Consider the following 57671-nt stretch of genomic DNA (forward strand, 5'->3'; position numbering starts at 1 on the left):
ATCCGCAATCGCAACAATATGGGCGGCGGAAAAGTGCCTCGCCCTTCGCCCGTGCCCTACAGGCGAAGTATGCCGGCAGGAGTCGCAACCGCCTCTACCGGCAGGTCGAGGCGCGTCACGAGCCCGGCGGAAGCCAGACTGTCAGCCAGCTGCTCCGTGCGGCAAAGCCCCAGCGTGGCACCCTCGAAGGAAGAGAGGAAGACGTCATAGTAGCCGCCGCCGTACCCCAGCCTATGGCCCGAGCGGTCGAAGGCGAGGCCCGGCACCAATGCAAGCGCCTGCCCCATGAGGGACGAATCGAGCAGGGTCGCGGGGTCTCCGTCGGGCTCCTCGACGCCAAAGCGACTCCTGACGAGTCCGTCCAGACTCGTGACCACGTGCCACTCCATGCGTCGTCCGGGGACGCAGCGCGGCAGGGCAACCACCTTGGCAGCCTCCAGCGCCGCGGCGATTATCGCGCGCGTATCGACCTCGCCAGGCATCGAGAGGTAGGTGAGCAGCGCCGGCGACGAGGCGAACGAGCTCGACTCAAGCACGTGGCACGAGATGTCTCGGTCGGCCGCGATGCGATATGCGGGATCGAGCGACGACCTCAGGGCAAGGCACCTCTCCCTTGCCTCGCGCTTCCTCATGGCCACTTCTTCTTGCGTCAAGCGATGCTCCTCATCGGCGTTCGAAACGAAATGGAACCACTCAACTACCTGCGGGCTCTTCCGACCCATCCCCCTTGCGCCTCCCGCGCAGGTCCCAAAGGGCCAGGGCGACCTTCGCCGCGCCTTCCGCGACGAGCAGACCAAGCACCAGGGTCATCACGAGGCCCTGCTCGGGATAGAAGTCGCAGAAGTCGTGCCAGCGCATTCCCATCTGGCCGGACGAGCACCAGATCAGCAGCGGGAGGAGGGCGTGCTCGAAGGCGACGCAAAGCCAAAGGACCAGGCGCGGGCGAGAAGAACGCAGCCACTTAGCCTTCCAGCGTCTCAGCAGGGCGAGCGGCGCCGCTGCCGCCACGACCGCAACGAGGTAGGCAAGGTTGAGCATGGCGTGGGTGCCGAGCGACCCGCCGGCATCGACGTCCTGGGGCTCATATCCCATGGCGATGGAGTACACGCCGTCAGCGAGCTGGCCAAAGCCCTCGTTGTCCCCTATCTCGTCGTCGCAGTCCGTGAGGACGACTATGCCGAGGTCTCGTCCGGGGACGACGACCATCTGCGCGGCGTAGTTCTCGACCTGGCCAGGATGCACCATAACGGGCTCTCCATCGTCATCGCACACGAACCAGCCCATCGCGTACGCGGAGTCGGGGTCACCCAAAAGGGCGCAGTCCCGAACTGTCTGGTCGATGTCGCCCCGCTCGAGGACGTCCCTTCCACCGTTGAGGTACATGCGCAGGTAGCTGGCCATGTCGTTGACGCTCGAGCGTATGTAGCCGGAGGCCGGGCCACCCCAGGCGCCATCGCCGGTCCCGTGGCGGAAGCCGTCTGCGACGTACACGCCGAACCAGCTGCGATGTCCTGGCGCCTCGCTGGCGCACCCCTGCTCGACGCCGTCGATCGAGGAGTCGTTCATCTGCAGGCGGTCGAGCACGTTCTCGTGCAGGTAGTCGGCGTACGACTGGCCCGTGACCCTCTCGACGATGCGTCCGAGGAGGTCGTAGTTGACGTTTGCGTACGAGAAGGTCCCCACGCCCTCCTGTGTGCCCAGGTCGTCGAGGGGCGAGAAGTACCCGAGCCCGCTGGTCTGGTCAAGAAGATCCCGAACGGTGACCGCGTCTCCGAGCCCATACTCCGGTACGTAGAGCGACACGGGGGCGTCGAGTCGGACCAGGCCGCGCTCGGCAAGCTGCATGATACAGACGCCCGTAAAGGACTTCGAGAGCGAGCCTATGACGAAGGTCTGGCTGGAATCGGTCACGTCGCCATAGGTCGCGACGTAGCGGACGCCCTTCGAGCTGACGACGGCAACGGCAAGGCCAGGGACGCGCGACGCCGAGAAGTTTCGGTCGAGGTAGTCGTCGAGCGCCGCGGAAAGGTGATCGTCAGACATGGTGACGTGAACGGTCGGCTGGTCGCTTCCGTCGCGGTCGGCCTCGAGCGCCGAGACGAACGCCCCGTCGGGCATCGCGACGCGCGCACAGGCAACCAGCAGGAAAAGAAGGACGACGACCCCGCAAAAGAGGGCCAGCCCGAAACGAAGCCTCTTGGCCATGGGATGCGCCTCCGTTCGCCAGCTCGACGGCCATACCACCTACCGTAACGATACGCACACGGACGAGAGGGGGCAAGCGTCGCCCCAGATGCCCACGGTTCGACGAACAAGAAAGGAGGGGAGCCAAGCCCCCCTCCCCAATTAGCCATGAAAGCCAGCGCGACTACGAGAAGTCGGAGATCTGGTCCTTGAGCTGAGCGATGGTCTGCTCGAGCTCGGCCTGCTGGGCGCGCTTCTTCTCGATGACGGCGGGAGCGGCCTTTGCGACGAAGCCGGCGTTGCCAAGGGTCCTCGAGACGGAGGCGAGGTCCTTCTCGGCCTTCGCGAGCTCCTTCTCCAGGCGCTTCGCCTCTGCGGCGAGATCTACAAGACCACCGAGCTCGACAAAGATCTCGAGGGTGCCGTCGGCGGCGCTGACCGATCCCTCGGGCTTCTCCTGGCCGTCGGACACGGCGAGCGCGCTCACGCGGCCGACGGAGCGAATGAAGGCATCCTGGGCAGCGAGGACGTCAGCGTCCTCCTGGGAGCAGCGAACCGCGACCGCGAGCTCGGCCTTGGGAGACAGGCGGTAGCGGGCGCGCGTGGAGCGAACCGCGGAAACGACGCGCCTAGCAAGGTCGAAGTCGTGCTCTGCCTTGTCGTTGACGAACCCGGCGAAGTCGGCAGGCTCGGGCCACTTGGCGACCATGAGGAACTGCGCGTCATGGTCGTCGAGGCCGGAGGCCGGCAGGGCGTCCCAGACGCTCTCGGTGACGAACGGCATGACCGGGTGCAGAAGGCGCATAGATGCATCGAGAACGAACACGAGGTTGCGCTGGACCTGCAGCTTCTCGTCGGGCGTGCCGTCCAGGAGGCGGCCCTTGCACAGCTCGATGTACCAGTCGCAGACCTCACCCCAGAAGAAGGACTGGATGTTGCGAGAGTAGTCACCGAAGTTGTAGCTCTCAAGCTGCTCGGTCGACTCGGCGACGACCTTCGCGAGGCGGGAGAGCATCCAGGCGTCCTCGGGCGTCTCTGCCTTCGGGTCGCCCGGGACATAACCCTCGAGGTTCATCTGGACGAAGCGGCTGGCATTCCAGATCTTGGTGACGAACGACCTGGCCTGCTCGGTACGCGGGCTGTCGATGAGCTCCCTCGTCTTCTTGTCGATGTTGGCATCGAACTTGACGTCCTGGTTGTTGGTGATGAGTGTCAGCAGGTTGTAGCGCATAGCGTCCGCACCGTACTTCTCCATGAGGTCCATGGGGTTGACGCCGTTGCCCTTCGACTTCGACATGCGGCTTCCGTCCTTCGCCAGGATGGTCGCGTAGATATACACGTCGTGGAACGGAATCTGGTCCGTGAAGTAGAGCGAGCTCATGATCATGCGGGCGACCCACAGCGCGATGATGTCGCGCGCGGTGACGAGGACCTTGGTCGGGTGGTGCTGGGCGAGCTCCTCGTTGTCGTCAGGCCAGCCCTGGGTGGCAAAGGTCCACAGCTGCGAGGAGAACCACGTGTCAAGGACATCCTCGTCCTGGTGAACGTGGTGGCCTCCGCACTTCGGGCAGACGTCGGTGTCCTCCATAAGTGCGTCTTCCCAGCCGCAGTCCTCGCAATAGAACACGGGGATGCGGTGGCCCCACCAGAGCTGACGGCTGATGCACCAGTCCTTGAGGTTCTCCATCCAGGTGAGGTAGGTCTGGGTCCAACGCTCGGGGTGGAAGGTCACCTCGCCGCTCTTCACGACCTCGGTCGCGCGCTCCTTGAGCTTGTCGACGGCGACGAACCACTGCTCGCTCAGCCACGGCTCGAGCGCCGTGTCGCAGCGATAGCAGTGCATGACGGAGTGGTCGAGCTCCTCGATGTGGTCGAGCAGGCCGTGCTCGTCGAACCAAGCGACGACGGCCTCGCGGCACTCGTCGCGGTCCATTCCGCTAAACTCGCCGTAGCCGTCCACCACGTGGGCGGTCTCGTCGAAGATGTTGATCTGCTCGAGGTCGTGCGTCTGGCCCATGGCGTAGTCGTTGGGGTCGTGGGCGGGCGTGACCTTGACGAAGCCGGTGCCAAAGTTGGCGTCGACGTGCCAGTCGGAGAAGATCTCTATCTCGCGGTTGACGATCGGGAGCATGACCTTCTTGCCGATGAGCTTCTGCTTCTCGGGGTCGGAGGGACTCACCGCGATGCCAGTGTCGCCGAGCATCGTCTCGGGACGGGTCGTCGCGACGGTGATGTACTCGATGCCGTCGACGGGCTCGACCAGCGGGTAGCGAAGGAACCAGAGGTGGCCCTTCTCGTCGTGGTACTCGGCCTCGTCGTCAGAAATGGCCGTGCGACAATGGGGGCACCAGTTGACGATGCGCTTGCCGCGATAGATCAGGCCGTCGTGGTACCAGTCGACGAAGACCCTGCGGACGGCCTTCGAGAACTCGGGGCTCATCGTAAACTTCTCGTCGTCGAAGTCGATGGAGCATCCCATGCGCTTGATCTGGCTGACGATCGTTCCACCGTACTCGTGGGTCCAGTCCCAACAGGCGTCGAGGAACTTCTCACGGCCAATCTCGAGGCGGGAAATGCCCTCGCTCTTGAGCTTCTTGTCGACCTTGGTCTGAGTCGCGATGCCAGCATGGTCGGTGCCCAGAATCCAGCGGGTCGAGCGGCCGCGCATGCGGTTGTAGCGGATGAAGGTGTCCTGGATGGTGTCGTCCATCGCGTGGCCCATGTGCAGGATGCCCGTAACGTTGGGCGGCGGGATTACGACAGTGCAGTCCCCCACTCCCTTGCTGCGCTGGTAGCATCCGGCGCTCATCCACTTATCGATGAGCTCGGGCTCTGCCGACTGAGGATCGTAGTTCTTAGGCATTTCTTCCACGGTAATGACCGCCTTAGTACGCGCCCGACAGACGGTGTGGGCACTCGTGTCATGAGCGCGCGCCTCTGCCCGGCTGGGTTGCAAAACGGCTGCACGACGCAGCCAAGTAATGAGAATAGCACGCAAGCCTCGCCAGGCGGGCCACATCGAAACATAGAGTTAGGACTACAGAAAAGCGCGTGCTACCATGGGCGAGAAGAGCATGACCGACCACCCGAGGAGCCCTGCATGACCGAAGACACGCTGCCCGCCGAAGCACAGGAGAGCCCGACCGACCGCCTGCGCATCGTCATGGGAGACGAGGCGCTCGAGCGCGTGCAGAACGCGCGCGTCATGATCTTGGGCATCGGAGGCGTCGGCTCCAACTGCGCCGAGGCGCTGGCGCGCGGCGGGGTGGGAGAGCTCGTCCTTGTCGACCGCGACGTTGTGGCGCCGTCGAACATCAACCGCCAGGCCGTGGCCTTCCACTCCACGGTTGGCCGGCCAAAGACCGAGGTCATGGCCGAGCTCATCGCCGACATCAACCCCGAGTGCAAGCTGACCCTGGTCCACAAGTTCCTTTCGAAGGAGAACCTCGTACCGACGCTCGCAGCGCTTCCCCGTCCCGACTACGTCGTCGACGCGATCGACACGGTCAGCCAAAAGCTCATCGTCGCGCAGTGGTGCCAGGACGAGGGGCTGCCCGAGATCTCGAGCATGGGCGGGGCAAACAAGCTCAACCCGGAGCGCCTGCGCTTCTCGACCATCGAGAAGACCAAGTCGGACCCCCTCTGCAAGGTAGTGCGCAAGGAGTGCCGCAAGCGCGGCATCAGGGGACTCCAGGTGCTCTACTCGTCGGAGGTGCCCCTCCCCGTCACGCCTCGTAGGCGCGAGCTGCCCGAGGACGGCTCGCGCCCACAGAAGGGCGTGACGCTGGGCACCATGAGCTACATGCCGCCCATCATGGGCATGATGATCGCCGGCCGCGTGATCTGCGAGCTGGCCGGCCTCTCCAACGAACTCGACGTGCAGAAGCCGCTATGAGCGACGCGACGAAAGACAACGCCGCGTTCCCGCCCGAGGGCACGCGGCTCTTCGACGCGCACTGCCACCTCGACTTCATGACGAACGCTACCGAGGTGGCCGAGGACGCCCGGAAGATCGGGCTCTCCATCTTGGCGACGACCATTGGGCCCGAAGGATACCGTTCGCTCGCGCACGTACTCGCGAACCAACCGAACGTTCGGGTCGCGCCGGGGCTTCATCCCTGGTGGGTAGCCGATGGCCGAGCGGACGGGAGGGCCGTGGACGCAGCCTGCAGCCTCGCTGAGGGGTCATCCTGGGTGGGTGAGGTGGGCATCGACCTTTCGCCGCACCATGTACCAGAAGGGTCTCGCGACATCCAGGCGCAGGCCTTCGAGCGGGTCTGTCAGGCCGCCGCACGTTCCGCGCGAAAGAGCGGCTCTCCCACCGTCATCTCGATTCACTCGGTCCGCGGGGCCACGCTCGCCCTCGACATACTGGAGGAGACGGGCTGCCTCGCGACCTGCCGACCCGTCTTCCACTGGTTCAGCGGCACGAGCGACGAGCTCACGCGCGCCGTCCGCTCCGGCCTCTGGTTCTCGGTGAACGAGATGATGCTCAAGACGCGTCGAGGCCGCGAGTACGCGCGGCAGATCCCAATCGAGCGCCTCCTCACCGAGACGGACCTTCCTCCCGAGGAGGGCGAGCCCTTCTCAGCGCGGGCCGTCGCGGACTCGATCGAGCGCACCATCTCCGCACTCGGCAAGATCCGCGACATGGACGAGGCGGAGCTCGCCGAGGCCATCGTGGGCAACGCGTGCAGGCTCTTCTCCCCTGCCAGCCAGGCACAGCAAGGCCACTACGCACGGAGGTGAAACCCAGGGGAGAGGGGCACGACCCCCCGGGGGAGCAAACCCATGGCGCATACGCGCATGGCAAAGGGAGCCGGACTGAGTCCGACCCCCCCTCGTTCGTTGCGCATTCGGCGACGACTAGGCGCGCTTCTCGCTTTCCGTGTGACGCACGATCTGCGGCGACTCGTTTCCGCCGACGGACTCGGGCGTGACGATGACCTTCGTGATCTCAAGGTCGCTGGGCAAATCGAACATCGTGGCCTCGAGCGTGGACTCGCAGATCGCACGCAGGCCGCGGGCGCCGGTGTTGCGACTGATTGCCTGCCTGGCCATCTCGCGCAGCGACTCCTCCTGAAACTCCAGGTCGACGCCCTCGATCTCGAACATGCGCTTGTACTGCTTGACAATCGCATTCTTAGGCTTGGTCAGAATCTCGACCAGGTCGTCCTCGGTCAGCTCCTTGGTAGAGGTGATGACGGGGATGCGGCCGATGAACTCGGGGATCATGCCGAACTTGTGCAGGTCCTGGGGCATGACCTTCGAGATGAGCTCGTCCTGGTTCTCCTCGACCTTCTTGTTGAGCTCGGCATTGAAGCCGATGCCCTTCTTGCCGATGCGATCGGCGACGATCTTGTCGAGGCCGACGAAGGCGCCGCCGCAGATGAACAGGATGTTGTCCGTGTTGATGCGGATGAGCTCCTGCTGCGGGTGCTTTCGACCGCCCTGAGGCGGAACGCTTGCCTCGGTGCCCTCGAGAATCTTGAGGAGCGACTGCTGGACGCCCTCGCCCGACACGTCACGCGTGATCGAGAGGTTCTCGGCCTTGCGGGCAATCTTGTCGATCTCGTCGATGTAGACGATGCCGACCTCGGCACGCGAGACGTCACCGTCGGCTGCCGTAATGAGCTTGAGCAGGATGTTCTCGACGTCCTCGCCCACATAGCCAGCCTCGGTGAGGGTGGTGGCGTCGGCGATGGCGAAGGGAACCTCCAGGAATCGGGCAAGCGTCTGCGCGAGCAGCGTCTTGCCCGTGCCGGTCGGTCCAAGCAGGAGAATGTTGCTCTTCGCGAGCTCAACCTCCTCGCCGTCGGCATTCACGCCGGAGTCGCCCTGCATAATGCGTCGATAGTGGTTGTAGACGGCGACGCTCATCGCGCGCTTGGCCGCCTCCTGGCCCATGACGTACTGCGACAGCTCGTCGTAGATCTCATGCGGCGTCGGAAGGTTCTGGAGGGGCTGCTGGGAGGTTTCCTCCTGTATGCCGGCGATGCTCGCGTCATCGTCAGAAATGATGTCCGCGCACTCGCCAACGCACTCGTCGCAGATGAAGACGCCGTTGGGCCCCTGGATGAGCTTGCGCACCTGGCTGCGGGTCTTGCCGCAGAAGGAGCAGCGCATCTCGGGCGTATTGTTGTCGTTTGTCGGCATGTACCTTCTCCTATAGAGATAAAGCTCAGAAAAAACTAGTCGACCTGCTCCGTGCGAGAAGCAATCACCTTGTCGACCAGGCCGTACTCCATAGCCTCCTGTGCGCGCATGTAGTTGTCACGCTCGGTGTCGGCGTTGATCTTCTCCACGGACTGACCAGTATACTGCGCGAGAAGGCCATTGAGATGCTGGCGAATGTACTTCGTCTCGTCCGCCACAATCTGGATGTCGGTCTGCTGGCCCTGCGCGCCGGAGAGCGGCTGGTGGATGAGGACCATGGAGTTGGGCAGCGCAAGGCGCTTGCCGGGGGTGCCTGCGGCGAGAAGGACGGAGGCCATCGAGGCAGCCATGCCCACGCAAATGGTGGAGACGTCCGGCTTGATGAAGTTCATCGTGTCAAGGATGCCGAGACCGGCGTAGACCTCTCCGCCAGGAGAGTCGATGTAGAGAGAGATGTCCTTGTCGGGGTCCTGGCTCTCGAGGTGCAGGAGCTGCGCGATCACAAGGTTGGCGGAGTCGCGCGTAATCTCCTCGCCGAGGAAGACGATGCGGTCGTTCAGAAGGCGGGAGTAGATGTCGTAGCTGCGCTCGCCACGGGGCGTTTGCTCGACGACATACGGAATAAGCGGAGTGTTGATGGGATTGTGCATACGAGTCTCCTTACGATAAAAATGCGCTCCGAGGTTGAAGGTACCCCCGGAGCGCACGTGCTAGTCCTGAGACTAAACGGGTTACTCAGAATCCTTCTTCGCACGAGCCTCTGCGATCTCGTCGACTTCGGTGACGGAGGCGTTCTCGACGAGCCAGTTCACGGCCTTGGTGCGGCGGATGGACTCACGGATGGCGGGCATCTGGCCGCTCTCGGTGAACTCCTTCATGCTCTTCTCGACATCCTCGACGTTGGCGCGCTCGAACTCGGCCTTGACGTCGTCCTCGGTCGCCTCAAAGCCAAGCTTGGCGGCAAGCGCGTCGAGGGCAAGGGACTGGCGGGCACGCTCGGCAGCCTGCTCGTGAAGGTCGTTCAGGAAGTCCTCGCTCTTGATCTGGCGGGCAGCGAGGTACATGTCGAGGTTCATGCCCTGACGGCCGAGGGAGCCAAGGAACTCGTTGGCGAGCTCAGAGAAGACCTGGTTCTGGTAGGCCTCGGGAACCTCATCAAGGGTGAGGTGCTTGCCAATCTCCTCGACGACGCGATCCTCCTTGAGGGCAGGCAGGCTCGTCTTCTTGTCGTTCTCGATCTCCTCCTTGACGGCGTCACGAAGCTCGGCGACGGTGTCGAAGCCGAAGGACTTCTTGGCGAACTCGTCGTCGAGCTCGGGGGTGACGGTCTTCTTAAGGCCCTTGAGGGTGACGGAGACGGCGAAGCTGTGCTCGTGGTCGCCATGGGTCTGGGTCCAGCTGATGTCCTTCTGCTCGCCCTTGTTCATGCCGACGACGCCGGCGACGAACTCGGAGGGCAGGTAGGCGTTGCCGAGGCCGAACTGGCGGTCGGTGCCGGCGAGCTCGGGGGCGCCCTCCTTGTTCTCGACGTCGAGGACGACGACGTCGCCCTCGACGACGGCACGCTCCTCGGTCTCGTCCTCGAAGCTGACGTGGTAGCTCAGGAGCTGCTCGATCTGCTGGTCGATCTCTGCCTCGGTGGCGTTCTGGGGAGGCATGTTGATCGCGGGAGCGTCGTAGGAGTCAAGCTCGCAGGTGGGCGGAACGTTGATGGTGGCAACCAGGACGAGGTCCTCGTGCTCGACCGCGACGACGGCATCCTCGCCGTAGCTGGGGCGGTCGACGGGAACGATGTCGAGCTGCTCGAAGGCGGCCGGCTGGGCGTCGTTCACGATGTCCTCTGTTGCCTGGGCCAGGATCGCGTCACGACCGACGATGCCGTCGATGACGGGACGGGGTGCGTGGCCCTTGCGGAAGCCCTGGAAGTTGTACTTGGCGGCAACCTCCTTGTAGGTGTTGGCGATGGCCTTGTCGACCTCGGCAGCGGGGACGGTGATAGTGGCGACGACCTTGTCGCTCTCGGGCCTCTCGGCGGTGACGGTGATGTTCAACGTTCCTCCAGTGTTCTCATGCCAGCGACAAAGGCGCCCCTGGCCAGTACCTAAGCGAGTGTCAGTGGTGCGGGCGAAAGGATTTGAACCTTCACGGGATTTCTCCCACTGGAACCTAAATCCAGCGCGTCTACCAATTCCGCCACGCCCGCAGTTCACACACAGCCTATGGATGATAGCAAAGGTTCGCGTTAATGGTCCTCATCACGCAAATCTTTCCACGTGCTATGCGCAAACGGTAGCCACCTCCTCTAGCCGAGGTCCTGCAGCGCGTAGGCGCTGATTCGGGCATCCCTGGAGGCGGCGAGCGCCTGCACAAGGGCGGTGGTCGCCGAGAGGGCCGTCACGCAGCAGATACCGCGGTTGACCGCCTCGCTCCTCACCTTGGCGCCGTCGCCGCGCGACTCGTGGCCGTGGGGCGTATTGATGACGAAGGACACGTCTCCGGAGGCCATGAGATCGACGACGTTGGGGTGTCCCTCGCTCACGCGCTTGACGACGCGCGCGGGGATGCCCGCGGCGGCGAGCGTCTTGGCCGTCCCCGCGGTCGCGACGATGTCATAGCCCATGCCACTGATGGCCAGGGCGACGGGCGCAATGGCGCGCTTGTCGCGGTCACAGACGGAGACGAAGACGGCGCCCTCCCCCGGCATCTCGTAGTCGATTGCCTCGCGGGTCTTGGCGTAGGCCTCGGGGAAGGTTTTCGCGATTCCCATGACCTCGCCGGTCGACTTCATCTCGGGTCCGAGGACCGAGTCGGCGCCCGGGAAGCGAGACCAGGGCATGACGGCCTCCTTGACCGCGTAGTAGCCAATCTCGCGCGTCTCGTCGGGAAGCTCGCCCGAAGCGCGGAGGTCGCAGATCTTCTCGCCCTCCATGATGCGCACGGCCATGCGCGCCAGGGGAACGCCAGTGGCCTTGGACGAGAAGGGCACGGTTCGGCTGGCACGCGGGTTGAGCTCGATGACGTACACCTGCTCGTCCTTCACCGCGTACTGGACGTTGAGAAGGCCCTTGATGCCGACCGCGAGCGCCAGCCTGCGCGTGATGTCGCGGATGTTGGCGACGATGGAGTCCGAGAGCGAGAAGGGTGGGAAGCAGCAGGCGGAGTCGCCCGAATGGATGCCGCACTCCTCGATGTGCTCGAGCACCGAGCCCACGTAGACGTCATCGTTGTCGCAGAGCGCGTCGACGTCGAGCTCGATGGCGTCCTCCAGGAAGGCGTCGAGGTAGACGGGGTGGTCAGGCGAGACCTGGGTTGCCTCGGCCATGTAGGTCTTGAGGTCGGCGTCGTTGTAGACGATGGCCATTCCGCGGCCGCCCAGAACGTAGCTGGGGCGGACGAGCAGCGGGTAGCCGATGACGCGGGCGACCTTGCGTGCGTCCTCGATGGTCTCGGCAGTCGAGCTGGGCGGATAGCCAATCTCGAGGCGGTCGAGCAGGCTCGAGAAGCGCTCGCGGTCCTCGGCGAGGTCGATGGCCTCGGGCTGGGTGCCCATGATAGGCACGCCGGCGGCCTTGAGCCTCTTCGCGAGGTTGATGGGCGTCTGACCGCCCAGCGTGACGATGACGCCGGCGGGCTTCTCGATCTCGACGATGTTCATGACATCCTCGAAGGTGAGCGGCTCGAAGTAGAGTCGGTCCGAGGTGTCGTAGTCAGTGGAGACCGTCTCGGGGTTGCAGTTGACCATGACGGTCTCGTAGCCCTTGGCCTCGAGGGCGTAGGCAGCGTGGACGCAGCAGTAGTCGAACTCGATGCCCTGGCCGATGCGGTTGGGGCCGGCCGAGAGGATCATGGCACGCGGCTTGGAGGCCTCGCGGTGCTCCGTGGCGCCGCCCTTCTCGTAGGTCAGATAGTGGTAGTCGGTCTCCGCGGCGAACTCGCCGGCGCAGGTGTCGACCGTCTTCACGACCGGCATGACCCCGAGGACGCCCCTCAGCGCTCGGATGACCTCCTCGCTGGAGCCGGTGAGGTGGGCGATCTGGACGTCCGAGAAGCCCATCTGCTTGGCGGCGAGCAGGCGCTCGGCGCTCAGGCCGCTCACGCCGCCCTCGCGCAGGTTGTTCTCGGCGTAGACGATGTCGGCGATGCGCTCGAGGAACCAGCGGTCGATGCGAGTTGCCTCGTGGACGCGCTCGACGCCCCAGCCGCGGCGCAGCGCCTCGGCGACGTATAGGATGCGCTTGGGGGTGGGCCTGCTGACGAGGTCGTCGAAGTTCTCTTCGTCGTACTCGTCGTTGCCGTCGGAGCCAAGGCCGGCATGCCCCTGCTCGAGGGAGCGCATCGCCTTCTGGAGGGACTCCTCGAAGCAGTGGCCGATGGCCATGACCTCACCGACGGCCTTCATGCGCGTGGTGAGCGTGTCCTCGGAACCCTTGAACTTCTCGAAGGCGAAGCGAGGGATCTTGACGACGCAGTAGTCGATCGAGGGCTCGAAGCAGGCGGGCGTCACGCGCGTGATGTCGTTGGTGATCTCGTCGAGCGTGTAGCCGACGGCGAGAAGCGCCGCCGCCTTGGCGATGGGGAATCCCGTGGCCTTGGAGGCTAGGGCGGAGGAGCGGCTCACGCGCGGGTTCATCTCGATGACGATGATGCGGCCGTTGTTGGGGTTGACCGCGAACTGGACGTTGGAGCCGCCGGTCGCAACGCCGACGCGCTCGAGGCAGGCGATGGAGTAGTCGCGCAGCCTCTGGAGCTCGACGTCGGTCAGGGTCTGCGCGGGAGCAACGGTGATCGAGTCGCCCGTGTGGACGCCCATGGGGTCGAGGTTCTCGATGGAGCAGATAACGATGCCGTTGCCGGCAGAGTCGCGCATGACCTCCATCTCGATTTCCTTCCAGCCCTCGATGGACTCCTCCACCAGCACCTCGTGCTCGGGAGAGAGCTGAAGGCCCTGCGAGACGATGTGGAAGAGCTCCTGCTCATCGTGGGCGATGCCGCCGCCGGCGCCTCCCAGCGTGAAGCTCGGCCTGATGACGACGGGATAGCCAAGCTCGCCGACGATGCGCTTGGCGTCGTCGAGCGTGTGGGCGATGTCGGCGCGAGCCACGTCGAGGTTGATGTCCTTCATGGCGGCAGCGAACAGCTCGCGGTCCTCCCCCACCTTGATCGAGTCGAGGTCGCAGCCGATGACCTCGACGCCATACTTGTCGAGGACGCCCGCCTCGCCCAAGGCGATGGCGCAGTTGAGGGCCGTCTGGCCTCCCATATTCGGGAGCAGCGCGTCGGGGCGCTCGCGCTCGATGACGCGCGTGACGGAGTCGACGGTGATGGGCTCGACGTACGTGCGGTCCGCGGTCTCGGGGTCCGTCATGATGGTCGCGGGGTTGGAGTTGACGAGGACGACCTCGAAGCCCTCCCCCCTGAGCGCGCGGCACGCCTGCGTGCCGGAGTAGTCGAACTCGCAGGCCTGGCCGATGACGATGGGACCAGAGCCGATGACCAGGATTTTCTTGATGTCCTCACGCTTCGGCATTAGAAGCGCCTCCCCTCGCGAACGTCGATTGCAAGATAGTCCTCGCGGCCCTTCATGAGGCGCGCGAACGCCTCGAAGAGGTAGGCCGAGTCATGCGGCCCGGGGTTCGCCTCGGGATGGTACTGGACCGAGAACGCGGGGATATCGAGGAACTGGATGCCCTCGGGGGTGCCGTCGTTGAGGTTGACGTGCGTGAGACGTACGCGACCGAAGCGCTCGGACTCGACCACGGGGGCAATGCGCTTCTCGCTCCAGAAGCGAAGATCGGCGTGGTGCTCCGTCTCGCCACCAGAGAGCTCGGGAACGAGCCTGCCGAGGCTCTCGAACACGAGGCCGTAGTTGTGGTTCTGGGCCGTGATCTCCACCTTGCCGGTCAGAAGGTTCATGACGGGCTCGTTGCCGCCGTGGTGGCCGAACGGAAGCTTCTGGATCTGGGCGCCTGCGGCGATGGACATGAGCTGGTTGCCCAGGCAGATGCCGAAGACCGGAACCTTGCCGAGCACCTCGCGCGCGCAGGCGGCGGTCTGGGTCACCTGCTCGGGGTCGCCGGGGCCGTTGGAGAAGAACACGCCATCCGGGCTCTCGGAAAGAACGCGGGCGGCAGGCGTGTCCCAAGGCATGACCGTAACCTCGCAGCCGACAGACGCGAGGCCCTGCTCGATGCCGCGCTTCTCGCCGCAGTCGAGCGCCACGACGTGGAAGCGCTTCTCGCCCTTTGCGGGAACCGTGTAGCTCTGCCTGGTCGATACGTCGGGGACGAAGTTGTGGGCCGAGATGGGCAGCGACGTGGCTACGCGGGACACCAGGCTCTCGGGGTCGAGGTCGACCGTCGAGATGGCGGCGCGCATCGCGCCGGCGGAGCGAATCTTGAGCGTGAGGGCGCGGGTGTCGATGCCCTCGATGGCCACGACGCCATTCTGCTTCAGGAGCTCGGGCAGGCTGCCCTCGCTCGTCCAGTTGCTGGGCTCATGGCACATGTCATGGACGACGAGACCGCGCAGGAAGAGGCCGCCGGACTGCATGACCTCCCTGCAGACGCCGTAGTTTCCCACCTGAGGATAGGTGAGCGTAACGATCTGCCCGGCGTAGCTGGGGTCGGAGACGATCTCCTGATAGCCTGCCATGGACGTGTTGAAGACGATCTCTCCGAAGGTCTCGCCCTCCGCGCCGGCGCACCAGCCCGAGAACGTCGACCCGTCCTCGAGGGCCAGAAGCGCGCGCGCGTGCCTGTGGCGTTGTGCGAGTAGATTCATTCATTCCTCCTTCTGCCCGTGCTAAAAAAAGAGAGTCCCATAAGGGGGCTCTCGAGAAACTCAGCACTTCATTTTGGGCGCCTTATCGGTATCTCTGTACCGTCCTTAAAGGTTGAAATGAATTCTAGAATGAATCGAATTCATTTCTACGCAAATCAACACAGTCGTTATAAGATTGACATATATACAAGGTCTAGCTGCGAATATCCAGAAAATAGGCCACTGGTCGTATGAAAGCAAGCTCAGAGCGCATATATGAAACAGAGGTCGTCGAGGACGGACCGGGCAAGACCTCCCACCCCAGGCAGGGACGCAAAAGAAAAACCGGATGTCCGAGAGGGGCATCCGGCAAGTGGAGATGAACTGGAGAGCTGAGGCTAGCAGACGCCCTGGGCCATCATCGCGTCGGCAACCTTGAGGAAGCCCGCGATGTTCGCACCGAAGACGAGGTTGCCCTCGTGGCCGTACTCCTTCGCGGCGCTCGCGGCCGCGTTGTAGATGGATGCCATGATGCCCTTCAGACGGTCGTCGACCTCCTCGAAGGTCCAAGAGATGTGGCCTGCGTTCTGGCTCATCTCGAGACCGGACACCGCGACGCCGCCCGCATTGGCGGCCTTTCCGGGGCAGAATGCCACGCCATTGTCGATAAGGTACTCGGTCGCCTCGGTCGTCGTGGGCATGTTCGCGCCCTCGCCGACGACCTTGCAGCCGTTGGCGACAAGCGCCTTCGCGTCCTCGAGCAGCAGCGTGTTCTCGCGGGCGCAGGGCAGGGCGATGTCGCAGGGAATCTGCCAGACGCCACGGCCGTCCTCGGCGTGATACTCGGCATCGGGACGGTAATCGACGTACTTGGCAAGGCTGACGCCCTTGTCGTGACCAGAGCGCTTTTCGGCGTAGATGGCCTCAAGCGCCTCGACGGAGAGGCCCTCGGAATCGTAGACCCAACCCTTGGTGTCGGAGCAGGCCACAACCTTCGCGCCGAGCTGCTCGGCCTTCTGAACGGCGTAGATTGCGACGTTGCCGGATCCGTGGACGACGACGGTCTTGCCCTCGAAGGAGTCACCGTGGTCCTCAAGCAGGTTCTGGACGAAGTAGACCAGGCCATAGCCGGTCGCCTCGGTGCGGGCGAGCGAACCGCCATAGGTGAGGCCCTTGCCGGTCAGGACGCCAGACCACTCGTTGCGCAGGCGCTTGTACTGGCCGAACATGTAGCCGATCTCACGGCCGCCGACGCCAAGGTCACCTGCGGGGACGTCGGTGTCAGGTCCAATGTGACGCTGGAGCTCGGTCATGAAGGACTGGCAGAAGCGCATGACCTCCATGTTCGACTTGCCCTTGGGGTCGAAGTCGGAGCCACCCTTGCCGCCACCCATCGGGAGCGTGGTGAGGGAGTTCTTAAAGATCTGCTCAAAGCCCAGGAACTTCAGCATGCCCAGGTTAACGGTGGGATTGAAGCGGAGGCCGCCCTTGTAGGGGCCGATTGCGGAGTTGTACTCGACGCGGAAGGCACGGTTGACCTGTACCTTGCCGCTGTCATCAACCCAGGGGACGCGGAACATGATGACGCGCTCAGGTTCGACGAGGCGCTCGAGAAGGCCGTTCTCCTCGAACTCGGGGTGCGCGTCGAGCGCGGGCTGAAGCGTGCTGAGAACCTCTTCCGCGGCCTGGATGAACTCAGGCTCGCTGGAATAGCGCTCCTTCAGGTCAGCGATGACCCTTTCGGAATAGTTCATACGCAATCTCCTCTCGCAATGCATTACCAGAACACAACTCGAACTCGATTACGAATTCGTATAAAGAATACGTTCGAAGGATTTCAGAGGCATATCGTCCCAGCTCACCGTAACAAAGAGTAAACGCGAGCTGCCGTTCGCCCCGACGTGGAAAGAAAAGTTGAAAGCAACGTTGCCCAAAGCGATGCACTCGCCTATACTTCTAGAGCGGCTCCGGGGTGTGGCGCAGCTTGGTAGCGCATCTGCTTTGGGAGCAGAGGGTCGCTGGTTCGAATCCAGTCACCCCGACCATAATGCGGCGGTAGTTCAATTGGTAGAGCAGCAGCCTTCCAAGCTGCCTGTTGCGGGTTCGAGTCCCGTCCGCCGCTCCATGGATCCTCAAGGCCAGGTCCCAGTGACCTGGCCTTTTTTCTTATCGAATTTCGTCACGCGTCAAACGACTCGCCAGCCGAGGGCGTCGATAGGGACGTCCCGTGCGCTTTATTCATCAAGCGCGGCGCGTTGCGTGCGCTCCGGCGCGGCAGCCGTAAAATGAACGCACGCAACAGACGACAGGAGAACCAATGACCTCCCCCACCCTGGGAAAGACCCTCATTATCGCCAACCCGGCCTCGCGCAGCGGGCGTGGGGCGGGCGCGACGCGCTTTGTGGAGCGCTTCCTTTCGGCATATGACTCCGCGACCGACAGCTTCGAGGTGTGCAGAACCAGAAGCTCGGGAGACGCCACCATCAGGGCGACGCAGGCCAGGGGCTACGACTCGCTCATCGTACTGGGCGGGGACGGGATAATCCACGAGACGGTCTGCGGCCTCATGCGGCTCGACAGGGAGCTGCGCCCCGCCCTGGGCATCATCCCCATGGGGTCCGGCAACGACTTCGCCCGCTCGCTTGGCATGGTCCTCAACGAGCCACAGACGGCACTCTCCCAGATCATGTCAGGAGAGACACGTCCGTGTGACATCGGGCGCGTGAACGTCAGGGACACCGGAGAGCTGACCTACTTCGTCGAGACCCTCTCGTTTGGAGTCGACGCCGCAATCGCGCTCGACACCACCGCCAGGCGCGCGGGCGACTCCCGCCAGGAGGGCGCGAGCCTCTTTGCAACCTCGGGGGTCAAGCTCTTCTCGCATGCGCAAAAAGGTTGGCCCTACGCCGCATCCTTCGACGGCGGCGAGCCGATATCGGGCCGGGAGATCATCTTTGCGGTGCAGAACGGCCCCACCTACGGCGGCGGCTTCAAAATCGCCCCTGACGCCATCGTAAACGACGGCCTTCTGGACGTATGTCTCAACACGCGCGTCCCCCACGTGGCGCACGCGCTGGCGCTGTTCGCAAAGGCACGCAGCGGCCGACACGTCGAATCGAGGGTCGTTCGCACGCTCAAGGCCAGGAGCATCGACGTTCGCTTCGAGGGAGAAGTTCCTCCCTGCCAGGTCGACGGCGAGGGACTCACGGGCAGCCACTTTGCGATTGACGTGATGCCCGCCGAGCTCAGGCTGATCTGGCCCGGCCGCCTCTAGCACTTCTCCACGGGCGCGCCCAGCAGCCGCCGCGTCACACAACCAGCAGAGACAAAAAGGCGGCCCCCTTGCGGAGGCCGCTTCGTTTTAGCTATGTAGTCAGCGTGGTTCCTGATGCGACTACTTTGCGGCAGCCTGGAGCGCAGCCTTGACCTCAGAGGCTGTCTTGAGCTTGAGGATCTTCTCGGTGAGGGCGTCTGCCTCCGCCTTGGTCCACTCGGAGATGATGCGACGGGTGCGCAGGATCGAGGGGGCGGAAACGGAGAACTCGCTCAGGCCGAAGGAGAGCAGCACGGGGATGAGCAGGGGATCTGCCGCAGCCTCGCCGCACATGCCAACCATGATGCCAGCCTTGTTGCCCTCGGAGATGACGCGCTTGAGGGAGCGAAGGACCGCAGGCTGGTACACCTCGTAGAGGTAGGACACGCGATCGTTGCCGCGGTCGGCGCACATGGTGTAGCCGATGAGGTCGTTGGTGCCAATCGAGAAGAAGTCGCACTCGGCGGCAAGGTCGTCAGCGATCAGGGAGGCCGCAGGGGTCTCGATCATAGTGCCGACCTCTATGTTCTTGTTGTACGCAACGCCACGGGCGTCGAGCTCGGCCTTGCACTCCTCGATGAGGGCCTTGGCCTGGCGGACCTCGTCAAGAGAAGTCACGAGCGGCAGCATGATCTTGATGTCGCCGAAGGCGGAAGCGCGCAGGAGCGCGGTCAGCTGGACCTTGTACTGCTCGGGGTTGTTGAGGCAGTAGCGAACTGCGCGGAAGCCCATGAACGGGTTCTCTTCCTTCTGCAGGTTGAGGTACGGAATCTCCTTGTCGCCGCCCACATCGAGCGTGCGGATGATGACAGGTTGGTCCTTCAGGCGAAGGGCGACCTTCTGGTAGGCCGCGAACTGCTCGTCCTCGCTGGGAAGCTCGGAGGCATCCATGAAGAGGAACTCGGAGCGGAACAGGCCGACGCCCTCGGCATCGTGCTCTGCCGCAACGTTGGCGTCCTCAGGGTTGCCGATGTTGGCGACGAGAAGGACCTTGTCGCCGTCGCCCGTCACGGTCTCCTTGCCGCGGTAGGTCTCGAGGGCAGCCTTCTCGTCGGCGAAGTTCTTCGCCTTGGCGCGATAGTGCTCGAGGTCATGGTCGGAGGGAGAGACGAGGACCTTGCCAGCGCCGCCGTCGATGATGACCATGTCGCCGGTCTTGATGTTCTTGGTCGCGTCGGCGACGGAGAGGACGGCGGGGATCTCGAGGGCGCGGGCGATGATCGCGGAGTGAGAGGTGCGGCCACCGGTCTCGGTAATGATGCCCGCGACGTTCTTCTTGTCGATGTCGGCGGTCATCGAGGGCGTGAGCTCCTCCACGACGACAATCGAGTTCTCGGGGAGCGTGGAGAGGTCGACGACCTCTTTGCCCAGGAGGTCGGCAAGAAGGCCAGTCTTGACGTCGGCGACGTCGGCGGCACGCTCACGGAAGAGCTCGTCCTCCATGTTGGAGAACATGTTGAAGTACATGTCGTAGGCCTCGCTCACGGCCTGCTCGGCGCACATGCCGGAGTCGATGGAGCCGTTGACCATGTCCTTGATGCCGTCGTCCTCGGCAAACTCGATGTGGGCGCCCATGATGAGGGCAGCCTCCTCGCCGACGGACTCCTTCATGCGATCGATCTGAGCGTTGGTCTGGGCCACGAACTTCTCGAGTGCCGCGTTGTAGCGCGCCTTCTCGGCCTCGGGATCATCCGGGGCCGTGGGGGTGAAGGACAGATCGGGAGCGACCGCGACCTGTGCAACGCCAATGCCATAGCCGTCAGAAGCGTTTACGCCTTCGTACATTGAATCCTCCTGTCGATTTGCAGAAACGGCATAGTGCTTTCCGAACTATTGAGCCGAACCGAAGTCCGGTTTCGATCACATGGTAAGAGCCTGGTGGAGAAGAGCCTACTTCTGCTCGGCAATGAGCTTGTTGAGGTTCTCGTACACGCGGTCAATAGTAGCGCGCTTTGCGATGCCCTTGCTCGCGGCAGTTGCGGTGCCGCAGGCAGAGGCGAAGCGGAGGGCCGTCTCGTAGTCAGCGCCCTCCTGACACTTGGCGACAAAGCCAGCGACCATGGAGTCGCCGGCGCCAGTGGCGTTGACGAGGCGAATCTTTGCCGTAGGAACGGTGTGTACCTCGCCGTTCTCGTCGTAGAGGAGCGCACCGTGGCCACCGCAGGAAACGATGACGTTCTGCGCGCCGCGCTCGTGGAGCTCCTTGGCAAAGGGGATGCACTCCTCGGGCGTCTCGGGACGGGCGTCAAAGATGCGGCCAACCTCGTGGTTGTTGGGCTTGATGAGGAACGGACGTGCAGGCAGCGCCTCAAGCAGAAGGGAACCAGGCGCATCGACGACGAACCTGATGCCGCGGCCCGCGAGACGCTTCATGATGGTGTCGTACATATCCTCGGGGAGCGACTTGGGGATGGAGCCAGTGAGGATGAGCGTGTCGCCCTCGCCCACGTAGTCGATCCTCTCGAGAAGCTCGTCAACCTTCTTCTCGGAGATCTTGGGGCCCATGCCGTTGACCATGGTCATGACGATGCCGTTCAGCTTGACGTTGATGCGCGTAAAGCCGTGGTCGAGGCGGACGAAGTTAGACGAGATGCCATTCTTCTGAAGGGTCTCGATAAGGTAGTCACCCGTGAAACCTGCGGCAATGCCGTAGGCAACGTTGACGACCTTGAGCTCATTGAGCAACGTTGAAATGTTGATGCCATTGCCACCGCAGTAGAGCTCCTCGCTCGATGAGCGATTGGTGAAGCCCATGTCCAAAGTGAGCGGATGCATGACGTAGTCAATAGCCGGGTTCAACGTGACGGTGTAGATCAACGGAAGCTCCTTCCAGCACACAATGTAGACTCCATTATGCCGCAAGAGTCATGCAGCCTGCTGCGAGAAACAACACACCGGACACGCAAATTAGAATTATTTCTCAACATTTGAACGCTTGTCATCAAATAGTGGTCAACTTCTTGTGACAACATGACGAAAGCGTTAAGAAGAGGCCACGGCGCCCGAAGGCGGCCGTGGCCGACTAGTCTATGGTGCGCCCTAGGCGATTCGAACGCCTGACCTGCGGTTTAGAAGACCGATGCTCTATCCAGCTGAGCTAAGGGCGCGCGCCGCTCCATAGTAGCACGAAACTACGGTCGAAAGACAAGCCGCGTCGAGCCGTCAGCGCACGGCTCGCGATCAGCGATCGGCCTGGGCCTCGAGCGCCCTCCTACCAAGCTCGAGGCAGCCAAGGATGCCCTGCTTCTCGTTGAGGCTGTTCGGGACGATGTAGCTGTCAAGGTCCTCAAGCTCAGGGGTCCTGAGGTACTTGTTCAGATACGCCGCAAACTTCTCGCGAACCAGCGGAAGCAGCTGCTCCTGGTGCATCACGCCGCCGCCGAGGATGATCTTCTGGGGAGAATAGCAGACCACATAGGTCTCGAGCGCCTGCGCGATGTAGTCGCTCTCGAGCTCCCAGACCTCGGGTCGGTCGACGAGCTTCTTTGCGGGGGCACCCCAGCGCGCCTCGATTGACGGGCCGCTCGCCAGGCCCTCGAAGCAGCGGTCGTGAGATGGACAGATGCAGGAGCCGGGGTCGCCGGGAGACACGGTAAGGAGGATGTGCCCAGCCTCGGGGTGAAGCATGCCGTGAACGAGCTCGCCGCCGATCATGACGCCCGCGCCGATGCCCGTACCGATGGTGATGTAGACTACGCTGTCGAGGCCACGGGCGCAGCCGAAGGTTGCCTCGCCGAGGCACGCGACGTTGACGTCGGTGTCGTAGCCCATGGGGACGTCGCAGCCCTTGCGCACGTTCCCCAGGAAGTCATAGCCCTGCCACGCCAGCTTGGGCGTGAAGAGGATGCGGCCGAAGTCGGGGCTCTTGGGATTGACGGCAGTGGGCCCGAAGGCGCCGATGCCGATGGCGTCCACGTTCCTCTCGGCAAACCACGCGGCCATTTGGGGAACCACCTCGTCGGGAGCCACCGTGGGCATGGAAACCTGCTCTTCGATGTTGCCGTCTGCGTCGCCAACGGCAAGAACCATCTTCGTTCCGCCGGCCTCAAGGGCACCAATACGCTTGGACATGCTCTCTCCCATCAACGGGGCGCTACGCGCCGAAACAAGCTAAGCTAATACTGCATCGTTGCAGCACATTCTATATGAGAACGATTCCATATTCATACAATACGCCTACTTTCGGCCCAAACCAAGAACGTGCAAGGACCAATCAGCCCAAGTTGCGTGTTTTGGCGGCAAGCGCGGCAACGATGGTCTTGGAGTCCTGTATGAGCCCCGCCGCCACGGCGTCGACCACGTCGTCGAGCGGAACCCAGACGACGTCGGCGAACTCGCCCTCGTCCAGACAGCGCTCGCCCTCCCTCAGGCCGTGGGCAATATATATAGATGTTGCCTCGTCGCAAAAGCCGGGAGATCCGACGCTCCTCGCCAGGAACTCCAGGTTGTCCGCCACCAGTCCCGTCTCTTCCCGCAGCTCGCGCGCGGCGCAGACGGCAGGATCTTCTTGCCCATCGACCTTCCCGGCGGGAATCTCGAGCGTGGCTCGGCCCAGTGCGACTCGGTACTGCCTGACCAGGCACATACGGCCATCGCGCACCACGCATACGCCCGCTCCCCCATGGTGACGGACGATCTCGCGCGCGGCACGGCGACCACCAGGCGGGGCCACCTCAAGAAGGTGCGCCGAGAAGATCGCGCCCCTCCAGACTGCACGGTCCGACAAGACCCGCTCCTCCAGCCGGGCGTCAGGCCCTAGGAGCCCCTCGATGGTCGAGAGCCCATCGGCCGATTCCGCATCTTGCCTCAACGTTGGCACCTCCGAATGATCGCGGCAGCGCGATTGCGCGCAATACGTATATATCAATTCGCATATATCAAGCATACGTCTCGGCGGACGCGCAAACGTGGTCGTGCTGTGCCGAGTATGCGCGTTTATTTCGGAAGATGCGCCACGCCCGTATTGCGCGACCCGCGCTCGCATACCATGGGCAAGGCGCGCAGGGCACATCTCGCCCGAAGGGGACGGCGAAAACACTCCCGAGGCCACCCCACGTCCAGAGCACGCTTGAAGCAATCCGAACGATTGGAACAACAAATATGTCAGAAACACAAGGGAGCCGAAGGGTTCCAAGGCACCATCATGCGAATGACGGTCGCGCAGATCGCGAGGCCTCCACGAGCGGCGCCGAGGGGTTCGCCGCGCTTGGCCTGAGCGACCAGACGCTCGCTGCCGTCAAGGACATGGGGCACACTGTGCCCACCCCCGTCCAGGCACAGTCCATCCCCCTCACCCTCGCAGGCAGGGACGTCCTCGCAGCCGCGCAGACCGGCACAGGCAAGACGGCCGCCTTCCTGCTGCCCACACTCGACCGCCTCTCGCACGCCGGACGCGGAGAGGGCCCGCTCATGCTGGTGGTCACCCCCACAAGGGAGCTCGCCCAGCAGATCGACGGCGTCGCGCAGGTCATCTGCAAGCACACGCACCACAAAGTGACGACCGTCGTAGGCGGCGTAAGTTACGAGCCGCAGAAGTCCGCGCTCAGGCACGGCTGCGACGTGCTCGTCGCCACGCCAGGCCGTCTGGAGGACCTCATCGCCCAGGGCGCGGCCAACCTCTCGCACGTTGAGGTGCTCGTTCTGGACGAGGCCGACCGCATGCTCGACATGGGCTTCCTGCCGGCAGTCAAGCGCATTGCGGCAAAGACCCCCCAGTCAAGGCAGACGTTGCTCTTCTCGGCCACCCTCGACGAGGACGCCCAGGAGTGCACGGCTGGCCTCGTGAAGAACCCCGCCTGCGTGGAGATTGCCCGCAGGGGCAGCATTGCCGACACCATCGACCAGTTCATCCTGCCCGTTTCGGCGAAGGCCAAGAACAACCTCCTGATCCAGCTCCTCAAGCGCGAGGGCTCGCAAAGGGTGATCGTCTTCTGCCGCGGCAAGCACCGTGCCGACGGCATTTGCCGCCGTCTTCGCAAGGCAGGCATCACCTGCGCGCCCATTCACGGCAACAGGTCGCAGAAGCAACGCGAGAACGCGCTACGCAACTTCAGGTCCGGCGACGTCGACGTGCTGGTGGCGACCGACGTGCTGGCGCGCGGCATCGACATCCCCGAGGTGTCCTACGTGGTCAACTTTGACGTCCCCGGCGAGGCCGAGGACTACATCCATCGCATCGGTCGCACCGGTCGCGCGGGAGAGTCCGGCTGGGCGCTAACCTTCGTCACCGAGGACGACTACCTCGACCTTCGCGATGCCGAGCAGCTGATGAAGTCCATCGTCCCCCTGTACCAGAAGACGGACGGTCTCGACCAGGGAGAAGACCTTCCCAAGATCGACCCACACCGTGACCCCCTGGAGAAGCTTCCCGGGAAGAAGGCCCGAAAGAAGATGGCCGAGGCCCGCGAGGCCAGGCGCAAGGCCCAGGAAGGCAAAGTCGCACTCCAGGACGACACCAAGTCCCAAGGCAACGCCAAGCCCCAAAGCGGTACCCAGAAGAGGAGCTCCGAGCGCGGCAATAGGAAGCGCGAGCGCGGTGGAAAGCGCCTGGCCGACAGAACACAGAAGCCCAGGCGCAAGTCAGGCGGCGAAAAGAGAGGGCCTTCGCGGGCGAACGAGCCTTCTGGCCGCGCGGTGCAGAAGTTCGGTCCCGCTGGCAAGCCGACGGCAAAGCCGAAGCGCCTGAAGCGTCATCCCGGCGACCGCGGCGGAAGACGGTAACACCGGCATAAGCCAGACATGGCAAGCGTCAGGGGGCATCCGAGAGGGTGCCCCCTGCATCTCGAGCACGAGGCCCACACGTAGAAATCAACCGTCCCTTTCGAACACCCAGGGCCTGTTTGCCTATTCACCACTGGAGGAACGCCCCAGAGTAACATGAGCGGAATTACCTCTTCCGCCCCCTACTCAACGACCGTCGTATACAGGCCGTAGTTGGCAAGCGTTAGGGGGGGGTACATCGCCCACTCGTTCTGAAGCCTCTCGCGGCGGGCCGCCAATAGTTCGGCGTCGTTCCCACACGCCCCCCCGAACGCTGGTAGCGCTCCAACGCGTTCTCGCCCCCCAATGGCGCGCGTCGGCGAGGACGTACCGCACGGTGCAGAGGATGAGGTCCATTGCATTTCCGTCATCCCCGTCCACCCTGCACGCGAGCTTGCGCGCCGCACGGCGGCGAGAGCCCCATGCCCTATATGATCATGTAGACAGGGCGATTACTCCCTATGGCCGTAGTGTGGTGAAGTCACGTTTAGAGCGCGAGGGCAATATCATGCGAAAGCACTCTAAGAATCTACGGTTTTGCGTGGCATTGCGCTATGGCAAGGGAATTCGCAGTGTCGTTCTACCACTCCGAGCAATGGTAGGGGACACGCGAGGAGTACATGAACATGCCAGGAAAACAATGCTCGGAACGTGTCTGGGCACGCCCCGCAAACGCCGCTGAGTGCACTGGCAACGTGACGGCACCGCAAGGGGCTATACGGACAGAGAGCTTTCCGATCGCGAAGCTCAACCGAAGTCGCGTAAAAACCAGACCGCGCTTCTGAGTCACATTGCTTTGCAATTATTGGCGATTCTTCTAAAAGAAAAAGGTCAGAGGACAAAACCTCTGACCTGCTGTTCCAGATGGTGGGTCGTGAGGGGGTCGAACCCTCGACCTTGGGATTAAGAGTCCCCTGCTCTACCAACTGAGCTAACGACCCAAAGAAAAACCAGTCGCAAGCGACTGGCCCTGGTATGTAAGATGGTGGGTCGTGAGGGGGTCGAACCCTCGACCTTGGGATTAAGAGTCCCCTGCTCTACCAACTGAGCTAACGACCCATCTACGGTTATAAAATGGGGTGGGTAGAGGGGCTCGAACCCTCGACCTACGGAGCCACGGTCCGTCGCTCTGCCAACTGAGCTACACCCACCATTTGGTCCACTCGATAACGCGCTTGATTATCATGCCTAAACCTGAGCGATGATGCAAGGGCGATTTTCAAATTCTTTTCCGAACCCCCGATTCATCACATTCCATTCCCATTTTTGTTGACGTCTGCGTGTTAGGTGTCACTGCAAAAGCAGCCTCGGGATAGCTTTGCTCACTGCACATCACCTTTTTAATTACCAACCAACAAATGGCGTTTTAAATCAAAAAGTGGCTTCTTTCGAGGGTCTCTCGCATGCAATAATCCGTCATCCATTACCCGGCGAGCATAAATGGAGACGAGATGAAGCATCGAGGCGACACACGAGCGCGCAAGGCAATCCCTCCCCCACTTTGACCACAGACAGCCAGACGGCCCAGTCGGCCATAGGGCAAGGCGCACCCCATGCGCCCAAAAGACGGGAGGAAGCCATGAGAGCGTCACCAAGGTTCCAGCAGAGCAAGGCCGCGGCAGCGAAGGCGCTGCCGCGAGGAAAGCGCGTCATGCCCATGCTCGTGATGGCCATCGTCCTGATAGCGATCACTGTACTCGCGTCGAGCGGATACGGGCTCGACGCAGGACAGAAGACCTTCACGGGATTCAAGACAGAGTCGGGGCAATGGGGATACAAGTCGAACTCAGACGAGGTCGCGTACTGCCTCGACGGCCAGAAGGCGGGTCCGGACGGAGCAACCTACGCGGCCTGCAGCGAAAAGGCAACCGGGGCCGCCGGCTACATAGCCTTCCACGGATACCCACGCACGACCTCGATATGCGGACGGGACCTCACGCCCAATGAGGCGCGCATGGCGACCCAATGGGCCCTCTGGATCCATGGGGGCTTCCTCACGCGTTCCGGCCTCACCGCAAAGGCCAACGCGGCCGAGGGCTATCCTGCAGGGGCTCGATGGCTCCCCTGGCACCAGTCTCGCAAGGAGGTGCGCGACGCGGCTCTCGCGCTCTTGGACGAGGCGGAGGCCTGGGAGCGTGCGGGCTCGGACGGAAGCGAGTCCGAGTATGCAATCGTGTACCAGCCCACGGGCGCAGGCGACCGACAGCGCATACTGCTCGCGCCCAACACCGGCTCCATCGAGCTCCGCAAGCAAAGCGCCGCCCCCGGCGTGACGCGAGACAATCCCAACTACTCCCTTGGTCAGGCGTCATACCTTGTCTACCTGGACGAGTCCTGCACGCACCGCGCTCGGGACATCTTCGGCCGCGAGGTCGATATCACGACCGACGAGAGCGGCCGCGGAAGGGCTGACGACCTGCAGGAGGGGACATACTACGTCAAGGAAGCCGGATCTCCGCGCGGATTCGCGCTCAGCCCCGAAATACACCGCGTCACCGTCACGAGGGACGACGTCTCGACCGTCGAGGGCAAGGTCGAGGACAACCCGAAGACGGCGATGGCCACAGTGCAGAAGCTCGACCAAGACGGCGTAGCCCTCGGCTCGGACGCCGTGGCCGCGAGCGCACAGGGCAACGCGAGCCTGGAGGGGGCGCTCTTCGAGCTGTCCTTCTACGCGAGTGCAGACGGAAGGCGCGAGGGAAGGCCAACGAGGGTCTGGACGTTTCAAACAGACGAGAAGGGCGTAGCGACCTTCGATGAGGCGCACTTCTCGTCCGGAGACGAGCTGTACAGGAACGCCTCCGGGAAGATCGTTCTCCCCCTTGGGAGCTATTCGGTCAGGGAGGTCGCGGCGCCTTCCGGATACCAGCTGAGCGATGCCGATTCGCACCCGTTCGACATCGTGCAGGAGAACGGGGTCGCGAAGGTGAAAAGCGACAGCTGGAACGTTCCCCAAGCCAAGGGCGCAGAGGGACGCGCGATATCGGACAGGGTCCTCAGAGCGGGCATCTGCGTCCGGAAGGAGGACACCGAGCACGGGCGAGCGCAGGGAGACGCCTCTCTCGCGGGCATCAGCTTCGATATCGTCAACAAGAGCCGCGGCGCCGTCGTCGTGGACGGCAACGTCTACCAGCCCGGGGACCGCATCAAGGGCCGGCTCGTGACGGACGAGAGCGGGCGGGCGAGCACGGCGTGCGATCTTCTGCCCGTGGGAACCTACGAGGTCGTCGAGGCCGCCTCAAACGAATCTATGCGTCTCGGTAGCGAGGGGAAGACCGTCACCATAGCTCCCGGCGACGTCGGCCGGCTCGTCGAAGTGGACTCGGCCTTTTCCGACGAGGTGAAGCGTGGCGGCATAGGCGTCAGGAAGGTCGACCTCGAGACGGAGGCGAACAGGCCTCTGGGCGCCGCCAGTCTGGATGGCGCGCACTTCTCGGTGAGGAACGCGTCTGACGCCCCCGTGGTAGTCGGAGGAAAGGCCTACGCCCCCGGAGAGACCATCGACAAGGCAGAGCTGGTGACAGACGACAAGGGGGCCGCGCAGACGGCGGGCGACCTCCTGCCCTACGGGACCTACGAGGTGTGGGAGAGCGCCGCCCCGCGAGGCTACCTCCTGTCAGACGAGAAGTGCCGGGCCACCCGGCAGACGGTCATGCTGCGGGAAGACGGGGCCATCGTGTCGCAGCCCGAGGGCCCCACGAAAGACCAGGTGATCCGCGGTGACATCGCCTTCACCAAGAAGGAGGCCGGAAGCATGCGGCCCCTGGCCGGGTGTGCCTTCAAGATCACCTCGCTCACCACGGGGGAGTCTCACGTTGTCGTCGCAGACCAGAACGGCATGGTCGACACCTCGGCCGGCTGGGTCCCGCACACGCGCGACACCAACAAGAACGACGCCGCCGACAACCAGGATGGGTCCGCGGACGAGTCCAAGGGCACGCCCAACGCGGGCGTCTGGTTCAGCGGCACGAAGGACGGCGAAGCTAGGCCGAACGACTCCCTTGGCGCCCTTCCCTTCGACAGCTACGAGGTCGACGAGCTCACGGGCCCGTCCAATGAGGGGACCTCGCAGGTGAGCTTCACCGTTACCATCACCCGAGACGACGTGAAGGTCGACCTGGGAACCATCGACGACGAGCCGCTGCCGAGGCTCGAGACCGTCGCCCGCGGAGACCTGGGCCCGAAGACCAGCGCTGCATCCGCCGAGGCAAAGCTGGTGGACACCATCTACTACGACAACGTGAAGCCCAACTCCCGCTACACCGCCGTGGCCACGCTGATGGACAAGCGCACCGGAAAGATGGTCACGTGCGACGACGGCAGCGCGGTGGAGGGAAGGTGCACCTTCAGCACGAACGCCCCCTACGGGACCGCAGAGGTCGACATTCCGGTTGACGCGACTGGTCTGGGCGAGCGCGACCTCGTCATCTTCGAGACGCTCCTGGACAACAGGGGCAGACGCGTGGCAATCCACAACGACCCGGACAACGCCGACCAGACAATCAGCATCCAGCCGACCATTTCGACCAAGGCCAGCGACGGGGCTGACGGAAACCACGAGGTACCCTCCGCCGGAGCACAGACCATTGACGACGAGGTCTCCTACAGCGGCCTGATTCCGGGCGAGAAGTACGTGATCTCCGGATGCCTGATGGACGGAAGGACCGGACAGCCGCTACTGGACGCAGACGGCAATCGCCTGACGAGCGAGGTGTCGCTCGCTCCGGTGGAGCCGACAGGAAAGGCACGCGTCTCGTTCCATCTTGAGGGAGAGCAGGGGCAGACGGACTCCATCGTCGTGTTCGAGAGACTGACGCGAGGCGACGAGGTCGTCGCCACGCACGAGGATCTCTCCGACGAGAGTCAGACGATCAAGGTGCCGCGCATCGAGACCTCAGCGTCAAACGCGCCTGACGGGACCAGCCAAAACCAGGCAGGTGACAATCCGACGGTGACCGACCGCGTCACCTACACCGGGCTCGAGCCGAACGCCACGTACATGCTGACGGGCAGGCTGGTTGACAAGGACAACGGACAGGAGTTGACGGATCCGAACGGAAGGACGCTCGAGGCAGAGCTCGAGTTCACCCCCGAGGAGGCCTCGGGGACGGTGAGCCTGTCCTTCTCGGCGCCCAGAGAGACGCTCGCGGGAAGGAGGGCCGTGGCGTTCGAGAAGCTCGAACGAGACGGAGTCGTGCTCGCCTCCCACGAGGATCTCGACAGCGAGGAGCAGAGCGTGAGCTTCCCGGAGCTCCAAACCGAGGCCTGCGAGACCGAGGACGACTCGCACTTCGCGGGAAGCGAGGCGCCGTGCCAGATACGGGACGTAGTCACGTACAGTGGACTCACGCCCGGTGCCACCTACGTCGTCAGGGGCTCGCTCAGACAGGGCGGAACCGGGGAAGCGCTTCCGGAGGGCAGCGGCCAGGCCGTCGAGTCTCAAGCGGAATTCGTGCCCGAGACGCCAAGCGGGTCGGTCGAGGTTGCCTTCGACGTCGACGGGAGCAAGCTCAAGGGAAAGGCGGTCGTCGCGTTTGAGGAGCTCTGGGCAGGCGACAGGAAGGTCGCCGAGCACGCCGACGCGAACGACAAAGCACAGTCGGTCCACTTCGCGCGCATGGCGACAAGAGCGTTCGACAAGGCGGACGGTGACTCGGCCGTCGATGCCGGAAGGGCCGAGCTGGCAGACGAGGTCTCATACGAGAACCTCGTCGCGGGCCAGGAGTACAAGCTTTCGGGGACGCTGATGGACAAGGAAACCGGACAGCCGGCACGGGACGCCGAGGGAAGCGAGATCCGTGGAGAGGCGACGTTCACCCCACATGAGGCAAGCGGAACGGCGGAAGTAACCTGCAAGGCTGATTTGGCCACACTTGATGGGCATGAGCTGGTATTTTTCGAGAGCCTGACAAAAGGCGACGTAGAGATCGCGTCTCACAAGGACATCGAGGACAAGGAGCAGACCGTTCGAGTCGAAAAGAGGAAGGGGGCGGCCATGCCCCAGACCGGCGTCATGTCGCTTGCCGCCGTGGCCATCGCAATCGGGGTCGCGCTCTTGATAGTGCAGGGCCTTGCCAAGCCGAGGTCGGGCACGCGCCATGAGTAGGCGGAGGGCGCCGCGCGGCAGAGCACCCCGGCACCCTTCCCTCAGGCGTCTGGCGCTCGTCGTAGGGCTAGCCCTACTAGCCCTGGGGTTTGCTTCCTTCGCCCGTGACAGCTGGGCGCTCCACAGACTGGGCACTCTCGGCAAGCCCGCGCAGGAGGCCTCAGGGAACGCGGCAAGACCAGACGCCTGGACGCGCGTGCCGAGCCTTTGCGCCTGGCTCGCCATCGACGGCGCCGGCATAGACTTTCCCGTGTGTCAGGCGGACGCGAGCGACCCGGAATACTACCTGGACCACGACCCTTGGGGAGCGCCCTCGAGGGTCGGGGTCCCCTTCGTCGACGCGGACACAAACGCAAACGCACCACACGTCATGGTATACGGCCATCACCTCGCGCTGACGGGCGGCATGTTCACCCCGCTCTTCGACTGCTACAGGCAAGAGCGGTTCGACCAGGTCCTGGGAGAGGCACGCTGCAGATGGACGACGACGGAGAAGGGCAAGCAGTCCTTCTTGCCGCTTTGCGCCCTCTCCGTGGACAAGGCGGACGGTGAGGCCCGGTTCTTCGCGGCGACGAGCGGGATCGACCTGAGACGATGGGCGGCAGGGATGCTCAAGAGGTCGACCGCCAGGTCCAAGGACGCGGAGGAGCTCTGCGCTCAGGGAGAGCGGTTTCTCACCCTGGTCACGTGCAGCTCGGTCTTCGCGGGAAGGAGAGAACGCACGCTCGTCATCTTCGCCCTGTGCAAGAAATAGCAGCTAGAAACATACAGTTAATTGGCTCAACCTTGAAGGAGCAGCCCATAGCGACTATGCTTGCTCCATCTCGCTAAAGTGCTTGACGGCCATCGTGGCCCGACGATTGGAGGAGCAATGAGAACCATCTATCGCGCAGTTGACCGCAGGCAGTTTCTGAAGGCATCAGCGGCGGCGCTCGCCATAGGGACCCTCGCGGGCTGCGGGGCGCCGGCGGCAGATAAGGACGGCGGCACCGGCTTCGACGGCAACCTCATCGTTGGCTTCGATCAGGACTTCCCTCCCTACGGCTACGTCGCCGACGACGGCAGCTACACCGGGTTCGACCTTGACCTTGCGAAGGCCGTCTGCGACAAGGAGGGCTGGACCTTCTCGCCCAGCCCCATTTCCTGGGACGCAAAGGACGGCCTACTCAACAGCGGCCAAATCACGTGCATCTGGAACGGCTTCACCATCGAGGGCCGAGAGGACGACTACGCATTCACTGCGGCCTACATGGAGAACAGACAGGTCGTAGTCGTGCGCAGGGACTCCGGCATCGCATCGCTGGCCGACCTTGCCGGAAAGCACGTCGTCACCCAGGCCGACTCGACGGCGTACAACCTCCTGAACGACGGAGGCGACCAGGCCGATCTGGGCAAGAGCTTCGCGGACCTGCAGACCATCGGCGAATACAACACGGCCTTCATGATGCTCGAGAGCGGTTCCGTCGATGCGGTTGCGATCGACTATCCCGTCGCCGTCTACAACATGGGCGGAAAGGACAATGTCTTCTCCATTCTTGACGAGGCGCTCAACTCGGAGCACTACGGCGTCGGATTCGCCAAGACGGACGCCGGCAAGGAGCTGGCCGCAAAGGTCGAGACCGACCTCAAGGAGCTCTACAAAGACGGGAAGGTCAAGGAGCTCTGCGACAAGTATGCCGACCGTGGCGTCTCGTACGATCTGTGGATGCTCAAGGACTAGCGGCGCAAGCGCAAAAACCACTCTGATCAGGAGAGATAGTTTGGAACTCTCAACGATGACATCGATGCTGGCCGAGGGCTACGTCGTCTCGATGCAGATTTTCGCGATTACGCTCGTGGGCTCGATTCCCCTGGGCGCACTCGTGGCGGTTGGCCGGCTGTCCAAGGTTAGGCCCCTCTCGTGGCTGACGAGCCTCTACATCTCCGTCATGCGCGGAACGCCGCTCATGCTCCAGATGTTCGCCGTGTTCTTCGTCCCGTTCTACGTGTTCGGAAGGCAGACGCCGCCCAGCTACATGTTCGTGGCCGTGATCATAGCCTTCGTGATCAACTACGCGGCCTACTTCGCCGAGATCTTCCGCTCGGGAATCCAGAGCATGCCGCGCGGACAGTACGAGGCGGCGCAGGTTCTGGGCTACACGAGCAGACAGACCTTCTTCCGTATCGTGCTCCCCCAGGTCATCAAGAAGATCCTGCCAGCGATGGGAAACGAGGTCGTCACGCTGGTAAAGGACACGTCACTGGCGTTCTCCATCGGACTCGCGGAGATGTTCACGACCAGCAGGGCCCTCGTGGCCTCGCAGCGAACGATGGTCCCCTTCATGATCGCAGCGCTCATCTACTGGCTGACCTGTCTGCTCATCGAGCTCTTGCTGGGCAGGCTCGAGAAGAAACTGGACTACTACCATGACTAACTCGCACCTGCGCCCGATACCCACGCCCGAGGTCAGCTTCGCCTCGGCGACGGGCCTGCCGGCGGTATACCTCAGAGGAGCCCGGAAGTCATTCGGCCAGAACGAGATCCTGCGTGGGGTCGACCTGACCATCTCCAAGGGAGAAGTTCTTTCCCTTCTGGGCCCGTCCGGCGCCGGCAAGTCCACGATCCTCAGGTGCCTGGCCACCCTCGACAAGTTCGACGGCGGAGAGCTCGCCTACGGCAGCCTCCGCGTGTGTACGAACGACCCACAGGGAAAGGCCGTATACGACAGCGAGGCCATGTGCAAGGCGCGCATGAAGTTCGGCATTGTCTTTCAGGACTACAACCTCTTCCCACACTTCAGCGTTATGAGGAACGTCACTGACGCGCCCATATGCGTGCAGGGACGCGACCCCGAGGAGGTCGAAGAGCAGGCAAGGGGGATCCTCCAAAAGCTGGGTCTAGCCGAACGCGCCGACATGGTGCCCTGCCAGCTCTCGGGAGGCCAGCAGCAGCGTGTGGCAATCGCGCGAGCGCTCTGCATGAACCCGAACGTGCTCTTCTTCGACGAGGCAACCTCCGCCCTGGACCCCAAACTCACCGAGGAGATGCTGAAGATCATCCGCGACCTCGCCGGCGAGGGAATGGCCATCGGCATCGTTACCCACGAGGTCGGCTTCGCGCGGGACGTCTCCGACCGCATCGCCGTGATGCTCGACGGCGAGATTGCCGAGGTCGGAAAGCCCGAGGACGTTCTTGGAAGCCCGCGCGACGAGCGCGTCGCGGCGTTCCTCTCGCACTCCATGGAATAGGAGAAGGGCGAGGCTCGTTTGAGCACGCCTAAGGCAAAGCGCGAAAAGGCGGGGCCGTCACAAACGTGACGGCCCCGCCCCATCAGCCAAGCGGCACCATGCTGCAAGCCAGTCCCTACACGAGGTACTCGGCAATCTGTACGGCGTTCGTCGCGGCACCCTTGCGAATCTGGTCACCACAGCAGAAGAACGTGAGCGCGTTGACGCCGTCGGGCGCAGACAGGTCGCGACGGATGCGTCCGACGTAGACGAGGTCCTGGTCGGAGGAGTCAAGCGGCATCGGGTAGGCAAGGGAGGCCGGATCGTCGACCACCTTGACGCCAGGCGCGCCCGCAAGGACCTCGCGCGCCTCGTCGGGCGAGATGGGCCTGTCGAACTCGCAGGTGATGGACTCGGAGTGCGAGCGCACGATGGGAACGCGCACGCAGGTGCAGTTGAAGCGGCAGTCCGGGAGATGCATGATCTTGCGGCCCTCGTTCTGCATCTTGAGCTCCTCGGACGTATAGCCATCGTCCTTGAAGCCGCCGATCTGCGGAATGAGGTTGTAGGCAAGCTGGTATGCGAAGGGATCGCTGTCGCCGACCTCTCCCCCGTCAGCCAGAACCTTCGTCTCGCGCTCGAGCTCCCTCAGGCCGGGCATGCCCGCGCCCGAGGCAGCCTGGTAGGTCGAGACGATCATGCGCCTGAGGCCCGCGGCCTGGTGAAGCGGCCAAGTCGGCACGAGGCCGATGATGGTAGCGCAGTTGGGGTTGGCGATGATGTTGCGTGGGTGGTTCTGGATGTCCTCGGGGTTAATCTCGGGAACGACCAGGGGGACGTCCGCGTCAAGGCGGAAGGCGTGGCTGTTGTCTACGCAGACCGCACCGCGAGCCGCGGCCTCGGGAAGAAGCTGCTTGGCCTGAGCGTCTCCGGCCGCGCCGAGGACGATGTCGACTCCCTCGAAGGCCTCGGGAGTCGCCTCCTGGACGGTCACCTTCTCGCCGTGAAAGTCAATCAGCTTGCCGCGCGAGCGGGCGCTTGCGAGCGGAACGAGCCTGGATACGGGGAAGTTCCTCTCCTCGAGGCACTGCAGCATCTGAGTGCCGACGACTCCGGTGGCTCCCAGGATGGCGACGACCTTTCCTGACATGTGCAAATCCTCCTCCTGCTAAAGCAGCGTTAGACAAAAGAGCGGGGGCGCTTAGGCGCTGGCTCCGTCGGCGGTAACCATCTCTCCCTCGACGAACTTGTCGTAGATCACCCTGATGGCGCGAGAGAAGTCATCGTTGTTCACGCCGAGGATGATGGAGATCTCCTGCGAGCTTTGGGTGATCATGCGGATGTTGATGCCAGCCTCGCCCAGGACGCCGAAGATGCGTCCGGAAGTGCCGGCACGGCGGCTCATGTTGCGGCCGACGACGGAGATGAGGGCAAGCTCGTCGACGACGTTGATCGAGTCCGGCTTGAGCTCCTGCTGAAGGTCGCTCACGATGGAGTAGATGGTGTCCTTGACGTCCGACCCGCTCACGACGATGCCGAAGGAATCGACTCCAGTCGGGATGTGCTCGACCGAGACGCCGTAACGCTCGAAGACCGCCAGCGCGCGACGGATGAAGCCAATGGCGTTCGACATGTGGGCCTTCTGCACGTGGACGGCCATGAAGTCCTTCTTGCCAGCAATGCCGGTGATGAGGTGCTCGCGCTCGTGCTCGGAAGCAGTCTCGCGAATGACCGTGCCCATTGCCTCGGGGTCGTTGGTGTTCTTGATCTGGATGGGGATACCAACCTCGCGGACGGGGAAGATCGCCTCCTCCTGGAGGACGGACGCGCCCATGTAGGAGAGCTCGCGCATCTCGTCGAAGGTGATGCGGTGAATCGAGCGCGGCTTGTCGACGATGCCGGGGTCCGCCGCCATAAAGCCAGAGACGTCGGTCCAGTTCTCGTAGACGGTCGCGTCTATGCAGCGGGCGAGGATGGCGCCGGAGATGTCGCCGCCGCCGCGCTGGAAGAGCTTGACGGTGCCGTCGACCGTGGAGCCATAGAAGCCCGGGAGGACGAAGCCGCCCAGGCGCGCGACGGCCTCGCGGACGTGGGTCTGGGTGCGCTCCATGTCGACCGTCCCGTCATGGTGGAAGACGATGACGTCGGACGCGTCAAGGAAGGGCATGTTGAGGTACTCGGCCATGAGCTGTGCCGTGAAGAACTCTCCGCGTGAGACGATGTACTCGGGAGAGAGGCTCTTGATGACCGAGGAGAACTCCTCGAACTTCTCCTCAATGGGATACTTGAGCCCGAGTTCGTCTCGGATGTCCACGAAGCGCTGCTCGATGTCCTTGAGAAGAGCGGTGCAGTCAACGTGGTACTCGATGTGGGCGTTCACAAGCAGGAGCAGGTCCGTGAGCTTGTTGTCGCCCGCAAAGCGCTTGCCCGAGGCAGACACGACGACGTAGCGGCGGTCGGGGTCGGCCTTGACGATGTCCCGGACCTTCTTGAACTGCCCGGCGTTGGCGACGCTCGAGCCACCGAACTTTGCAACCTTGATCATCTGTTAGTCCTCCTGGGGAAGTGCGGCCATGAAGCTCGTCGGGTCGGACGCAAGGGCGGTTTCCAGGATCGCACGCGCGTCCTGGGCGGTGGCGCCCCTCACGACCTTGAGGCCGCCTTCAATCTCCAGGGCGCCTGCGACGTCAGCCTTCGTGCGGAAGACGTAGTCAGACGTCAGGAGCGTGGGGTCATACGCGAGGTCTGACGAGAAGTCGTAGCTGGGACGCCTGCCCGCGGCGAAGTCGAGGACATCCTGGACCATGGCGTTGCCCGTGGGGAGCATACCGGCACCCTGACCGTAGAACTTGAGCTCGCCGACGGTCGTGGCGTCGAACGTGACCAGGTTGAAGTTCGAGGGGACGTTCGCCTCGAGGGAGTCCAGCGGAACGGCGACGGGCTCGACGGCAACGGCATAGCTGCCCTTCTCCATCACTCCGCGTCCCAGGAGCTTCACTCCCCTGCCGAGCTTCCTCAGGGCGTCGAGGTCAGCCTTGGTGAGCGTGCGGATGCCCGTGACGGGGAAGTCACTCGTGCAGGCAACGTCGAAGGCGACGCTCGCCGAAATGATCGTCTTGTTCTTGACGTCGATGCCGTCGATGTCAGCCGAGGGGTCGCGCTCTGCATAGCCGAGCTCCTGCGCACGACGGAGAACGTCCTCGAAGTCGGCGCCCTCCTTCACCATGGCGTCGACGATGTAGTTCGTCGTTCCGTTCATGATGCCGTAGAACGAGATGACCTCGTCGATTCTGCGGGCCTTCTCGATCGAGGCGATCCAGGGGATGCCACCTCCGACCGACGCCTCGATGAGCAGCGAGGCGCCAGAGGTGCGGGCCTGCCTCGCGAACTCCTCGAAGTAGGCAGCGACGACGGCCTTGTTGGACGTGACGACGCTCTTGCCCGCGGCAAGCGCGTCCATGATGAACGTGTGAGCCGGCTCGAGACCGCCCATGCACTCGACGACGAGGTCGATCGAGGGGTCACCCACGATCTGCGAGTAGTCCGAGGTCATGCGCTCGTCCGTGAGCCTGTCAGGCAGCTCAAGGATGCGCGCGACCTCGACTTCCTCGAGGCGGTTCGTGATGATCTCGTCGACGCCGCGACCGACGGTGCCGTGGCCGAGAATGGCAATCTTCATCGCTGTCCAATCTTTCTACTGTGTGACGGATGGGAAACGGCAGATACCGCAAAGCTATGATATTGCTGAGGAAAGCCCAACGAGCTCGAGGCAAGGAGCGTATCCGTGAACACGTTCTATCACAGCACGCGTGGCAATAGCGAAACCGTAACAAGCAAGCAAGCAATCCTGACGGGCATCGCTCCAGATGGGGGCCTGTTCGTGTCCGACCAGCTCGGCGACGCAAAGCTTGACCTTGCCCAGGTGGCCAGCCAGACGTACCACGAGACCGCGGCCCAGGTCCTCTCAGCGCTTCTCGACGACTACCAGAAGGACGAGATCGAGAGCTGTGTCGCAGGCGCCTACGGCGACAACTTCGACACAAGTGCCGTCACCCCGGTAAGCGCCCTCGGCGACGACTGGCTGCTCGAGCTCTACCACGGACCCACCTGCGCGTTCAAGGACGTAGCGCTCCAGATGCTCCCCCGTCTGATGTCCTGCGCCCGCAAGGGTGACGGTCGCAACGTCATGATCGTCACCGCGACCTCGGGAGACACGGGCAAGGCCGCGCTCGCGGGCTTCGCCGACATCGAGGGCTGCGGCGTCACGGTCTTCTACCCCGACGGCAAGGTGTCCGACATCCAGAGGCTCCAGATGGCAACACAGGAAGGCTCGAACGTCGCCGTCTGCGCAATTCGCGGAACATTCGACGACGCCCAAACCGAGGTCAAGCACATCTTCGCCAACCAGGAGCTCGCACAGCGCCTGGCCGAGCGCGGGACCATGCTCTCGAGCGCCAACTCCATCAACGTCGGCCGCCTCGTTCCCCAGGTGACGTACTACTTCGACGCCTACGCCCAGCTCGTGCGCAACGGGAGCCTGAGCGTCGGCGACGCCGTCGACTTCTGCGTGCCCACCGGCAACTTCGGAGACGTGCTCGCGGGCTACTACGCGAAGCGCCTGGGCCTTCCGGTCGGAAAGCTCATCGTGGCCTCCAACACCAACAAGGTCCTCACCGACTTCCTCGAAACCGGAACCTACGACCGCCGCCGCGACTTTGTTAAGACGATCTCCCCCTCGATGGACATCCTGGTGTCCTCGAACCTCGAGCGCATGCTCTACTACCTGACCGACGGCGACTGCGAGAGGGTCTCGTCCTTCATGAGGGACCTCGCAGAGAGGGGCTTCTACACCCTGCCCGGCGCCCTTCTTGCAAAGCTTCGCGAGACCTTCGACTGCGGCTTCGCGACCGACGACGAGACGCGCGCGACCATCCGCTCGGCGTGGAAGCAGCACCACGTGCTCATAGACCCGCACACCGCGGTTGCCAAGACGGTCCTCGACCGCAAGGAGCACGGCGGCAACCAGCGCGTCTGTCTGTCCACCGCCAGCCCCTACAAGTTCTCGGCGGACGTGCTCTCCGCCCTGGGCGCCAGCGTCGACGGCCTTGACGGCTTCGCCTGCATGGACGAGCTCCAGAGGCTGACCGGCATCGCCGCGCCCACGCAGCTCTCCACGCTCCGCAGCAAGGACGTCCTTCACAAGGACGTCGTCGACCGCGACCAGATGCCCGACTTCGTCGAGTCGTCCTGCAAGAGGGTCTTCGCATGAGCGACACAAGGGACGAGGTCCGCAAGGTCGTCGTAACGGTACCTGCTACGTCGGCAAACGTCGGAGTGGGATACGACTGCCTGGGCCTCGCGCTCGACCTTCCGGCCCGCTTCACCTTCGAACCCGCGCGCGAGCTGCTGATCGACGGCTGCGAGGAGCGCTTCAGGGGCGAGGACAACCTCGTCTGGACGAGCTATCTCGAGACCTGCAAGAACCTGCTGGCAAAGCCGATTCCCCTGCACATAACCATCGACTCCCCCATCCCCCTCTCCGGAGGACTAGGCTCTAGCTCCACCTGCGTCGTCGCCGGCGTCGCGGCAGCGCAGGTCTTCTGCGGCAGGGGGTACGAGCCGCAGTCCGCCCTCGAGGCGGCCTGCCGTATCGAGGGGCATCCCGACAACGTGGCCCCGGCCATCATGGGCGGCCTCGTGAGCTCCTTCGCCGATGCGGAGGGAACGCACTCGATTAGGTTCGACATCGCAGACAACCTTGCCTTCGTCGTCATCGCGCCACCCTACGAGGTGCGCACCGCGGACGCACGCAAGGTCATGCCCGAAAGCGTCTCGACCGACGTGGCGGTGTGGCAGATTGGCCATGCCGTCGCAGCGGTGAACGCGCTCGAATCGGGAGACGCGGCCCTTCTCGCCCGCGCCTGCCAGGACAAGCTCCACGAGCCCCATCGCTCGGCGCTCATTGCCGACTACGAGCCCCTTAGGAGGACTGCGCTCGCCGCGGGCGCAGCGACCTTCCTCATCTCGGGTTCGGGCTCGACGATGCTCGCCATCGCCGACGGCAAGGCTGCCGCGCAGAGGGTCGCGGATGCCGTCGAGAACATGGTCGAGAACCACGTGGACGGCGTGTGGGTGCGCGTGCTGGACGCCAATGCGTGCGGCGCGACCGTCGAGGTCGCCTAGCGGGACGTGCGGCCAGTCCCTGGATCACAGCGTGTCGAGCGCGACCTGCCTGAGGGCGACGTCGCCGAGCGAGTCATGCTCGAGCACGTTCACGTGGGTGAAGCCGGCGGCAATCGCCCGCTCGACGGCGACGTCGAACCCGCCGTTGAGCAGCTCGCGCTGGTGGGCGTCGGATGAGATGAGTATTTCTCCCCCAAAGCGCCGGAGGGCAATCAGAAGCTCCTGGCGGGGATAGAGCTCCGCCTTCCTGCCGCGGTTGAGGGCGCCGCAGTTGATCTCGAACGGGACCCCCTGGGACACAAGACGCTCCATCGCGTCGAGGGCGGGCCCGAGGTAGCGGGCGTCGGTCTCATCCAGCACGTGCATCTGGTCGTTGAACCTCACCACGAGGTCGAAATGGCCGACGAAGGTGCAGCGCGTCCGGTCGTACACCTGTGACTCGAACTCGTAATAGGCCTTCGAGAGGGCATAGTAGTCTCCGCCGTAGTACTCGCGGCAGAGCTGCGAGAAGAGCTCGGGCGTATTGTCGACGCTCATGGGAACCGGCGAGTCAACGGGGAGGAAGTGCGTAGAGCCGATGACGTACTCGGCCCCCGGGCAGCAGGCGGGATCGTAGGCGTTGTCGAGCTCGACGCCCATGAGGATGTCCATGCGGTCGCGATAGAGCTCCCGCACGCGCGCCACCTCGGCGACGTACGCTCCCCAGTCCATGTGGATGTCGGGGTCCATGTGACCCGAGAAGCCCAGCGCCAGAAAGCCGATCTCGTTCGCACGGCGCGCCATGTCCTCGATGGTGTCGGAGCCGTCGCACAGCGTGCTATGGGTGTGGTAGTTGGCACGAAGCATTCTAGCCCCTTCTGTAAGAGCCCCATGACAGCCGCATCATCTCGCGCCGGCGGGCCGGGCGCAATGCGGCGCAGCAAAGGCGAAACATAGCGTCGAGGCAGGCTCGCCGAGAGGCAGGCGCGACGGCCGGCTAGAGATTCTCTTCTCCCCAGTCCTTCAGTTCCATGAGGATGGGTATGAGGCTGCGGCCCGTGTCGGTGAGGCTGTACTCGACGCGCACAGGCATCTCGTCATACTGCCTGCGCGAGACGAGCCCGTCGGACTCGAGCTCACGAAGCGAGTTGGCGAGCATCGTGTTAGTGATGCCGAAGACGAGTCGTCTGAGCTCGCCATACCGAAGCTCCTCGTCCTGGGACAGGGCGACCAACAAGAGGATCTTCCACTTTCCGCCCACTGCGTTGAGGACGCGGCGCAGGGCGCAGCCCGCCCCGGTGATAGACGGGTCCGCGCTGCCGAGACAGCTCATGAGGTCATTTGCTCCGGACATGGTCAGCTTTTCCTTACCACATTTCTTTAAACTGCGTACTTGCTCAGAATTATATACCACGTAGACTCGATGTCAGATAGAAGCAAGACATGCCACAAGCGAAAGGAACACCGCCATGGAGTATTCGTTCACCGCAGAGAACTTCGAGCAAGAGGTGCTCAACAGCGATATCCCCGTCCTCATCGACTTCTACGCCGACTGGTGCGGCCCCTGCCGCTCGATGCTGCCCATCGTCGAGAGCCTGGCACAGAAGTACGAGGGCCGCGTCAAAGTCGGCAAGGTGAACTCCGACGAGCAGCAGGAGCTCGCCAAGGCCTTCAACGTGATGAGCATCCCAAGCTTCTTCATCGTGAAGGACGGCAAGGTCATCGACAACCTGGTGGGACGTCTCCCCCAGGAGATGCTCGAGCAGAAGCTCGATGCCATCGCGTAACGTCCGAGCAAGGCCACGGGCAGCGAGCTCGGTCCGGGGAGAAGGACCAGCGTTGCCGTCGCAACGGACTGCGGGACGCAGCTCCCCTACGCTTGCGGGGTATCGCAAGCACGCGGGCATGGCCCGCAGACAGAAGGAGACCCGCATGACCGACCAACAGAACCGGCTGCTTGGGGCCGTGGTCGCGCTTGGCGCGACAATCGCGGACGCCATGGACGACGCACCGGGATTCACGCCCTGCGCGACGCCGGCGCAGATGATTCTCGTGGGGCTCCGCACGTGCTCGGCACAAGACGACACAGGCGTCGAGCAGAGGATTGCCGAGACGCTCGAGCTCGCAGCGCACGTGGCAGACCATCGCGGCGTGGCAGTGCACACGGCCGCGGATGTGGAGTCCTTCTCCCCCGCCCAGAGACGGCTCGCAGACGAGCTGCAGAGCCGCGCGAGCGCCGCGGACATCCAGATGATAACCGAGACGGAGGTCGCATGGCTCTACCGTGCCCTCGCCGCACTCGAGGGTGACGACGACCAGGCCACCAGACTTCTAGCCTAGGAGCCTACGCTGACGCAGCCACGGGAAAGAAGAAATCGTATCCCCGGCGCAAAGAGGGAGCCGGCCCACGTGGAGGTGGGTCGGCTCCCCTTCGCATGAGTGGGCTCGCGCGAGACCAAGGGCGCGCTCAAGCGCCCCGGGTTCCGGGAGTGTCCCAGGATGACCTGCTAGCCTCCCAGGTAGGCCTTCCTGACGTCGTCGTCGTGCAGGAGGTCCCTTCCCGTGCCCGTCTTGCTGATGTGACCCACCTCGAGCACGTAACCACGGTCTGCAACAGACAGAGCCATCGACGCGTTCTGCTCGACGAGCAGGATGGTCGTGCCCTGGTCGTTGAGAGCCCTGATGATCTCGAAGATCTCGTCGACCAGAATGGGAGCGAGCCCCATCGAGGGCTCGTCGAGCATCAGGAGGTCCGGCCTGCTCATGAGCGCGCGACCCATGGCGAGCATCTGCTGCTCTCCGCCGGACATCGTGCCAGCGGACTGGTTGACCCTCTCCCTCAGGCGCGGGAAGCGCTCGTAGACGTGCTCTATGGTCTCGGCATTCTCGGCATCGGTCCTTGTGTAGCCGCCCATGTCGAGATTCTCGGCAACCGAAAGCTGGGTGAAGACCCGGCGTCCCTCGGGACAGAGCGCCAGGCCGCGCTCGACGATCTTGTGAGGCTTGATGCCCACCAAGCTCTCGCCCTTGAAGTCGATCGAACCGCTGTCAGGCTTGATGAGGCCCGAGATCGTGTTGAGCGTGGTCGACTTTCCTGCGCCGTTGGCGCCGATGAGCGTGACGATCTCTCCCTCGTTGATGTCAAAGGAGACGCCCTGCACGGCCTTGATGGCGCCATACGAGACGTGCAGGTCCCTAACGGAAAGAAGTGCCGCCATCCTAGTTCACCCCCTGCTTTCCCAGATATGCCTCGATGACCCTCGGGTCGTTCTGGATCTCCTCGGGCGTTCCCTTCGCAATGATCTTGCCGTAGTCGAGGACGCCAACCGCCTCACAGACGCCCATGACCAGGCTCATGTCGTGCTCGATGAGCAGAATGGCGATCTGGAACTCGTCGCGAATCTTCTGGATGTTCTCCATCAGCTCTTCCGTCTCGGCGGGGTTCATACCAGCGGCGGGCTCGTCGAGCAGCAGGACCTTGGGACGCGTTCCCAGGGCGCGCAGGATCTCGAGGCGGCGCTGTGCGCCGTACGGGAGGCTCCCGGCCTGCGCCTTCGCATACTTCTGCATGTCGAAGATGGCGAGAAGGTCCATGGCCTTGTCATGGAACTCTGCCTCCTGCCTCCAATGCTGGGGAAGGCGGAAGAGGTCCGTGACGAGCTTGGTAGACATGGAGTTGCCGAGACCCACGAGGATGTTCTCCTCGACCGTCATCTGGCTGAAAAGCCTGATGTTCTGGAAGGTGCGCGCGATTCCCATCTTGTTGACCTGGACCATGCTCTTGCCGGCGGTGTCGTAGCCGTCCAAAAGAACGGTCCCGCGCGTGGGCTTGTACACGTTGGTGAGCAGGTTGAAGATGGTGGTCTTGCCGGCTCCGTTAGGTCCGATGAGACCCGATATCTCCGTTCGCCCCATGGCAAGGTTGAAGTCGTCGACCGCCGTCAGGCCGCCAAAGTCGATGCCAAGGTGCTTTGCCTGAAGCACGGGAATGTGCCCAAGGTCGCGCTCGGGAATGAGGTTGGGCTCCTCCATCTGAACGAGGACCGAGCGCTTCTTCTCGCTAGTCATTTTCGTCCACCTCCTTCTTCGGCTTCCTCCAGGGGAGCTCGCCGTTGATGACACGCTCGAGGGTACCGGTGAGCGAGAAATCATAGGTGCCCAGAAGGCCCTGCGGACGGAATATCATGACGATGATTAGCACGACAGCGTAGACGACCATGCGGTAGTCGGCAAACGCACGCAGCGCCTCGGGAAGGATGGTCAGGACGGTGGCGGAGAGCACGGAGCCCAGCATGGAACCCATGCCACCAAGGACGACCATGACGAGGATCTCGATCGACTTCATGAAACCAAACTTGGCAGGCGCCATGACGCCGATGCAGCCGGCGTAAAGGCCACCGGCGATGCCAGCGAAGAAGGCGGACACAACGAACGCTAGCGTCTTGTAGTACGTGGTGTGGACGCCCGAGGCTTCGGCGGCAATCTCGTTGTCGCGGATGGCCAGGATTGCACGACCGTGGCGCGACTTCATCATCGTGTGGATGAGGAAGAGCGAGATGACGACAACCAGGAACGTGTTGAGGAAGTTGGTGTAGCTGGGAATGCCCGTAAGGCCCCTGGCGCCACCCGTCAGCTCGAAGCCCAGGACGCCGTCGATGTTAAGCATTACGACACGGATGATCTCCGCAAAGCCGAGCGTAATGATCGCAAGGTAGTCACCCTTGAGACGAAGCGCCGGGATGCCGATGATGAGACCGCAGATTGCGGCCATGACACCGCCGAAGAGCAGGCCCGCGCAGAAGAGGACGACGGCGGCGGGGCTTCCGGTGACGAAGTCGCGCACGGTGAGCCCCAGCGTGCCCTGCATATGCATGATGAACAGCGCGCAGGAGTAGCCGCCCACCGACATGAAGCCGGCATGGCCAAGCGGCAGCTGGCCAAGATAGCCCGTGGCGATGTTGAGCGACACGGCCATAAGGATGTAGATGCCCACCTGCTCGAGAACGGTAGTCTGGTAGCGGGTGATCGTACCGGAGCCAATCATGAGCTCGCCAACAACGATGAACACGGCGACCAAGACGGCGTTGATGAGGTAGCGCACGGGCATGGACAGTTTCTTGCGAGAAGAGCCAGAGGTCGACGCCGCCGAAGACTCAACCGCCTCGCTGAGATTGCTCTCTTCCATGGTTCGCCTCCCTTAGACTTTCTCGTTCATGGTGCGGCCGAGGATGCCCGTCGGCCTCACGATGAGGACGATGATCAGAAGTAGGAACACGACGGCATCCTTCCAGACGGAAAGGCCGATGGCCGAGACGAAGACCTCGGCAAAGCCGACGAGGAGACCACCGATGACGGCCCCAGGGATCGAGCCGATGCCACCTAGGACGGCGGCGACGAAGGCCTTGGTGCCCAGCATGATGCCCATTGTCGGCGTCGCCTGCGTGTAGGCCATCGCGTAGAGCACCGCACCGATGCCGGCAAGCGCCGAGCCGACGGCAAAGGTGAACGAGATGGTCGTGTTCACGTTGATGCCCATGAGGCGCGCTGCACCCATGTCCTCGGACACGGCGCGCATGGCCTTGCCGAGCTTCGTCTTTTGGACGAGGAACGTCAGAATGGCCGTGGAGACGACGGTCACCGCAATCGTGAGCAGGGCGATGGGTGACAGCTGCACGCTGCCGAACGAGAGAGGTGAGGCGTCAAAGTACGGCGGCACGACCTTCGCGTCGGCGCCGAAGACGAGCTGGGCGCCATTCTCGAGAAAGTAGGAAACGCCAATGGCCGTGATAAGGATGGAAAGACGCGGGGCGTTGCGAAGCGGCGCGTAGGCGACCTTGTCGATCATGACTCCAAGCAGCGTGCAGCCCACGACGGAAAGCAAGATCGCAATCGCGGGATGGAAGCCCATCTGGGCCATGACGATCCAGGAGATATACGCACCCACCATGATGATGTCGCCATGGGCGAAGTTAAGCAGCAAGATGATGCCATACACCATCGTGTAGCCCAGGGCGACGAGCGCGTAGATGCTGCCAAGCTGGAGGCCGTTGAGCACCTGCGTCAAAAACGTCACGGCAAACACTTCCTCTCTCATAGTTAATTAACGAGCGACGGATGGGACATTGGAACCAGGCGAGCAACGACCGCGCGGGCCTGGCGGCAGAACGAAGAACGTACTAGAAAGACGCGGGAGCGTCGGGACCCGAATGCCCCGACGTTCCAACGGTAGTGCAAAGAAGAACCTAGGCGCCGACCTCGTCAAACACCTTCTGGGAGCCACCCTCGAAAGTGATTACCAGAGTAGGCTTAACGGGGTCTCCGCTGCCATCGTACTTGATGGTGCCGGTGACGCCGTCAACGGAGCCTTGCGCGATTCCGTCGACTATTGCCTGACGACCATCGTCAGACGAGAGGTCGACGCCCTTGGAGAGCGCAGTCTTGATACCGCCGAGCAGAACCATCGCCGCATCGTAGCCGAGTGCGCAGAAGTTCGTGGGAGCCTCGCCGTACTCGTCCTGGAACGCCTTGACGAACTTCTGAACGTCCTCGGACTCGTTCTCGATGACGAACGAGCAGTCGTAGAAGCATCCCTCGAGGTCTTCCGCAGAGGCATACTCCTGGTCACCGCCGACGATGTTGGACCAGCCGTCGGCGCCGAGAAACGCCCCGGCGTAGCCCAGCTGGCGAGCCTGTGTAACGATCTGGCCGTCCTCCTGGTAGTAGTTCGGGGAGAGAACGGCATCAGGCTTGACGGCGATGATGCTGGTCAGCTGGCCCTTGAAGTCAACGTCACCAGACTGGTAGCCCTGCTCGGTGGCAACGGAAAGGCCGATCTCCTTGCATCGGGCCACGAACGCGTCGTTAACGCCCTTCTCGTAGTCACCACCGCTGTTGTAGATGGTGGCAACCGTCTTGAAGCCCTGACTGGCGGCAAAGTCCGACATGAGCTTGCCCTGGTAGGGGTCGGTGATGCACGCACGGAAGGCATTCGGACCGAAGGAGACGAAGTCGGCTGCCGTGGCTGCCGCAGAGACGAGCGGCATGTTGTCCCCGGCTGCGACCTGGGCGACGGCTATCGAGGGCGTCGAGGTTACGTCACCGATGATGCCGACGACGCCGCCCTCCACCATCTTGTTGTAGACGTTGACGGCCTCGGTGGCATCGCCCTTCTCGTCCTGGGTGTCGAGCTCGATCTTCTTGCCGTCGAGCCCGCCGTCCGCATTAAGCTGCTTGACGTAGAGCTCCGCGCCCTTACGAACCGCGAGCCCATACTGGGCGACGTCACCCGAGTAGGGCCCCATGAGCCCAACCTTGATGGTATCGCTCGAGGAAGACCCGGAGCCCCCGCACGCGCTCAGAATCGAAGCGGCGCCCAGACCGACGGCGGAAATGCCGCTCAACTTAACGAAGTCGCGCCTACAAAATGCGTTAGCCATGCTCAACCTCCTAGTTGTCAACAGGCGTGCGGCCTTGTGGCCACGCGTTAGGGGCTACTGTAGAGGCATCTTTGTCACGGCCGATGCATCCCCGGAAACCTTTGCCTTTCCGTAACAGCAAGAAAACCTGAGGTACATCATATGGCCGCCATCACATAACGATGACGGCCACGGGGACTCTTGCCGACCCTCTGACCTGTAGAGGGGTGGCTTGCCATAAGCCGACACAGCCGAGCACTACTCCTGGTAGGGGACGCTCTCCTCCACCTTCTCGGTGCCATCGGGCTCAAAGCCGATGATGAGCGTGGACTTCGCGGGGTCGCCGTTCTTGGGATAGGAGATCTGGCCCGAGACGCCGTCAACGGTACCGTTCTTGATGCCGTCGATAATCGCCTGCCTGCCGTCATCGGAGGCCAGGTCGCTCACGCCGGAATCGAGCGCAGCCTTGATGCCCTCGGCAAGGACCATGGCTGCGTCGTAGCCCATGGCGCAGAACGACGTGGGAGTCTCATTGAACTTGGCTTTATAGTCGGACACGAACTGTTGGACCTTCTCGTCCTCGTCGTTTGCCGAGAACGCGGCGCAGTAGTAGCAGTTCTGCAGGTCCTGTCCGGAGGCGTAGGACTGGCCCTCGGGATTGGAGATCGCGGTCCATCCGTCGGTTCCGATGAAGGAGCCCGAAAAGCCCTGCTTGCGGGCCTGCGTAATGATCTTGCCCGTGTCCTGGTAGTAGTTGGGGCAGAAGATCGCGTCGGGAGATGTCGAAAGAATCGAGGTGATCTGGCTGTTGAAGTCAGCGTCACCGGCCTGGTAGGCCTGCTCGGAGGTGATGGAGATGCCCTTCTTGGCGGCCTCGTCCTTGAACGCCTCGGTTACGCCGACCTCGTAGTCACCGCCGACGTTGTAGATGATGCCCACCGTCTTGAGGCCCCTCTCAGCCGCAAAGTCAGCCATGAGCTTGCCCTGGTAGGGGTCCGTGAAGCAGGCGCGGAACACGTTGTTGCCACCCTGGTTGACGACGTCCGCTGCCGTGGCGACGGGAGTCACCATGGGCATGTTGTCTGCGACGGACGCCTGGGCGACAGCGATGGTGGGAGTCGAAGTGATGTCACCGAGAATCGCGACGACGCCGTCCTCGACGAGCTTGTTGTAGACGTTGACGGCCTCGGTGGCATCGCCCTTCTCGTCCTGCTCGTTGAGCTCGACCTGCTTGCCGCCGATTCCTCCCTGACTGTTGATCTGCTCGAAGTACAGCTCCGCGCCATAGCGACACGGAAGGCCGTACTGCGCGACGTCACCGGAGTACGGTCCCATGACGCCGATCTTGATGGTGTCGGAGGAGCCGCCGGACGATCCGCCACAGGCAGTTACTACGACAGAGCTCCCCATTCCAGCCGCGGTTACGCCCATGAGCCTCACAAAGCTCCTACGCGATATTTTTTCAAATCTCATGCCAGCCCCTCCTTTTCGCAGGACGCGCGCGAATCCCTCTGACCCGCGCATTGGTGAGACTGACTGTAAGGCATGAGATTGCCAATGGCCTCCTGGTTGCAGAAGGCGTTTCATCTCGTTAACAGTTGAAGCGTGGCGTAAAGACAGACGGTGTCAGATGCTTTTCAAGCGGCCGCGACGCAGAAGCGCGTGGCAGGAGAGCGTGCCGACGAGCACGCCACCCAGGTCGATGAGCACGTCCGTGACAAGCCCGGCTCGGCCGGGAACGAATAGTTGGATGGTCTCGTCGAGGCAGGGCGCGAGCATCGCCCAGACGACGCTCAGCCCAAAGGGCAGAAGGCTCTCGCGAGGAAGGGACGAGCGCAGCCCGTGGGTAAGGAAGCCGAGAAGCGCGTACTCGCTGAAGTGGGCACACTTCCGGACCAGAAGGGTCATGACCGTGCGGTCGCAGACCCCCGCCATGCCAAAGAGCGGGGCGAGGAGCTGCACGACAAAGCTACTCTCAGACGTCGAGGCGGGGCCGGGAACCATGGAATGGACCCAGATGAGCGCGGTCCACGCAAGCGACAGCGCGAACCAGACCGCGGCGCCCCGTCGCTTCCCACGTGACAAGGGCTAGGCCTCCTGGGCGGCGTCAGGAACGGCCATGTGCCTGGGCACGTAGGCTTTCTCGCTGTGCGACGAGCGATGCGAACCCATCCTGCGAAGGGTAACCGTCGACTTGAGGCTCTGACTTCCGCCCCTGATGAGTCGAAGGTACCTGCGCGACGAGGTGCGGACGGCCTTGGAGGAGCTGCGGGAGAACTCCTCGCTGATGAGGTAATCAACGTAGCTAGCGGTGTCGACAACCTCAGGGTGGCCCGCAGGAGTCCTGAACGGGATGAAGCTCGTGGCCTCTTCGAGGTTGTCGGGCTCGTCGATGGTGTCGACGCCGCCGATGACGTCCTCGAAGACGGGCGCGGAGGAGTACTGCGCGATCCTCTCGCCCATCGCCTGGAGGGCACTCTCCCAGACGTCGTCGTGGTCAAGCTCGTCGACGCTGCGCTTCTCGGGATACACGCCCTGGTTCACGGGTGCGACGGCCTGTGCGATGCGGACGGAGCGCGCCTGCGCCTGACGCTTGGCCGCCTCTTCCGACACGGGGGCCTGGGCGAATGCCGAACGAGCGACAGGCTCGCTGGAGACGTCACCCATCCAGTCGGGAATGGTGAGGTCGCCCATGGTAGCCGTCGGCGAGACCTCGCCGACGCGCAGGACGGAGTCGCCCAGTCGCGCGTTCCACCAGCCGGTGCCCACGTCGCCAACGGTTCCGTCGGCGCGTTCGATGATGGGAAGGCCTTCGAAGCGGTCGCCGCCAAGGCGCTCGGAGAGGACCTCCGCGACACCGCGGGCGCGGGACGCCATGCGCTCCTTGAAGGTCTGGCGACGGACATAGTTCTCGGCAATCTTGCCATAGTCGTTCGTTGCGTGCGCGGGACCCTGGGCCTGCACGACCGCGGGAGCCTCAGCTGCTCGAGTCGCTCCAGCCGCCGAAGGCCGGGAGACGGACGCGGCGCGCGGGGCGTCGACGTTAACCTCGGGGATGCGTGCGCCAAGGTTGCGGGTGGCGCGAGCGGAAGACGTGACGCCAGCGGAAGCCGGTGCCGGCAGGTTGACCGAGGGAAGATCGACAAGGCTGCTTTGGCCCGCAGAGGGCTTCGTCACATTGGTGTTGGAGACGACCGTGGGCTCCTCCGCCGCAAGGTCGCTCGTCGCGTCCTCTTTGGCATTGGCCGCGACGCCTGCCGCCGCGGGGAAGTCAAACAGTTCCTCGTTGCTGCGCTCGTGGGAATGTGCGATGCGGGAGACTATGATTCCAACGGCACCGGCAAATGCGGCACCCGAGACGCAACCCAAGGCAAACGGAATTACCGGGGAATCGATGACGCTGGCCTGGGTAGCCCCAAGCGCGACATGCGGTGCGCTGAATGCCACGACCCCAAGGAGACCTGCGACGACTGCCGGATTCCTCTTCTCTTGACACATAGAGCACTCCTCCCCCGAAACGCCTCGAAAGCGCAGCAAACAGCAAAGGAGATAAAGGAATCAAGTATGTAGATGATGGTCTTCTCGAACGAGCGAGCCCCCATATACAACGGCTTGGTGTGATTTATCTTCGTGTACCGTCGCGATGCGCCCAAGGCATAACAAACCTCAGACTGAACAAATAGTAGCGCTTATCGAGGCATTTGCAAGCGCATCTGCCGCAAAAACAGTGTCAATTGTGGGAAAGTGTCGACAAAGGTGGGGGGTCGCCCTGTGCGAGCAACCCCCCCACGAAATCGTAACCGTGTTTCGGAACTAAGCGCCGAAGTATTCGGTCTGCTGGGCCTTCTTGGCGGACCTGATAAGGAACTCCTCGTTGTCCTTCGTGCCCTTGAGGCCCTTTACGAGCGCCGATGCCGCTCGCTCTGTGCTGTTCATGTTGGCCAGGATGCGTCGGATGCCCCAAACGAAAGGCTGGAGCTCCGCATCGATGAGAAGGTCCTCGTTTCGGGTGCCCGAGGAGACCGGGTCGATGGCAGGGAAGATCCTCCTGTCCGCCAGCTCACGGTCGAGCTTGAGCTCCATGTTGCCAGTGCCCTTGAACTCCTCGAAAATGACCTCGTCCATCTTCGACCCGGTGTCGACGAGCGCGGACGCCAGGATGGTCAGTGAGCCCCCATTCTCGATGTTGCGCGCGGCACCCAGGAACTTCTTGGGGGGATAGAGCGCCGCCGAGTCGACGCCGCCCGAGAGGATGCGGCCGCTCGCAGGCTGCGCGAGGTTGTACGCGCGGGCCAGACGGGTGATTGAGTCCAGAACGACGACAACATCCTCGCCCAGCTCGACAAGGCGCTTTGCGCGCTCGATAACGAGCTCGGCTACGGCTGTGTGGTTGCTCGCGGGCATGTCGAACGTCGACGCGACGACCTCTCCCCTGATGGAGCGCTCCATGTCGGTGACCTCTTCTGGACGCTCGTCGACCAGCAGGCAGAACAGGTGAACCTCAGGGTTGTTTGCCGCGATGGACTGGCAGATCTTCTTGAGAACAGTCGTCTTGCCCGCCTTGGGAGGCGACACGATGAGTCCACGCTGGCCCTTGCCGATAGGTGCGACGAGGTCGATCGCACGACCCGTAATGGACTCGCGACCGTGCTCCATGGTAAGCCTGACGTTGGGATAGATGGGCGTCAGGTCGCGGAAACGGGCACGGGACTTCATCTCTTCGGGCGCGTGCCCGTTGACGAGCTCGACCTTGTTGAGAGGGGGATACTTGTTGTTGCCCTTGGACGGGGCAACGCTGCCCTTGATCCAGTCGCCCGGACGCAGGCCGTACTGCCGGATGACCTGCTGATGGACGAAGGCGTCCGACTCGCCGGCCATGTAGTTGCCGGTCCTCACGTAGGCGTAGCCCTCGTTCTGGAAGTCGAGGACTCCCTCGACCGGACGGAAGCCCTCTGCGAGGGCGGCGGCGCGATAGATGGAATCGACGAGCTCGGCCTTGCGAGCTCCAACGTGATCCACGCCGAGCTCTGCAGCCTTGGAGCGAAGCTCGACGACCTTCATGCCCTCGAGCTCCTCGCGCGAGAGGCTGGGCTCGAGGACCTCCTGCTGGTTCCTGCGGTTGCGGCGGCGCTGGCTCCTGCCCTGCCGCTTGCCGCCAAAGTCATTGCGGGAGTTCTGGTCGCGGTCGCGATCGCGCTCCCCCCTCTTGTGGCGACGCCTGCCCTCGCCCTCCTGCTTGCCATGGCCCTTTCGCCCATCGTCCTCGCCCTTGGAGGCAGATGCCGGGCGCGCTGCACCGTCCGCCTCGCCCAGAGTCGTCGCAGGCGCGTCCTGCACCTGGGAGGAGGCGTGGGTGGCGTCCTGGGTAAGCTTGTTCAGCTTCTCGACGTCCAGCTCCTCGCCCTCTGCCGAAGAGACCTTCTTGCGACGCGAGCGCGTCTTCGAGGGGACCTTCTTATCGGATCCCTCCCCGCCCGCAGGCTCCGTCTCAGCGGCAGACGCAGACTCGGACTCGGCTGAGTCCTCTCCCTTGTCCTTGGCCGCCTTGCGAGAGCGACGCGCCTTCTTCTTGAGAGCCTCCGCGTCCTCGGCGGCGCCCTGTGCGACAGGCTCGGAGTCGCCCTTCGGCTCGGCAGCAGCCTCTTCCTTCGTCGCGGCGCCCTCCTTCTTCGAAGTTGCCTTGCGAGCGCGCGTGCGCTTCGCCTTTGGCTTTTCCGCGACGTCCTCGCCGGACTCGGAAACGGGCTCCGCGACCTCGCCCTCGTCAGACTTCTTTTTGCGAGTGGCACGCTTACGAGGCTTCTTGGGCTCCTCGCCACCCTCTGCCGCGCTCGCCTCAGCCGGCTCAGCGCTCTCGCTGGCCTTCTTGGTACGGCGACGCTTGGGCTTCTGGGGAGCCTTCTCCGCCTCAACGGCAGCGGTCGCAGAAACGGACTCGACGTATTCTTCCGCCATTATCGTATAAACCTTTCTGGAGCTGTGTCTCAGACAGTCATGCCCACGGCCATCCCGCGTGAACGCACGCAGAACCCGGGCTTACAAAAAATGAAAATGAAAAACAGATAGTAGTTGGCAAACGCCAGAGAAAAATGCGCAGGGCGCAAAACAACGTGACCATAGCATAAACGGTCTATCGGAGCAAAGGGTCGCCACAAGAAAAAAGGCAGGCGAGAAATGCCTGCCCATACCATCGGAAGCTAATGCTTACGCGGCTTTCTGCGAACAATCACGTCAGTGATTATGTCGATGAGGTCCTCGGCGGCCTTGCGACCGGCCTCCGATAGCGCGACGCGAAGGGTCTTCGCCTCGCCCTCGCTCACACGGGTGATCATCCCCTCCTGCTCGAGGGCGGCAACCGACATGGACACAGTCGGCTGGAGCAGGCCAAGGTCCTCGACGAGTTGGGAGATGCTGCGAGAGCCCACGCCCGCCTCGTACAGGCCGAGGAGCGTGAGCTCGCCGGCGGCGCAGGGGACGGAGCCCATGGCGTCGGCGTATCGGCAGATGCGCTCCGGAGTCGTCCTCGCAAGGGCGTGACCCGCAGATATCTCCTTGCAGGCGCTCTCGCACAGCTCGTGGACGTAGGCGACGCCAGCGTCAGATATGGTACAGACGACGTTACGCCTGTCGGAGTCGCCCTTGTCACGCTCTATGAGCCCGAGCTTCGAAAGATGCTTGGTCCTGTGCGTCATGGTCGGACGCAACGACCCCTGATACTCGGCAATCTCGGAGGTCTTGAGGCTGGTTCCAACGTTGAGAAGACGACAGAGGATGGCGAACTCGGCAAAGGTCAGGCGACTCGAGGAGTCTACGCGCTGCCGCACGAGGTTGTAGGCACGTCGTATCGACGTGTACTCACGAAGCTCCACCCATACCTCCCATGCTCGAATATGAAAGGAGCCCCACCAATGGCTTGGTGGGGCCTAAATAGCTATCTACGCTACCCAGACGAAAAACATCCATAAAGCAATGATGCCCGCTCCGAAAAATGCTAAATCACCGATAGGTGATTTTAGTTCATTTTTACGCCAAGGAAACCTTACATGACGTCCGGAGCCGTGACGCCTATCAGCTTGAGAGCGACCTCAAGGTTGATGCGGACGGCATCGCAGGCTGCAAGACGCGCCTTGGAAAGCCCTGCGTCAACGGGGCGTCCCTCGCTCGGAAGGACCTGGCAGGCCGCATAGAAGCCGTGATAGGCAGCAGCGAGCTCCTCGCAGAAGTGCGTGAGGCGGAACGGGGCACGGTCGCGAGCAGCGCCGGCAATGAGGTCCGGGAACTCGGAGAGCTTGCGCGCGAGCGCAGCCTCGGTGGGGTCGGTCAGGAGCGAGAGGTCATAGTCCTCGCCGATTGCCTTGGCAGCAACGGCGTCCATGCCCATCTCAAGGGCCTCGTCCTCCGTGACGCCCGCGGCGCGGCGAAGGATGGAGCAGATGCGCGCGTGCGCATACTGCACGTAATAGACGGGGTTGGCGTTCGACTTCTGCTTGACAGCCTCGATGTCGAAGTCAATCGTCTGGTTGGAGGAACGGCTGATGAGCGTGTAGCGCGTGGCGTCGGTGCCGACCTCGTCCAGAAGCTCCTGGAACGAGATCATGGTGCCCTTGCGCTTGGACATGCGGACGGGCTCACCGTTCCTCAGGAGGTTGACGAACTGGCCGAGGAGAATCTCGTACTTTCCGGGGTAGCCAAAGGCCTCGGCGACGGACTGGACGCGCTTGATGTAGCCGTGGTGGTCGGCGCCCCAGATGTTGATCTCGTAGTCGACGCGGTCAAACTTGTCGAGGCAGTAGGCGACGTCGGATGCGAAGTAGGTATACTCGCCGTTGTGCTTGATGAGGACGCGGTCCTTGTCGTCGCCGAAGGCCGTCGACTTGAACCAGACGACACCCTCCTCGTCATCGTAGACGTAGCCCTCCTTGCGGAGGGTGTCGAAGGCACGGTCGACCATGCTCATGCCGTTCTCGTCCTTCACATAGAAGGAGCGCTCGCTCCTCCACTCGTCGAACACGCAACGGGACTGGTCACAGGTCTTCTTGATGCGGGCGAGCATGTAGCGGTAGGAGCGCTCGCGGAACTCATCGTCGCGCTCCTGCTGGTCGGCCTCCATCCACTTGTCGCCGTCGTGCGCCCAGAACTCCTTGGCGATGTCGACGATGTAGTCGCCGCCGTAGGAGTTTCCACCCAGCGCCTCGTTGAAGGCGTCCATGTAGGGGTGCGTCTCGGGGTGCTCGTCGGCGTCGTCCTCGACGAAGTTTCCACGGTCCTCTACCAGGACCTGGGCGGCGGCATCGATGTCTATGCCCTTCTCGCTGGCGATCTGGCCAAGCTGCAGGTAGCGCATGGCGACGGAGCGGCCGAAGACGTCCATCTGGGAGCCGTGGTCGTTGATGTAGTACTCGCGCTGGATGTCAAAGTTGGCGAACTCCAGGACGTTGCAGAGGGAGTCTCCCAGGGCGGCCCAGCGACCATGTCCGACGTGGAGCGGCCCCGTGGGGTTGGCAGAGACGAACTCGACCTGGGTGCGCAGGCCGTTGCCAACGTTGACGCGGCCCCAGTCGTCGCCCTTCTGGCGAACCTCGCGGAAGACGTCGTTGTTGGCGGACGTGCTCATGTAGAAGTTGATGAAGCCGGGTCCCGCGACCTCTACCTTGGCGACAGAGGGGTCGGAGGGTAGGTTGTCGACGATGGCCTGGGCAATCTTCGCGGGAGCCATGTGCGCGAGACGAGCGGAACGCATGGCCACGGTCGAGGACCAGTCGCCATTCGTGGTGTCAGCAGGTCGCTCGATGCCGCAATCCTCGATCTCGAACTCTGGCAGAGTGCCTGCGGACTGCGCGGCAGCGATAGCTTGCTTGACAAGCTCTTCGATGGTCTCGGGCATACTAACTCCTTCTTTTTTCCTAACCGGGATGCTCCCCGGATTTCTCACGACGAAAAGTCTAGCAGAGCGGGTATCAAGCGAAACCCAACTCCGAAAAAAGTGACATCAGCTCCTTAGCTTTAATCACAAAGGTGATTACTTGGAGCTGCGTCCCGAACCGAGTCGCTCGCGACGCGTCAGGTCGGACCTGAGCGCGGCGAGTCCCATCTCGAGACCCACGGGATAGGTCTGGGGGTTCAGGAAGCGACGGTGGGCGACGTCGAGACTCGAGAGCGCCTCGCGGCAGCGGCTCTTGGCGCGCTCGATGTCCTCGTCGGGGCCAAGGCGACGGCCCCTCTCGACCAGCTGGACGAGCAGCTCGCGCGACTCCGCGCCCGAGACGTCGTAGGAGGTGAGGTCGTCGACAACGTCCACGATCGTGCTCGCGTCTCCACGCGCGACGGAGTCGTCAACGATCATGTCGGCGACCGGAGCGCCCGAGCCGTCGAAGTAGCGCATGACGCGCTGGATGCCGGGAACGGTGCGCTTGTAGGCCACCTCGGAGAGCTTGATGACCGGCTCCCAGGGCGCATCGGGCGTGGCACGCGTGGCCGAGAGCTTGTAGACGCCGCCGAGGGAGGGCTGCTGGTCGCAGGTCGCGAGCTTGGTGCCCACGCCGAACGAGTCGATGGGCGCACCCTGGGCGAGAAGGGACTGGATGGTGTACTCGTCCAGGTCGTTCGAGAC

43 protein-coding genes and 7 tRNA genes (1 of these 50 only partly in view) are annotated in these 57671 nt (G+C 63.3%); 15 read left to right on the forward strand and 35 right to left on the reverse strand.

From position 1 onward, the window contains the following. Positions 1-56: 56 nt before the first annotated feature. The 3 genes from B5D13_RS02930 to B5D13_RS02940 all read right to left on the reverse strand — a co-directional run bounded on the left by B5D13_RS02930 (position 57) and on the right by B5D13_RS02940 (position 5056). On the reverse strand, positions 57-653 hold the full coding sequence (locus B5D13_RS02930) for a 5-formyltetrahydrofolate cyclo-ligase (protein ID WP_159443975.1): 597 nt from the start codon (positions 651-653) through the stop codon (positions 57-59). Positions 654-693: 40 nt separating this feature from the next. Then, positions 694-2205: a serine hydrolase domain-containing protein gene (locus B5D13_RS02935; protein WP_078686852.1), complete on the reverse strand. Its 1512-nt coding sequence runs from the start codon at positions 2203-2205 to the stop codon at positions 694-696. 163 nt (positions 2206-2368) lie between these two features. Continuing rightward, positions 2369-5056, reverse strand: a complete 2688-nt coding sequence (locus B5D13_RS02940) for a valine--tRNA ligase (RefSeq protein ID WP_078686853.1) — start codon at positions 5054-5056, stop codon at positions 2369-2371. A gap of 228 nt (positions 5057-5284) precedes the next feature. On the opposite strand from B5D13_RS02940, the gene B5D13_RS02945 reads away from it, so the two are divergent. Together B5D13_RS02945 and B5D13_RS02950 are read left to right on the forward strand one after the other, a co-directional pair. Continuing rightward, a complete protein-coding gene (locus B5D13_RS02945) occupies positions 5285-6079 on the forward strand; it encodes a tRNA threonylcarbamoyladenosine dehydratase (RefSeq protein ID WP_078686854.1) in 795 nt (264 codons plus the stop codon). Next, a complete protein-coding gene (locus B5D13_RS02950; protein WP_078686855.1) occupies positions 6076-6933 on the forward strand; it encodes a TatD family hydrolase in 858 nt (285 codons plus the stop codon). The genes B5D13_RS02945 and B5D13_RS02950 overlap by 4 nt, the downstream gene beginning before the upstream one ends. Before the next feature lie 117 nt (positions 6934-7050). On the opposite strand, the gene clpX is transcribed toward B5D13_RS02950, so the two are convergent. The 7 genes from clpX to gdhA form a co-directional block, all read right to left on the reverse strand. Next, positions 7051-8340 carry an ATP-dependent Clp protease ATP-binding subunit ClpX gene (clpX, locus tag B5D13_RS02955; RefSeq protein WP_078686856.1) on the reverse strand — a complete coding sequence of 430 codons (1290 nt, stop codon included), beginning with the start codon at positions 8338-8340 and terminating at the stop codon, positions 7051-7053. A 35-nt stretch (positions 8341-8375) separates the two neighbouring features. Further along, positions 8376-8990, reverse strand: a complete 615-nt coding sequence (locus tag B5D13_RS02960; protein ID WP_078686857.1) for an ATP-dependent Clp protease proteolytic subunit — start codon at positions 8988-8990, stop codon at positions 8376-8378. A gap of 81 nt (positions 8991-9071) precedes the next feature. Beyond that, complete coding sequence (gene tig / locus B5D13_RS02965; protein WP_078686858.1) at positions 9072-10391, reverse strand: trigger factor; 1320 nt, start codon at positions 10389-10391, stop codon at positions 9072-9074. A gap of 65 nt (positions 10392-10456) precedes the next feature. Continuing rightward, positions 10457-10543, reverse strand: a tRNA-Leu gene (locus B5D13_RS02970). 99 nt (positions 10544-10642) lie between these two features. Then, positions 10643-13867 carry a carbamoyl-phosphate synthase large subunit gene (carB, locus tag B5D13_RS02975; protein WP_078686859.1) on the reverse strand — a complete coding sequence of 1075 codons (3225 nt, stop codon included), beginning with the start codon at positions 13865-13867 and terminating at the stop codon, positions 10643-10645. Next, entirely contained in the window at positions 13867-15120 is a 1254-nt protein-coding gene (gene carA, locus B5D13_RS02980) for a glutamine-hydrolyzing carbamoyl-phosphate synthase small subunit (protein WP_078686860.1), read from the reverse strand. Before carA ends, carB begins: the two co-directional genes overlap by 1 nt. A gap of 377 nt (positions 15121-15497) precedes the next feature. Then, positions 15498-16853 (reverse strand): NADP-specific glutamate dehydrogenase, encoded by a 1356-nt coding sequence (gdhA, locus tag B5D13_RS02985; RefSeq protein WP_078686861.1) that lies wholly within the window; start codon positions 16851-16853, stop codon positions 15498-15500. 214 nt (positions 16854-17067) lie between these two features. Here gdhA and B5D13_RS02990 point away from each other — a divergent pair. From B5D13_RS02990 to B5D13_RS03000, 3 genes are all read left to right on the forward strand, one after another. Next, positions 17068-17144 (forward strand) — tRNA-Pro (locus B5D13_RS02990). A gap of 4 nt (positions 17145-17148) precedes the next feature. Next, positions 17149-17224, forward strand: a tRNA-Gly gene (locus tag B5D13_RS02995). A gap of 192 nt (positions 17225-17416) precedes the next feature. After that, on the forward strand, positions 17417-18373 hold the full coding sequence (locus tag B5D13_RS03000) for a diacylglycerol/lipid kinase family protein (RefSeq protein WP_078686862.1): 957 nt from the start codon (positions 17417-17419) through the stop codon (positions 18371-18373). 120 nt (positions 18374-18493) lie between these two features. Here B5D13_RS03000 and ptsP read toward each other — a convergent pair whose 3' ends face one another. The 5 genes from ptsP to B5D13_RS03025 all read right to left on the reverse strand — a co-directional run bounded on the left by ptsP (position 18494) and on the right by B5D13_RS03025 (position 23138). Beyond that, positions 18494-20197 (reverse strand): phosphoenolpyruvate--protein phosphotransferase, encoded by a 1704-nt coding sequence (gene ptsP / locus B5D13_RS03005; RefSeq protein ID WP_078686863.1) that lies wholly within the window; start codon positions 20195-20197, stop codon positions 18494-18496. 105 nt (positions 20198-20302) lie between these two features. After that, a complete protein-coding gene (gene pfkB, locus B5D13_RS03010) occupies positions 20303-21229 on the reverse strand; it encodes a 1-phosphofructokinase (RefSeq protein WP_078686864.1) in 927 nt (308 codons plus the stop codon). Positions 21230-21442: 213 nt separating this feature from the next. Next, positions 21443-21519, reverse strand: a tRNA-Arg gene (locus B5D13_RS03015). A gap of 73 nt (positions 21520-21592) precedes the next feature. Continuing rightward, complete coding sequence (locus B5D13_RS03020; protein WP_078686865.1) at positions 21593-22483, reverse strand: ROK family protein; 891 nt, start codon at positions 22481-22483, stop codon at positions 21593-21595. A gap of 142 nt (positions 22484-22625) precedes the next feature. After that, positions 22626-23138, reverse strand: coding sequence for an NUDIX hydrolase (locus tag B5D13_RS03025; RefSeq protein ID WP_234970655.1), 513 nt, complete (start codon positions 23136-23138; stop codon positions 22626-22628). A 374-nt stretch (positions 23139-23512) separates the two neighbouring features. On the opposite strand from B5D13_RS03025, the gene B5D13_RS03030 reads away from it, so the two are divergent. Beyond that, the gene (locus tag B5D13_RS03030; protein ID WP_078686867.1) at positions 23513-25132 is read left to right on the forward strand and encodes a DEAD/DEAH box helicase; all 1620 of its coding nucleotides are present in this window, start codon (positions 23513-23515) and stop codon (positions 25130-25132) included. A gap of 904 nt (positions 25133-26036) precedes the next feature. Here the strand turns inward: B5D13_RS03030 and B5D13_RS03035 are convergent. The 3 genes from B5D13_RS03035 to B5D13_RS03045 all read right to left on the reverse strand — a co-directional run bounded on the left by B5D13_RS03035 (position 26037) and on the right by B5D13_RS03045 (position 26322). Beyond that, positions 26037-26112 (reverse strand) — tRNA-Lys (locus B5D13_RS03035). A 42-nt stretch (positions 26113-26154) separates the two neighbouring features. Next, positions 26155-26230 (reverse strand) — tRNA-Lys (locus tag B5D13_RS03040). 16 nt (positions 26231-26246) lie between these two features. Then, a tRNA-His gene (locus B5D13_RS03045) sits at positions 26247-26322 on the reverse strand. A gap of 428 nt (positions 26323-26750) precedes the next feature. On the opposite strand from B5D13_RS03045, the gene B5D13_RS03050 reads away from it, so the two are divergent. The 5 genes from B5D13_RS03050 (at position 26751) to B5D13_RS03070 (ending at position 34505) form a co-directional block, all read left to right on the forward strand. Continuing rightward, positions 26751-31277: a VaFE repeat-containing surface-anchored protein gene (locus B5D13_RS03050; protein WP_143327739.1), complete on the forward strand. Its 4527-nt coding sequence runs from the start codon at positions 26751-26753 to the stop codon at positions 31275-31277. 196 nt (positions 31278-31473) lie between these two features. Further along, positions 31474-32031, forward strand: coding sequence for a class B sortase (locus B5D13_RS03055; protein WP_159443976.1), 558 nt, complete (start codon positions 31474-31476; stop codon positions 32029-32031). A 117-nt stretch (positions 32032-32148) separates the two neighbouring features. Beyond that, positions 32149-32997, forward strand: a complete 849-nt coding sequence (locus B5D13_RS03060; RefSeq protein WP_078686870.1) for a substrate-binding domain-containing protein — start codon at positions 32149-32151, stop codon at positions 32995-32997. 40 nt (positions 32998-33037) lie between these two features. Further along, the gene (locus B5D13_RS03065) at positions 33038-33691 is read left to right on the forward strand and encodes an amino acid ABC transporter permease (protein WP_078686871.1); all 654 of its coding nucleotides are present in this window, start codon (positions 33038-33040) and stop codon (positions 33689-33691) included. Then, positions 33684-34505 carry an amino acid ABC transporter ATP-binding protein gene (locus B5D13_RS03070; protein ID WP_078686872.1) on the forward strand — a complete coding sequence of 274 codons (822 nt, stop codon included), beginning with the start codon at positions 33684-33686 and terminating at the stop codon, positions 34503-34505. Before B5D13_RS03065 ends, B5D13_RS03070 begins: the two co-directional genes overlap by 8 nt. A gap of 115 nt (positions 34506-34620) precedes the next feature. Here the strand turns inward: B5D13_RS03070 and B5D13_RS03075 are convergent, their stop codons facing one another. From B5D13_RS03075 to B5D13_RS03085, 3 genes are read right to left on the reverse strand one after another with little or no spacing between them, the layout of a single operon-like run. Next, positions 34621-35634, reverse strand: coding sequence for an aspartate-semialdehyde dehydrogenase (locus B5D13_RS03075; protein WP_078686873.1), 1014 nt, complete (start codon positions 35632-35634; stop codon positions 34621-34623). Positions 35635-35685: 51 nt separating this feature from the next. Beyond that, on the reverse strand, positions 35686-37029 hold the full coding sequence (locus tag B5D13_RS03080; protein ID WP_078686874.1) for an aspartate kinase: 1344 nt from the start codon (positions 37027-37029) through the stop codon (positions 35686-35688). A 3-nt stretch (positions 37030-37032) separates the two neighbouring features. Continuing rightward, on the reverse strand, positions 37033-38163 hold the full coding sequence (locus B5D13_RS03085; protein WP_078686875.1) for a homoserine dehydrogenase: 1131 nt from the start codon (positions 38161-38163) through the stop codon (positions 37033-37035). Between the two features lie 105 nt (positions 38164-38268). On the opposite strand from B5D13_RS03085, the gene thrC reads away from it, so the two are divergent. Together thrC and thrB are read left to right on the forward strand one after the other, a co-directional pair. After that, positions 38269-39753: a threonine synthase gene (gene thrC / locus B5D13_RS03090; RefSeq protein ID WP_078686876.1), complete on the forward strand. Its 1485-nt coding sequence runs from the start codon at positions 38269-38271 to the stop codon at positions 39751-39753. Beyond that, positions 39750-40667 carry a homoserine kinase gene (gene thrB, locus B5D13_RS03095; protein ID WP_078686877.1) on the forward strand — a complete coding sequence of 306 codons (918 nt, stop codon included), beginning with the start codon at positions 39750-39752 and terminating at the stop codon, positions 40665-40667. Before thrC ends, thrB begins: the two co-directional genes overlap by 4 nt. A gap of 24 nt (positions 40668-40691) precedes the next feature. Here the strand turns inward: thrB and B5D13_RS03100 are convergent, their stop codons facing one another. Next, complete coding sequence (locus B5D13_RS03100) at positions 40692-41513, reverse strand: PHP domain-containing protein (RefSeq protein WP_078686878.1); 822 nt, start codon at positions 41511-41513, stop codon at positions 40692-40694. Positions 41514-41643: 130 nt separating this feature from the next. After that, positions 41644-42000: a winged helix-turn-helix transcriptional regulator gene (locus tag B5D13_RS03105; protein ID WP_090991503.1), complete on the reverse strand. Its 357-nt coding sequence runs from the start codon at positions 41998-42000 to the stop codon at positions 41644-41646. 115 nt (positions 42001-42115) lie between these two features. Here B5D13_RS03105 and trxA point away from each other — a divergent pair, with 115 nt between their 5' ends. Together trxA and B5D13_RS03115 are read left to right on the forward strand one after the other, a co-directional pair. After that, complete coding sequence (gene trxA, locus B5D13_RS03110; RefSeq protein ID WP_078686879.1) at positions 42116-42433, forward strand: thioredoxin; 318 nt, start codon at positions 42116-42118, stop codon at positions 42431-42433. Between the two features lie 145 nt (positions 42434-42578). Continuing rightward, positions 42579-42986, forward strand: coding sequence for a hypothetical protein (locus B5D13_RS03115; protein WP_078686880.1), 408 nt, complete (start codon positions 42579-42581; stop codon positions 42984-42986). Positions 42987-43153: 167 nt separating this feature from the next. On the opposite strand, the gene B5D13_RS03120 is transcribed toward B5D13_RS03115, so the two are convergent. The 12 genes from B5D13_RS03120 to B5D13_RS03180 form a co-directional block, all read right to left on the reverse strand. Then, on the reverse strand, positions 43154-43864 hold the full coding sequence (locus B5D13_RS03120; RefSeq protein ID WP_078686881.1) for an ABC transporter ATP-binding protein: 711 nt from the start codon (positions 43862-43864) through the stop codon (positions 43154-43156). A 1-nt stretch (position 43865) separates the two neighbouring features. Then, positions 43866-44714 (reverse strand): ABC transporter ATP-binding protein, encoded by an 849-nt coding sequence (locus B5D13_RS03125; protein WP_078686882.1) that lies wholly within the window; start codon positions 44712-44714, stop codon positions 43866-43868. After that, a complete protein-coding gene (locus tag B5D13_RS03130; RefSeq protein ID WP_078686883.1) occupies positions 44707-45831 on the reverse strand; it encodes a branched-chain amino acid ABC transporter permease in 1125 nt (374 codons plus the stop codon). The genes B5D13_RS03125 and B5D13_RS03130 overlap by 8 nt, the downstream gene beginning before the upstream one ends. Positions 45832-45843: 12 nt before the next feature. After that, on the reverse strand, positions 45844-46719 hold the full coding sequence (locus tag B5D13_RS03135; protein WP_218969852.1) for a branched-chain amino acid ABC transporter permease: 876 nt from the start codon (positions 46717-46719) through the stop codon (positions 45844-45846). A 169-nt stretch (positions 46720-46888) separates the two neighbouring features. Next, positions 46889-48082 carry an ABC transporter substrate-binding protein gene (locus tag B5D13_RS03140; RefSeq protein WP_078686885.1) on the reverse strand — a complete coding sequence of 398 codons (1194 nt, stop codon included), beginning with the start codon at positions 48080-48082 and terminating at the stop codon, positions 46889-46891. A gap of 237 nt (positions 48083-48319) precedes the next feature. After that, the gene (locus tag B5D13_RS03145) at positions 48320-49534 is read right to left on the reverse strand and encodes an ABC transporter substrate-binding protein (protein ID WP_078686886.1); all 1215 of its coding nucleotides are present in this window, start codon (positions 49532-49534) and stop codon (positions 48320-48322) included. Positions 49535-49687: 153 nt separating this feature from the next. After that, complete coding sequence (locus B5D13_RS03150; protein ID WP_078686887.1) at positions 49688-50146, reverse strand: VanZ family protein; 459 nt, start codon at positions 50144-50146, stop codon at positions 49688-49690. A 3-nt stretch (positions 50147-50149) separates the two neighbouring features. Then, positions 50150-51559 (reverse strand): hypothetical protein, encoded by a 1410-nt coding sequence (locus tag B5D13_RS03155; RefSeq protein WP_078686888.1) that lies wholly within the window; start codon positions 51557-51559, stop codon positions 50150-50152. A gap of 315 nt (positions 51560-51874) precedes the next feature. Then, on the reverse strand, positions 51875-54016 hold the full coding sequence (gene rho / locus B5D13_RS03160; protein WP_090991502.1) for a transcription termination factor Rho: 2142 nt from the start codon (positions 54014-54016) through the stop codon (positions 51875-51877). A 242-nt stretch (positions 54017-54258) separates the two neighbouring features. Then, positions 54259-54930, reverse strand: coding sequence for a MarR family transcriptional regulator (locus B5D13_RS03170; RefSeq protein WP_078686890.1), 672 nt, complete (start codon positions 54928-54930; stop codon positions 54259-54261). Between the two features lie 170 nt (positions 54931-55100). Beyond that, the gene (argS, locus tag B5D13_RS03175; RefSeq protein ID WP_078686891.1) at positions 55101-56945 is read right to left on the reverse strand and encodes an arginine--tRNA ligase; all 1845 of its coding nucleotides are present in this window, start codon (positions 56943-56945) and stop codon (positions 55101-55103) included. 135 nt (positions 56946-57080) lie between these two features. Further along, positions 57081-57671, reverse strand: the final stretch of a protein-coding gene (locus tag B5D13_RS03180; protein ID WP_078686892.1) for a nicotinate phosphoribosyltransferase. Its footprint extends 897 nt past the window's final position; 591 of the gene's 1488 nt are visible here — the last part of the coding sequence; its start codon lies beyond the right edge, outside the window; the stop codon is at positions 57081-57083.

This window comes from Olsenella sp. KH1P3, assembly GCF_900167315.1.
In the GTDB taxonomy this organism is placed as follows: Bacteria; Actinomycetota; Coriobacteriia; order Coriobacteriales; family Atopobiaceae; genus Olsenella_J; species Olsenella_J umbonata_A.

Bases quoted from the DNA above. Each gene is read 5' to 3' on its own strand.
- B5D13_RS03000 (WP_078686862.1), top strand. From the start codon at position 17,417: ATGACCTCCCCCACCCTGGGAAAGACCCTCATTATCGCCAACCCGGCC.
- B5D13_RS02960 (WP_078686857.1), bottom strand. From the start codon at position 8,990: ATGCACAATCCCATCAACACTCCGCTTATTCCGTATGTCGTCGAGCAA.
- B5D13_RS03060 (WP_078686870.1), top strand. From the start codon at position 32,149: ATGAGAACCATCTATCGCGCAGTTGACCGCAGGCAGTTTCTGAAGGCA.
- B5D13_RS02950 (WP_078686855.1), top strand. From the start codon at position 6,076: ATGAGCGACGCGACGAAAGACAACGCCGCGTTCCCGCCCGAGGGCACG.
- B5D13_RS03140 (WP_078686885.1), bottom strand. From the start codon at position 48,082: ATGGCTAACGCATTTTGTAGGCGCGACTTCGTTAAGTTGAGCGGCATT.
- carB (WP_078686859.1), bottom strand. From the start codon at position 13,867: ATGCCGAAGCGTGAGGACATCAAGAAAATCCTGGTCATCGGCTCTGGT.
- B5D13_RS02935 (WP_078686852.1), bottom strand. From the start codon at position 2,205: ATGGCCAAGAGGCTTCGTTTCGGGCTGGCCCTCTTTTGCGGGGTCGTC.
- B5D13_RS03050 (WP_143327739.1), top strand. From the start codon at position 26,751: ATGAGAGCGTCACCAAGGTTCCAGCAGAGCAAGGCCGCGGCAGCGAAG.
- ptsP (WP_078686863.1), bottom strand. From the start codon at position 20,197: ATGTACGAAGGCGTAAACGCTTCTGACGGCTATGGCATTGGCGTTGCA.
- B5D13_RS02945 (WP_078686854.1), top strand. From the start codon at position 5,285: ATGACCGAAGACACGCTGCCCGCCGAAGCACAGGAGAGCCCGACCGAC.
- carA (WP_078686860.1), bottom strand. From the start codon at position 15,120: ATGAATCTACTCGCACAACGCCACAGGCACGCGCGCGCGCTTCTGGCC.
- B5D13_RS03080 (WP_078686874.1), bottom strand. From the start codon at position 37,029: ATGATCAAGGTTGCAAAGTTCGGTGGCTCGAGCGTCGCCAACGCCGGG.
- B5D13_RS03105 (WP_090991503.1), bottom strand. From the start codon at position 42,000: ATGTCCGGAGCAAATGACCTCATGAGCTGTCTCGGCAGCGCGGACCCG.
- B5D13_RS03020 (WP_078686865.1), bottom strand. From the start codon at position 22,483: ATGTCCAAGCGTATTGGTGCCCTTGAGGCCGGCGGAACGAAGATGGTT.
- gdhA (WP_078686861.1), bottom strand. From the start codon at position 16,853: ATGAACTATTCCGAAAGGGTCATCGCTGACCTGAAGGAGCGCTATTCC.
- thrB (WP_078686877.1), top strand. From the start codon at position 39,750: ATGAGCGACACAAGGGACGAGGTCCGCAAGGTCGTCGTAACGGTACCT.
- B5D13_RS03155 (WP_078686888.1), bottom strand. From the start codon at position 51,559: ATGTGTCAAGAGAAGAGGAATCCGGCAGTCGTCGCAGGTCTCCTTGGG.
- trxA (WP_078686879.1), top strand. From the start codon at position 42,116: ATGGAGTATTCGTTCACCGCAGAGAACTTCGAGCAAGAGGTGCTCAAC.
- B5D13_RS03115 (WP_078686880.1), top strand. From the start codon at position 42,579: ATGACCGACCAACAGAACCGGCTGCTTGGGGCCGTGGTCGCGCTTGGC.
- B5D13_RS03085 (WP_078686875.1), bottom strand. From the start codon at position 38,163: ATGAAGATTGCCATTCTCGGCCACGGCACCGTCGGTCGCGGCGTCGAC.
- B5D13_RS03145 (WP_078686886.1), bottom strand. From the start codon at position 49,534: ATGAGATTTGAAAAAATATCGCGTAGGAGCTTTGTGAGGCTCATGGGC.
- B5D13_RS03100 (WP_078686878.1), bottom strand. From the start codon at position 41,513: ATGCTTCGTGCCAACTACCACACCCATAGCACGCTGTGCGACGGCTCC.
- B5D13_RS03125 (WP_078686882.1), bottom strand. From the start codon at position 44,714: ATGACTAGCGAGAAGAAGCGCTCGGTCCTCGTTCAGATGGAGGAGCCC.
- B5D13_RS03070 (WP_078686872.1), top strand. From the start codon at position 33,684: ATGACTAACTCGCACCTGCGCCCGATACCCACGCCCGAGGTCAGCTTC.
- B5D13_RS03130 (WP_078686883.1), bottom strand. From the start codon at position 45,831: ATGGAAGAGAGCAATCTCAGCGAGGCGGTTGAGTCTTCGGCGGCGTCG.
- clpX (WP_078686856.1), bottom strand. From the start codon at position 8,340: ATGCCGACAAACGACAACAATACGCCCGAGATGCGCTGCTCCTTCTGC.
- argS (WP_078686891.1), bottom strand. From the start codon at position 56,945: ATGCCCGAGACCATCGAAGAGCTTGTCAAGCAAGCTATCGCTGCCGCG.
- B5D13_RS03075 (WP_078686873.1), bottom strand. From the start codon at position 35,634: ATGTCAGGAAAGGTCGTCGCCATCCTGGGAGCCACCGGAGTCGTCGGC.
- B5D13_RS03120 (WP_078686881.1), bottom strand. From the start codon at position 43,864: ATGGCGGCACTTCTTTCCGTTAGGGACCTGCACGTCTCGTATGGCGCC.
- rho (WP_090991502.1), bottom strand. From the start codon at position 54,016: ATGGCGGAAGAATACGTCGAGTCCGTTTCTGCGACCGCTGCCGTTGAG.
- B5D13_RS03030 (WP_078686867.1), top strand. From the start codon at position 23,513: ATGTCAGAAACACAAGGGAGCCGAAGGGTTCCAAGGCACCATCATGCG.